45 protein-coding genes are annotated in these 48,191 nt (G+C 66.0%); 29 read left to right on the forward strand and 16 right to left on the reverse strand.

Annotated elements, in window-relative coordinates:
* The coding region (locus AB839_RS15675; RefSeq protein ID WP_156476681.1) for an AAA family ATPase at positions 1-1,494 on the reverse strand (1,494 nt) is incomplete at its 3' end.
* Positions 1,495-1,667: 173 nt separating this feature from the next.
* Here AB839_RS15675 and AB839_RS21265 point away from each other — a divergent pair.
* Positions 1,668-2,393, forward strand: a complete 726-nt coding sequence (locus AB839_RS21265; RefSeq protein WP_156476683.1) for a DUF1963 domain-containing protein — start codon at positions 1,668-1,670, stop codon at positions 2,391-2,393.
* A gap of 9 nt (positions 2,394-2,402) precedes the next feature.
* Positions 2,403-2,837, forward strand: a complete 435-nt coding sequence (locus AB839_RS15680) for a hypothetical protein (RefSeq protein WP_061480075.1) — start codon at positions 2,403-2,405, stop codon at positions 2,835-2,837.
* 130 nt (positions 2,838-2,967) lie between these two features.
* On the opposite strand, the gene rplI is transcribed toward AB839_RS15680, so the two are convergent.
* From rplI to AB839_RS15700, 4 genes are all read right to left on the reverse strand, one after another.
* Positions 2,968-3,417 carry a 50S ribosomal protein L9 gene (gene rplI, locus AB839_RS15685; protein ID WP_021202733.1) on the reverse strand — a complete coding sequence of 150 codons (450 nt, stop codon included), beginning with the start codon at positions 3,415-3,417 and terminating at the stop codon, positions 2,968-2,970.
* A 104-nt stretch (positions 3,418-3,521) separates the two neighbouring features.
* Positions 3,522-3,752, reverse strand: coding sequence for a 30S ribosomal protein S18 (rpsR, locus tag AB839_RS15690; protein WP_002804494.1), 231 nt, complete (start codon positions 3,750-3,752; stop codon positions 3,522-3,524).
* 11 nt (positions 3,753-3,763) lie between these two features.
* On the reverse strand, positions 3,764-4,201 hold the full coding sequence (gene rpsF, locus AB839_RS15695) for a 30S ribosomal protein S6 (protein WP_005417400.1): 438 nt from the start codon (positions 4,199-4,201) through the stop codon (positions 3,764-3,766).
* 216 nt (positions 4,202-4,417) lie between these two features.
* Positions 4,418-4,756 (reverse strand): iron-sulfur cluster assembly accessory protein, encoded by a 339-nt coding sequence (locus tag AB839_RS15700; RefSeq protein WP_061480076.1) that lies wholly within the window; start codon positions 4,754-4,756, stop codon positions 4,418-4,420.
* 128 nt (positions 4,757-4,884) lie between these two features.
* On the opposite strand from AB839_RS15700, the gene asnS reads away from it, so the two are divergent.
* From asnS to AB839_RS15760, 12 genes are all read left to right on the forward strand, one after another.
* The gene (gene asnS, locus AB839_RS15705; protein WP_061480077.1) at positions 4,885-6,279 is read left to right on the forward strand and encodes an asparagine--tRNA ligase; all 1,395 of its coding nucleotides are present in this window, start codon (positions 4,885-4,887) and stop codon (positions 6,277-6,279) included.
* Between the two features lie 30 nt (positions 6,280-6,309).
* The gene (locus AB839_RS15710; RefSeq protein ID WP_005417403.1) at positions 6,310-6,609 is read left to right on the forward strand and encodes a hypothetical protein; all 300 of its coding nucleotides are present in this window, start codon (positions 6,310-6,312) and stop codon (positions 6,607-6,609) included.
* Between the two features lie 5 nt (positions 6,610-6,614).
* Positions 6,615-6,929 (forward strand): hypothetical protein, encoded by a 315-nt coding sequence (locus AB839_RS15715; protein ID WP_005417404.1) that lies wholly within the window; start codon positions 6,615-6,617, stop codon positions 6,927-6,929.
* A 7-nt stretch (positions 6,930-6,936) separates the two neighbouring features.
* Positions 6,937-7,575 carry an FMN-binding negative transcriptional regulator gene (locus AB839_RS15720; protein WP_061480078.1) on the forward strand — a complete coding sequence of 213 codons (639 nt, stop codon included), beginning with the start codon at positions 6,937-6,939 and terminating at the stop codon, positions 7,573-7,575.
* 71 nt (positions 7,576-7,646) lie between these two features.
* A complete protein-coding gene (gene can, locus AB839_RS15725) occupies positions 7,647-8,309 on the forward strand; it encodes a carbonate dehydratase (protein ID WP_005417406.1) in 663 nt (220 codons plus the stop codon).
* A 19-nt stretch (positions 8,310-8,328) separates the two neighbouring features.
* Positions 8,329-8,850, forward strand: a complete 522-nt coding sequence (locus AB839_RS15730; RefSeq protein WP_061480104.1) for a 3-hydroxyanthranilate 3,4-dioxygenase — start codon at positions 8,329-8,331, stop codon at positions 8,848-8,850.
* A 138-nt stretch (positions 8,851-8,988) separates the two neighbouring features.
* Positions 8,989-10,263 carry a kynureninase gene (kynU, locus tag AB839_RS15735; protein WP_061480079.1) on the forward strand — a complete coding sequence of 425 codons (1,275 nt, stop codon included), beginning with the start codon at positions 8,989-8,991 and terminating at the stop codon, positions 10,261-10,263.
* Between the two features lie 31 nt (positions 10,264-10,294).
* A complete protein-coding gene (locus tag AB839_RS15740) occupies positions 10,295-11,662 on the forward strand; it encodes an NAD(P)/FAD-dependent oxidoreductase (protein ID WP_061480080.1) in 1,368 nt (455 codons plus the stop codon).
* Positions 11,662-13,101 (forward strand): exodeoxyribonuclease I, encoded by a 1,440-nt coding sequence (gene sbcB / locus AB839_RS15745; protein WP_061480081.1) that lies wholly within the window; start codon positions 11,662-11,664, stop codon positions 13,099-13,101. The genes AB839_RS15740 and sbcB overlap by 1 nt, the downstream gene beginning before the upstream one ends.
* The gene (locus tag AB839_RS15750; RefSeq protein WP_053500718.1) at positions 13,098-13,784 is read left to right on the forward strand and encodes a DUF2461 domain-containing protein; all 687 of its coding nucleotides are present in this window, start codon (positions 13,098-13,100) and stop codon (positions 13,782-13,784) included. Before sbcB ends, AB839_RS15750 begins: the two co-directional genes overlap by 4 nt.
* On the forward strand, positions 13,784-14,776 hold the full coding sequence (locus AB839_RS15755; RefSeq protein ID WP_061480082.1) for an aldo/keto reductase: 993 nt from the start codon (positions 13,784-13,786) through the stop codon (positions 14,774-14,776). Before AB839_RS15750 ends, AB839_RS15755 begins: the two co-directional genes overlap by 1 nt.
* A gap of 42 nt (positions 14,777-14,818) precedes the next feature.
* Positions 14,819-15,370: a DUF2939 domain-containing protein gene (locus AB839_RS15760; protein ID WP_061480083.1), complete on the forward strand. Its 552-nt coding sequence runs from the start codon at positions 14,819-14,821 to the stop codon at positions 15,368-15,370.
* 60 nt (positions 15,371-15,430) lie between these two features.
* Here the strand turns inward: AB839_RS15760 and AB839_RS15765 are convergent, their stop codons facing one another.
* The 3 genes from AB839_RS15765 to AB839_RS15775 form a co-directional block, all read right to left on the reverse strand.
* Positions 15,431-16,375: a 5'-nucleotidase gene (locus AB839_RS15765; protein WP_061480084.1), complete on the reverse strand. Its 945-nt coding sequence runs from the start codon at positions 16,373-16,375 to the stop codon at positions 15,431-15,433.
* A gap of 47 nt (positions 16,376-16,422) precedes the next feature.
* Entirely contained in the window at positions 16,423-17,196 is a 774-nt protein-coding gene (locus AB839_RS15770; RefSeq protein WP_061480085.1) for an NAD kinase, read from the reverse strand.
* A 281-nt stretch (positions 17,197-17,477) separates the two neighbouring features.
* A complete protein-coding gene (locus AB839_RS15775) occupies positions 17,478-22,454 on the reverse strand; it encodes an NAD-glutamate dehydrogenase domain-containing protein (RefSeq protein WP_061480086.1) in 4,977 nt (1,658 codons plus the stop codon).
* A gap of 250 nt (positions 22,455-22,704) precedes the next feature.
* Here AB839_RS15775 and AB839_RS15780 point away from each other — a divergent pair, with 250 nt between their 5' ends.
* Genes AB839_RS15780 through AB839_RS15790 form a run of 3 tightly spaced genes read left to right on the forward strand, consistent with a single transcriptional unit; the run spans position 22,705 to position 27,818 of the window.
* Positions 22,705-23,361 (forward strand): TetR/AcrR family transcriptional regulator, encoded by a 657-nt coding sequence (locus AB839_RS15780; protein ID WP_061480087.1) that lies wholly within the window; start codon positions 22,705-22,707, stop codon positions 23,359-23,361.
* Positions 23,361-24,629, forward strand: coding sequence for an efflux RND transporter periplasmic adaptor subunit (locus tag AB839_RS15785; RefSeq protein ID WP_061480088.1), 1,269 nt, complete (start codon positions 23,361-23,363; stop codon positions 24,627-24,629). Before AB839_RS15780 ends, AB839_RS15785 begins: the two co-directional genes overlap by 1 nt.
* A 15-nt stretch (positions 24,630-24,644) precedes the next feature.
* A complete protein-coding gene (locus AB839_RS15790) occupies positions 24,645-27,818 on the forward strand; it encodes a multidrug efflux RND transporter permease subunit (RefSeq protein WP_061480089.1) in 3,174 nt (1,057 codons plus the stop codon).
* 152 nt (positions 27,819-27,970) lie between these two features.
* On the opposite strand, the gene AB839_RS15795 is transcribed toward AB839_RS15790, so the two are convergent.
* Together AB839_RS15795 and AB839_RS15800 are read right to left on the reverse strand one after the other, a co-directional pair.
* On the reverse strand, positions 27,971-28,234 hold the full coding sequence (locus AB839_RS15795) for a hypothetical protein (RefSeq protein ID WP_061480105.1): 264 nt from the start codon (positions 28,232-28,234) through the stop codon (positions 27,971-27,973).
* 168 nt (positions 28,235-28,402) lie between these two features.
* The gene (locus AB839_RS15800) at positions 28,403-29,551 is read right to left on the reverse strand and encodes an acyl-CoA dehydrogenase family protein (protein WP_061480090.1); all 1,149 of its coding nucleotides are present in this window, start codon (positions 29,549-29,551) and stop codon (positions 28,403-28,405) included.
* 153 nt (positions 29,552-29,704) lie between these two features.
* On the opposite strand from AB839_RS15800, the gene AB839_RS15805 reads away from it, so the two are divergent.
* The 4 genes from AB839_RS15805 (at position 29,705) to AB839_RS15820 (ending at position 35,748) form a co-directional block, all read left to right on the forward strand.
* Positions 29,705-30,634, forward strand: a complete 930-nt coding sequence (locus AB839_RS15805; protein ID WP_019660391.1) for a metalloregulator ArsR/SmtB family transcription factor — start codon at positions 29,705-29,707, stop codon at positions 30,632-30,634.
* Between the two features lie 13 nt (positions 30,635-30,647).
* The gene (locus tag AB839_RS15810) at positions 30,648-31,739 is read left to right on the forward strand and encodes a homocysteine S-methyltransferase family protein (RefSeq protein ID WP_061480091.1); all 1,092 of its coding nucleotides are present in this window, start codon (positions 30,648-30,650) and stop codon (positions 31,737-31,739) included.
* 57 nt (positions 31,740-31,796) lie between these two features.
* Positions 31,797-34,481 carry a methionine synthase gene (metH, locus tag AB839_RS15815; RefSeq protein ID WP_061480092.1) on the forward strand — a complete coding sequence of 895 codons (2,685 nt, stop codon included), beginning with the start codon at positions 31,797-31,799 and terminating at the stop codon, positions 34,479-34,481.
* A 79-nt stretch (positions 34,482-34,560) separates the two neighbouring features.
* Positions 34,561-35,748, forward strand: a complete 1,188-nt coding sequence (locus AB839_RS15820; RefSeq protein WP_061480093.1) for an MFS transporter — start codon at positions 34,561-34,563, stop codon at positions 35,746-35,748.
* 48 nt (positions 35,749-35,796) lie between these two features.
* Here the strand turns inward: AB839_RS15820 and AB839_RS15825 are convergent, their stop codons facing one another.
* The 5 genes from AB839_RS15825 to AB839_RS15845 all read right to left on the reverse strand — a co-directional run bounded on the left by AB839_RS15825 (position 35,797) and on the right by AB839_RS15845 (position 39,757).
* Positions 35,797-36,477, reverse strand: coding sequence for a DUF2058 family protein (locus AB839_RS15825; protein WP_061480094.1), 681 nt, complete (start codon positions 36,475-36,477; stop codon positions 35,797-35,799).
* A gap of 10 nt (positions 36,478-36,487) precedes the next feature.
* Positions 36,488-36,730 (reverse strand): SlyX family protein, encoded by a 243-nt coding sequence (locus AB839_RS15830; RefSeq protein WP_005410256.1) that lies wholly within the window; start codon positions 36,728-36,730, stop codon positions 36,488-36,490.
* Positions 36,723-38,072, reverse strand: coding sequence for a UDP-glucose/GDP-mannose dehydrogenase family protein (locus tag AB839_RS15835; RefSeq protein WP_053499456.1), 1,350 nt, complete (start codon positions 38,070-38,072; stop codon positions 36,723-36,725). The genes AB839_RS15830 and AB839_RS15835 overlap by 8 nt, the downstream gene beginning before the upstream one ends.
* A gap of 23 nt (positions 38,073-38,095) precedes the next feature.
* On the reverse strand, positions 38,096-39,073 hold the full coding sequence (locus AB839_RS15840) for an FKBP-type peptidyl-prolyl cis-trans isomerase (protein WP_014037761.1): 978 nt from the start codon (positions 39,071-39,073) through the stop codon (positions 38,096-38,098).
* Positions 39,074-39,169: 96 nt separating this feature from the next.
* Entirely contained in the window at positions 39,170-39,757 is a 588-nt protein-coding gene (locus tag AB839_RS15845; RefSeq protein ID WP_061480095.1) for a glutathione peroxidase, read from the reverse strand.
* A gap of 368 nt (positions 39,758-40,125) precedes the next feature.
* Between AB839_RS15845 and AB839_RS21270 the strand changes: the two genes are divergently transcribed.
* The 7 genes from AB839_RS21270 to AB839_RS15880 all read left to right on the forward strand — a co-directional run bounded on the left by AB839_RS21270 (position 40,126) and on the right by AB839_RS15880 (position 44,704).
* A complete protein-coding gene (locus AB839_RS21270; RefSeq protein ID WP_072168169.1) occupies positions 40,126-40,362 on the forward strand; it encodes a hypothetical protein in 237 nt (78 codons plus the stop codon).
* A gap of 2 nt (positions 40,363-40,364) precedes the next feature.
* Complete coding sequence (locus AB839_RS15855; RefSeq protein ID WP_005417481.1) at positions 40,365-40,724, forward strand: GntR family transcriptional regulator; 360 nt, start codon at positions 40,365-40,367, stop codon at positions 40,722-40,724.
* Positions 40,724-41,599 carry an ABC transporter ATP-binding protein gene (locus AB839_RS15860; RefSeq protein ID WP_061480097.1) on the forward strand — a complete coding sequence of 292 codons (876 nt, stop codon included), beginning with the start codon at positions 40,724-40,726 and terminating at the stop codon, positions 41,597-41,599. Before AB839_RS15855 ends, AB839_RS15860 begins: the two co-directional genes overlap by 1 nt.
* Positions 41,596-42,624: an ABC-2 transporter permease gene (locus AB839_RS15865; RefSeq protein ID WP_061480098.1), complete on the forward strand. Its 1,029-nt coding sequence runs from the start codon at positions 41,596-41,598 to the stop codon at positions 42,622-42,624. Before AB839_RS15860 ends, AB839_RS15865 begins: the two co-directional genes overlap by 4 nt.
* A 25-nt stretch (positions 42,625-42,649) precedes the next feature.
* Positions 42,650-43,537 (forward strand): DUF4097 family beta strand repeat-containing protein, encoded by an 888-nt coding sequence (locus tag AB839_RS15870; RefSeq protein ID WP_061480099.1) that lies wholly within the window; start codon positions 42,650-42,652, stop codon positions 43,535-43,537.
* 29 nt (positions 43,538-43,566) lie between these two features.
* Entirely contained in the window at positions 43,567-44,172 is a 606-nt protein-coding gene (locus AB839_RS15875; RefSeq protein WP_061480100.1) for a hypothetical protein, read from the forward strand.
* 106 nt (positions 44,173-44,278) lie between these two features.
* A complete protein-coding gene (locus AB839_RS15880; RefSeq protein WP_061480101.1) occupies positions 44,279-44,704 on the forward strand; it encodes a hypothetical protein in 426 nt (141 codons plus the stop codon).
* 108 nt (positions 44,705-44,812) lie between these two features.
* Here AB839_RS15880 and AB839_RS15885 read toward each other — a convergent pair whose 3' ends face one another.
* Positions 44,813-46,240, reverse strand: a complete 1,428-nt coding sequence (locus AB839_RS15885) for a class II fumarate hydratase (RefSeq protein ID WP_061480102.1) — start codon at positions 46,238-46,240, stop codon at positions 44,813-44,815.
* A 292-nt stretch (positions 46,241-46,532) separates the two neighbouring features.
* On the opposite strand from AB839_RS15885, the gene purB reads away from it, so the two are divergent.
* Positions 46,533-47,900, forward strand: coding sequence for an adenylosuccinate lyase (purB, locus tag AB839_RS15890; RefSeq protein ID WP_061480103.1), 1,368 nt, complete (start codon positions 46,533-46,535; stop codon positions 47,898-47,900).
* Positions 47,901-48,191: the final 291 nt, after the last annotated feature.

Consider the following 48,191-nt stretch of genomic DNA (forward strand, 5'->3'; position numbering starts at 1 on the left):
TTCCAACGAGGCCAGGCGACCGCGCAGGCCGTTGGCCTGCTTGCGCAGTTCAGCCAGTTCGTTCTGGCCATTGCGCTGCTGTTCCTGCACCGCCGCCACGCCCTGCTTGCGCAGCTCGACGTCTTCACTCAATTCATCCAGCGCGGCCTTCTGCGTGTCGTGCTGCAGGTGCAGCTGCTCGAAGGCTTCTTCAAGCGCGTCCACGTCCAGGCCTGCGCGTTCGGCGGCCAAGGCCTCGCGACGCCGGTCGGCGTCGAGGATCTGCTTGTCCAGGTAGTCCACGCGCGTGCGCTCGACATCGCCGGCGCGCGAGGCTTCCGAACTCTGCGAGGTGTGCTGTTCCCAGCGTTGCTGCCAGCTGGCCAGCCGCTCTTCAGCCTCGCGCAGGCTTTCCTGCTTGATCTCGTTTTCTTCCTGCAGTTCTTCCAGCTGCGGAGTGGCGGCCTCCACCGCCTCGCGCAGCACCCTCAGTCTGGCCTCGTCGCCGCTGATGTGCTGGCCCAGTTCGGCCAGGGCCTGCTGGGTTTCATCGCGCGCCTTGTGCAGGCGCTGCGACAGCTCGCGCTGGTGCTGGATCTGCTGCTCCAGGCGCGCCAGCGTGCTGCCGACCTGGTAGACCGCAGCCTGCGCGGTGTTCAGCGCGTCGGCGGCCTCTTCGCGCCGCGCGCGCGAGGTCTCGATGCGGGCCTCGGCGTCGCGCTGGTCGGCGATCAGCTGCTGCAGCTTGGTCTCTTCCTGCGACAGGCCTTCGCGCAGCTTCGACAGGCGCCCGTCGAGGCCGCGGAATTCCAGCGCCTTCCACTCGGCATCCTTGACCCGGCGCTCTTCCTGCAGGGCCTGGTACTGCTCGGCCTGCTTGGCCTGGCGCTTGAGGTGCTCCAGCTGCTTGCTGATCTCGTCGCGCAGGTCGCCCAGCCGGTCCAGGTTCTCGCGGGTGTGGCGGATGCGGGTCTCGGTCTCCTTGCGGCGCTCCTTGTACTTGGAGATGCCGGCCGCCTCTTCCAGGTAGACGCGCAGGTCTTCCGGGCGCGCCTCGATGATCTGGCTGATCATGCCCTGCTCGATGATCGAGTAGCTGCGCGGCCCCAGGCCGGTGCCGAGGAACAGGTCGGTGATGTCGCGGCGGCGGCACTTGGTGCCGTTGAGGTAGTAGTTGCTGGTACCGTCGCGGCTGACCGTGCGCTTGACCGAGATTTCGTTGAACGCGGCGTACTCGCCGGAGATCGTGTGGTCGGAGTTGTCGAAGATCAGCTCGACCGTGGCCTGCGAGACCGGCTTGCGGGCGTTGGAACCGGAAAAGATCACGTCGGTCAGCGAGTCGCCGCGCAGGCGGCTGGCCGAACTCTCGCCCATGACCCAGCGCACGGCGTCGATGATGTTCGACTTGCCGCAGCCATTGGGGCCCACCACGCCGGTCATGTTGGTCGGCAGGTGCAGGGTGGTCGGATCGACGAACGACTTGAAGCCGGACAGCTTGATCGTGGAAAGACGCATGGCGTGATTGGGTTCCAACAGGCGCCCAGAGGGCGTCCGTATTGTGGATGTCAGGTCAGCCAGCACCTCAAGCCATTGATTTCAAAAGAATTCAATGAAGCCAAGGGTGACACAATGGAATGAGTATAACGGCGCGAATGTTCCACGGGCGGGATGACCGGCTCGGAGCGCGCTTGAAATGGGTCCAGATGTCGCTTTGCGCCTGGGGCGACGGATTTCCAAGCCACCGATCAAATCGCAAGTCATTGATATTTATTGATTATTGGACCGATTCACAGCCCTGCACATCAGAAGCCGTGCAGGATGGGGGGATGCATCGACCGCTTTTATTTACCCCCGCCGACGACGCGATGACCGCTCCCGTGCTCGGCGGGACCGCTTGGCTGGATGCCCGTACCCATTGGCCAACCAGCATCCATGGACACGCACTGCTTCACCTGGCCAGTTTTCCAGCCGCATTCATTCGAAGCCACGTCGCCGGACTGTACATCGCGCCTGGGCTGAGCATTTCGGTCTTCACGCCTTACGTCACCTCGGGCGGGGATAGATTCGAAGAAGCCATGAGCCATGGTGGCCGCGTAATTGCTCACTGGCCCTGGCATGAACCGACAGTCTCCCCCTGTGTGCCAATTGGACCACGCCGCATTTGCGCCGGGACGGCAATGGATGAGCGCGAAGCACTTCAGGGAACTTCGCAAATTGGAGGACGGCCTTGCTGGCTGCAGGATGACGAATCAGAGGGCCAAGCATTCATCCTTCAGTTCGATGAATTCGATCTTGATAGGGCAGCACCGACGCATCGAGGAATCCTGGTCGGCGGAATGGGTTATCTGTTGCTTGATCGCAACATTCCTTCACCTTCGATGGACTGCGGTCGATTCGTCATCCAGACCACTTGAGAGCTGCCCATGCAGATACAGATCAGCAGCGAGTATGGCGATCCGCCGTCAGGCGCCCTTTTTGCCCCGCTCCAGAGACAACTGAACATCTGCTTCGAGCGTCATGTGAAGGGGAACTATCTTCGATCCATCACCAAATTCGGAATCGTTCTTCGGGTCTCCGGGACGATCTGGACATTCGAACCGGATGGACCAGACCGCTTGATGCTGTTTCTCAAAAGGCAGCTGCTGACCATGGATATGGTCTACGCCTGCCAGCCTTGGAAAACCGTCGACAGGAACGTCCTCGTGTCCGTTGTATCTGCAGATATGGCGACCTGTATCGGCATGATGATCGAACGGGCGCATCGCGCAGGAGAACTTCTGCAACTCGATCAACTACGGACGGACGTTGCCAATGCGCTTGCAGATTTCGAACGCTACTTTCTGGGTGAGGCTGTCTAGCAAGCAGTGGTGCAGGACGGACGGCAAGTCAAGCATGGCTCGACTCCACATATCCGACGATCGCCCAAAACAAAACGGGCACCCTTGCGGGCGCCCGTTCTGCGGTGATGCCAGGCCTTGCGGCGTGGGATCAGGCTTCGGCAACGACGACAACCTTGACGGTGGTCTCGACGTCGGCGTGCAGGTGGATCAGCACGTCGTACTCGCCAATGTTGCGGAAGGCGCCTTCGCCCAGGATGACTTCGCTCTTTTCCAGCGGCAGGCCGGCGGCGGTGAAGGCCTCGGCGATGTCGCGCGGGCCAACCGAGCCGTACAGCTTGCCTTCGGTCGAAGCGTTGGCGGCGATGGTCACGCTCGCGCCTTCCAGCTTGGCCTTGCGGCCTTCAGCGTCGGCGTGGATGGCCTGGGCCTTGGCTTCGTATTCGGCACGCTTGGCTTCGAACTCGGCCTTGTTGCTCTCGGTGGCCGGAACGGCCTTGCCCTGCGGCACGAGGAAGTTGCGGCCGTAGCCCGGCTTCACATCAACCAGGTCGCCCAGGTTGCCGAGGTTAGTGACTTTCTGCAGGAGGATCAGCTGCATGGTATTGCTCCAGATAAGTTATTCGTTAGCGAGGCGATGCCCCGCAACAAAGGCTGTCCGAATAGCTGGCACAGCGGGGGCGGCGTCGGGCCGCCCCGCCTGCATCAGACGTCGTGGTTGTCGGTGTACGGGATCAGGGCCAGGAAGCGAGCGCGCTTGACGGCGGTCGCCAGCTGGCGCTGGTACTTCGACTTGGTACCGGTGACGCGGCTCGGCACGATCTTGCCGTTCTCGGTCAGGTACTGGCGCAGGGTGTTGAGATCCTTGTAGTCGATCTCCTTCACACCTTCAGCAGTGAACTTGCAGAACTTGCGGCGACGGAAGAACTTGGACATGGGAAGGCTCCTTAGGCGGCGGAAGCGGCGTCGTCGCCGGCTTCGTTGTCAGCGGTGGTGTTGGACTCGCCTTCTTCGTCGTCACGACGACGGCGCTCACCGCGCTCCGGCTTGTCACCCTTCTCGTCCTTGCTCTTCATGATCAGCGACTGCTCGGTGTCAGCCTCGTCACGCTTGATGACCAGGTTGCGCAGCACGGCGTCGTTGAAGCGGAAGCTCTCGGTCAGTTCGTTCAGAACGGCCTGGTCGGCTTCGATGTTCATCAGCACGTAGTGGGCCTTCACCAGGTTCTGGATCGGGTACGCCAGCTGGCGGCGGCCCCAGTCTTCCAGACGGTGGATGGTGCCGTTGCCGTTCTCGACCAGCGACTTGTAGCGCTCGATCATGGCCGGGACCTGCTCGCTCTGGTCCGGGTGGACCATGAACACGATTTCGTAATGACGACTCATGTTTTTTCTACCTTTCGGATGTGGCCTCGCGGCCGGACAGCCCCCCGCCGTTGAGACCGCGGTGGGGCAAGGATTCCCGCCAGGAAGGCAGGAAGCCGCGCATTATGGCGCAGATGAGGCGGCCGGGCAACCGATGGGCCACCTGGCACCCTGAACCGGGGGCGAGCGCCCAACCCGGGTTGGGCCCTACCAGAACGATCAGGTCCCGCCGGGCCGTCAGGCCTTGTCGGCGTCGGTGGTGAAGCTCTCGCCGCAGCCACACTCGGCGGTGGCGTTCGGGTTGCTGAACGTGAAGGTCTCGCTCAGGCCGTGCTTGCCGAAGTCGATCACGGTGCCGTCCACCAGCGCCAGGCTCTTGGCGTCGACATAGATCTTCACGCCGTCCTGCTCGAACACGGTATCGCCCTCGCGCTCATCGCGGGCCAGTTCGGTGATGTGGCCCCAGCCGGAGCAGCCGGTCCTGGTCACGCCGAAACGCAGGCCCAGCGCACCGGGGGTCTGGGCGACAAAGCGCTGCACGCGTTCGAAGGCAATGGGGGTCAGGCTGACGGCCATGGGGCTACTCCAGAGATACGGGGACATTATAAGGAGCCGTTGCCGCGAAAAATGCCTCGCAAGCAGAACGCTGCAACCGGTAAACTCCCGTGTTCACAGATCGAGTCGATCAGCAGAGGATTCAAGTCATGACGGTGGTCAGCGTTGAACATGCGCTTGCCGGGAAGATCCCGGAAGGCGGCGAAGTCACGGTACGCGGATGGGTGCGCACGGTGCGCGGTTCAGCGAATCTGGCCTTCGTGAATGTGAGCGACGGCTCCTGCTTCGCCCCGATCCAGGTGGTGGCCAACGACAGCCTGGGCAACTTCGACGAGATCAAGCGCCTGACCAGCGGCTGCTCGGTCATCGCCACCGGCACCCTGGTGAAGTCGCAGGGCAAGGGCCAGTCGTTCGAGATCCAGGCCAGCGCCCTGGAAGTGGTCGGCTGGGTCGAAGACCCGCTCACCTACCCGATCCAGCCCAAGCCGATGTCGCCGGAGTTCCTGCGCGAAGTGGCGCACCTGCGCCCACGCACCAACCTGTTCGGCGCAGTCACCCGCATCCGCAACTGCCTGGCCCAGGCCGTGCACCGCTTCTTCCACGAGAACGGCTTCAACTGGATCAGCACCCCGATCATCACCACCTCCGACGCCGAAGGCGCCGGCCAGATGTTCCGCGTGTCCACCCTGGACATGGTGAACCTGCCGCGTGACGAGAAGGGCGCGATCGATTTCAGCCGCGACTTCTTCGGCAAGGAAACGTTCCTGACCGTGTCCGGCCAGCTGAACGTCGAGGCCTACTGCCTGGCGCTGAGCAAGGTCTACACCTTCGGCCCGACCTTCCGCGCCGAGAACAGCCACACCACCCGCCATCTGGCGGAGTTCTGGATGATCGAGCCGGAAATCGCCTTCGCCGACCTGGCCGAAGACGCACGCCTGGCCGAAGAGTTCCTGAAGTACCTGTTCCGCGCCGTGCTGAACGAGCGCAGCGACGACCTGGCCTTCGTCGCCGAGCGCGTGGACAAGAACGCGATCACCAAGCTGGAAGACTTCATCAACGCGCCGTTCGAGCGCATCGACTACACCGATGCGGTCAGCCTGCTGCAGAAGTCCGGCAGGAAGTTCGACTTCCCGGTGGAATGGGGCCTAGACCTGCAGACCGAGCACGAGCGCTGGCTGACCGAGGAGCATGTCGGTCGTCCGGTGGTGGTGACCAACTATCCGGAGCACATCAAGGCCTTCTACATGCGCCTGAACGACGACGGCAAGACCGTTGCCGCGATGGACGTGCTGGCCCCGGGCATCGGCGAGATCATCGGTGGCAGCCAGCGTGAGGAGCGCCTGGACGTGCTGGACGCGCGCATGGCCCAGTTCGGCCTGGATCGTGAGCACTACAGCTGGTACCGCGACTTCCGCCGCTATGGCTCGGTGCCGCACGCCGGCTTCGGCCTGGGCTTCGAACGCCTGGTGGTGTACGTCTGCGGGCTGTCCAACATCCGCGATGCGATCCCCTACCCGCGTGCCCCGGGCAGCGCGGACTTCTAAGCCCCATACGACCACGGAGGTACTGCCCCCATGACCCTGTTCTTCGCCCTGTGTTTCGTCGGCGTTGCAGTGGCCGGGTTCAGTGCCTTCGTGATCTTCTGGCCACTGACCCTGGTGCACGTGCGCGACCGCCATCCGGCGCTTGCCGAGCGCTTCGGCAGCGGTGCCTTCCTCAAGCCCGATGCCCTGGCCTGGCTGCTGCGCCGCGACTATCGCCAGCAGCCGGACCGCTCGCTGTCCGGGCTGGCGACGCCGGCCTGGGTATCGCTGCTGACCCTGCTGGCCGGACTGGGCATGGCTGCCCTGCTCTGGCTGGCCTCGCTCTGGTAACCCCCATGAATGACATTTCTGCCTCGCGCGACAGCTGGTGGCTGGCCAGCCTCGGCAACACCCTGATCTGGGCGCGCCTGCGCGTTCGCCCGGCCGGCACCGCTGAGGTGCTCGACAGCGATGGCAACACGCTGAGCTATGACAGCGAAGACACCGCCCGTTCGCAGCTGTTCGACGCCGAATTCGTCGAGTATGACGGCCTGGACGAGGAAGACGCGCTGGTGCGCGGCTTCAGCCTGCACGAAGTGCAGCCGCCGCAGGCCGACAACGACGAGGGCCTGCGCGGCCGCATGATCCAGTCGCTGGGCGCGCGCGCCTGATCCAGGCATGTTCACTCCACGCGCCTTCGCCGAGACCGACCTGCTCTGGCTGGACCGCCTGCTGGCGCGCGATCCGTTCGTCACCGTGCTCACCCCCGGCAGCGATGGCCTGCCGGAGCTGACCCGGATGCCGATGCTGTACCGGCGCCAGGGCGAGCGCATCGAGCTGCGCGGGCACTGGGCCCGCGCCAACCCGCAGTCGCGCCACAGCGGTGCGGCCAAGGTGCTGGTCGACGGACCACACGGCTACGTCTCGGCCAGCTGGTATCCGGACAAGGAGCCTGCCGCACGGGTGCCGACCTGGAACTACGCCGCCGCCGAGCTGCGTGGCCAGCTGCACACCTTCGACGATGCCGGTGCGCTGGCCGAACTGGTCGGCGCGATCAGCGATCACTTCGAAGCCAGTGTCGGCCAGGCCTGGCAGTTCGATGCCACGCGCGCCGAACATGGCCCGGAACTGCGTGCCATCGTCGGCTTCCGTTTCCAGGTCGAACACGTGCAGCTGAAGCTGAAGCTGAGCCAGAACCATCCCGACGCCAACCAGCGCGCCGTGATCGCCGAACTGGAACAGCTGGGCACGCCTTCCTCCACCGAGTTGGCGCAGTGGATGCGCTGGCACCGCGAACAGGCCGCCCGCAGCGGCTGAACACCCCAGATTCCCGCGACGTCGCAGCCGGATGGCTGCGGTGCGCCCCCACCCGACGCCAGGGACCGAACATGAAAGACATCCACAAGCTGCTGCAGAACAACCGTGACTGGGCCGACCGCATCGAGAAGGAGGACCCCGACTTCTTCCACCAGCTGGCCAAGCAGCAGCACCCGGAGTACCTGTGGATCGGCTGCTCCGATTCGCGCGTGCCGGCCAACCAGATCATCGGCATGGCGCCGGGCGAAGTGTTCGTGCATCGCAACGTCGCCAACGTGGTCGCCCACACCGACCTCAACTGCCTGAGCGTGGTGCAGTACGCGGTGGACCAGCTGAAGGTCAAGCACATCCTGATCGTCGGCCACTACGGCTGCGGCGGCGTGCATGCCTGCCTGCACAACACCCGCGTCGGCCTGGCCGACAACTGGCTGCGCCATGTCGGTGACGTGGTGCAGAAGCACCAGGGCATCCTCGACGCCATCGAAGACGACGAACTCAAGCACGCCCGGCTGTGCGAGCTGAACGTGATCGAGCAGGTCGCCAACCTCTGCCGCTCGACCATCGTGCTGGATGCCTGGGCCCGCGGCCAGAAGCTGATGGTGCACGGCTGGGTCTACAGCCTGAAAGACGGCCGCGTGCGTGAAATGGGCATCGACGTCGGTTCGCTGGAAGAGCTGCAGCCGGCGTATGAAAAGGCGCTGTCCTTCGTGCCGCGCAAGGGCCGTCGCGACTGATCCCCTACGGATGACCACCATGCTCGCTTCGCCGATCAACCTGCACGCCTGGATCGAAGAGAACCGCCACCTGCTGAAGCCGCCGGTGGGCAACAAGATGATCGACAACGGCGATTTCATCGTGATGGTGGTCGGCGGGCCGAACTCGCGTACCGACTACCACTACGACGAAGGCCCCGAGTGGTTCTACCAGCTCGAAGGCGAGATGGTGCTGAAGGTGCAGGAGGACGGCGCGGTACGCGACATTCCGATCCGCGCCGGCGAGATCTTCCTGTTGCCGGCGAAGGTGCCGCACTCGCCGCGGCGCCCGCCCGGGGGCATCGGCCTGGTGGTCGAGCGCAAGCGGCTGCCGCATGAGATGGACGGCGTGATCTGGCACTGCGAGCGCTGCAACCACAAGCTGCACGAAGAGTATTTCCCGCTGCAGAACATCGAGACCGACCTGCCCAAGGTGTTTGGGCACTACCACGCCAGCCTGGAACTGCGTACCTGCAGACAGTGCGGGCACGTGGATCCGCTGCCGGTGCCGGCGGCGGGCTGAGCACCTGCCCCTGTAGAGCCGAGCCCATGCTCGGCTTCGTGGCCCGGCAGCCGAGCATGGGCTCGGCGCTACAGGTTCGGAGGCAGGCACGTCGCCAGGCGCTACACTGGCGGTCCCGTTGCAGCCTGTTGCCCGACCATGTCCGACCTGCTCAGCCGCACCCACGCCATCGCCCTGGACGCCGCCGATCCGCTGCGCCCGCTGCGTGGCGAATTCCTGATTCCGCGCCATGGTGGCGGCGAGCAGACCTACTTCGTCGGCAACTCGCTGGGCCTGCAGCCGCGCGGTGCGCAGGCAGCGGTGCAGGAAGTGATGAAACAATGGGGCGAACTGGCGGTGGAAGGCCACTTCACCGGCCCGACGCAGTGGCTGTCGTACCACCGCCTGGTGAGCGCGCAGCTGGCCCGTTTGGTCGGCGCACTGCCCAGCGAGGTGGTAGCGATGAACACGCTGAGCGTGAACCTGCACCTGATGATGGTCAGCTTCTACCGGCCGACCACGCAGCGCCCGGTGATCCTGATGGAAGCCGGCGCATTCCCGACCGACCGCCACGCGGTGGAAGCTCAGATCCGCTTCCATGGTTTCGACCCGGCCGCGTGCCTGGTGGAAGTGCAGCCGGACGAAGCCAACGGCACGATTTCGCTGGCCGCGATCGAACGCGCCATCGCCGAGCACGGCCCGCGCCTGGCGCTGGTGCTGTGGCCCGGCGTGCAGTACCGCACCGGCCAGGCCTTCGACCTCGATGCGATCACCCGCGCCGCACGCCTGCAGGGCGCACGCATCGGCTTCGACCTGGCGCACTCGGTTGGCAACCTGCCGCTGCGCCTGCATGACGTGGCGCCCGATTTCGCCGTGTGGTGCCACTACAAATACCTCAACAGCGGCCCGGGCGCGGTGGCCGGCGCGTTCGTGCACGAGCGCCACCACCGCGACACCACCCTGCCGCGCTTTGCCGGCTGGTGGGGCCATGAGGAATCGACCCGCTTCCAGATGGCGCCCCAGTTCACCCCCGCCATCGGTGCCGAAGGCTGGCAGCTCAGCAATCCACCGATCCTTGGCCTGGCACCACTGCGTGCCTCGCTGGACCTGTTCGAGCGTGCCGGCATGGAGGCGCTGCGCAGCAAATCGCTGGCGCTGACCGGCCTGCTCGAAGCACTGGTCCGCGCACGCCTGCCGCAGGTGCTGGACATCATTACCCCGGCCGATCCGCAGCGCCGCGGCTGCCAGTTGTCGCTGCGCGTGATCGGTGGCCGCGAGCGTGGCCGTGCACTGTTCGAGCACCTGCGCGGCATCGGCGTGCTCGGAGACTGGCGCGAGCCTGACGTGATCCGCATCTCGCCCACCCCGCTCTACAACCGCTACCTGGACGTGCACCATTTCGTCGAGGAAGTGGAAGCCTGGGCCGGCCTGTAAGCCGCCCCCTCCCCTGCTGCTGGACAGTTCGTTGATCGCACACGCCTCCCGCTCGTTGAGCATTATCGGTGCCGGCCTTGCCGGGTCCCTGCTGGCCATCCTGCTGTCACGGCAAGGCTGGCGCATCACCCTGTACGAACGCCGTGGCGATCCCCGCATTGCCGACTACGAGAGCGGTCGTTCGATCAACCTGGCGTTGGCCGAGCGCGGGCGCAATGCACTGCGCCAGGCCGGCGTGGAAGACGAGGTGATGGCGCGCGCGGTGATGATGCGCGGGCGCATGGTGCATCCACGCGACGGCGAACCGCAGCTGCAGCGCTATGGCCGCGACGACAGCGAGGTGATCTGGTCGATCCATCGCAGCGATCTGAACACCACGCTGCTGGAACTGGCCGAACAGGCCGGTGCCACCGTGCATTTCCATCGCCGCCTGCATACCGTGGATTTCGATGCGGGCTACGCGCGTTTCATCGATGACCGTGACGACAGCCCGCACGACATCCGCTTTGACACCCTGATCGGCGCCGACGGCGCGGGCTCGGCACTGCGCGCGGCGATGAACCGTCGTGCGCCGCTGGGCGAGGACATCGCCTTCCTTGACCATTCGTACAAGGAACTGGAGATCCCGCCGGCTGCCGATGGCGGCTTCCGCATCGAGCGCAATGCGCTGCACATCTGGCCGCGCGGCCACTACATGTGCATCGCGTTGCCCAATCACGAAGGCACTTTCACGGTCACCCTGTTCCTGCCCAACCAGGGCGATCCCAGCTTCGCCACGGTCAATACCGGTGCGCAGGCCGAGGCCCTGTTCGCACGCGAGTTCGCCGACGCGCTGCCGTTGATCCCGAACCTGCGCGTGGACTGGGAACAGCACCCGCCGGGCCTGCTCGGCACGCTCACCCTTGAGCGCTGGCACCAGCAGGGCCGCGCCGTACTGATCGGCGACGCCGCGCATGCAATGGTGCCGTTCCACGGCCAGGGCATGAACTGCGCGTTCGAGGATTGCGTGGCTCTGGCCCGCCATCTGATGGAAGCGGATGATCTGGAAGGTGCGTTCGCCGCGTTCGAGGCCGAACGCAAACCGAATGCACGTGCCATCCAGCAGATGGCGCTTGAGAACTACCTGGAGATGCGCGACCGCGTGGCCGACCCTGCATTCCTGCTGCAACGCGAGCTGGAGCAGGAACTGCAGCGGCGCTGGCCGACCCGCTTCGTGCCGCATTACACGATGGTCACCTTCCTGCACACGCCCTACGCCGAGGCGCTGCGCCGCACCGAACTGCAGCGCGACCTGCTGGTTGCAGCCACCACCGGTCACGATTCACTGGACAACATCGACTGGGCCGCACTGGAAGCGCAGATCCACGCACAGTTGCCGGTCCTGGAGGGCGCGCACTGATGGCCGACAGCTTCCTGTTCTACGACCTGGAAACCTTCGGCCAGGACCCGCGGCGCACCCGCATCTCGCAGTTCGCCGCGATCCGCACCGATGCCGACCTCAACGAGATCGACACGCCGGTCAGCTTCTTCGTGCGCCCGGCCGATGACCTGCTGCCCTCGCCGATGGCCACCCTGGTCACCGGCATCACCCCGCAGCAGGCCCTGGCCGAGGGCATCAGCGAGGCCGAAGCCTTCGACCGCATCAACGAACTGATGTCGCGATCCGGCACCTGCGCGCTGGGCTACAACACGCTGCGCTTCGACGATGAGTTCGTCCGCTACGGGTTGTTCCGCAACTTCCACGATCCCTACGAACGCGAGTGGCGCAACGGCAATTCGCGCTGGGACCTGCTGGACATGCTGCGGCTGATGCGCGCGATGCGCCCGGACGGCATCCGGTGGCCGCTGCGCGAGGACGGCGCCACCTCGTTCAAGCTCGAGCACCTGGCCGAGGCCAACAATGTGCGCGAAGGCGATGCGCACGAAGCGCTGTCAGACGTGCGCGCCACCATCGGCATGGCACGGCTGTTCAAGCAGTCGCAGCCGCGCCTGTGGGAGTACGCACTGAAGCTGCGCGACAAGCGCTTCGTCGGCGGCCTGCTGGACGTGGCGGCGATGAAGCCGGTTCTGCACATTTCCATGCGCTACCCTGCCAGCCGCCTGTGCGCCGCACCGGTTCTGCCCTTGGCCGTGCACCCGACCATCAACAACCGGGTGATCGTGTTCGACCTGGAGGGCGAGATCGACGACCTGCTCGACCTGCCGGCCGAGGTGATCGCACAGCGCCTGTACATGCGGGCCAGCGAGCTGCCCGAAGGCGTGGCACGCGTGCCGCTGAAGGAAGTACACCTGAACAAGGTGCCGGCACTGATCGCATGGAACCACCTGCGCGCCGATGACCATGCGCGCCTCGGCCTGGACGTGGCCGCGATCGAAGCCAAGGTGGAACGGCTGCGCGCGTTCGCTCCACAGCTGGCCGAGAAGGCACGCCAGGTCTACAACCAGCCCCGCGTCGCGACCGTGGCCGATGTCGATGCCTCGCTGTATGACGGCTTCCTCGGCAATGGCGACAAGCCGCTGCTGGCGCTGGCACGCACCACCGCGCCGGAGCAGCTGGCCGCGCTGGAAGGCCGCTTCCGCGACCCGCGCCTGCCGGAGCTGCTGTTCCGCTACCGTGCGCGCAATCATCCCGACAGCCTCGCGCCGGCTGAACGCCAGCGCTGGCAGGATTACCGGCGCCAGCGCCTGCTCGGCGACGGCGGCCTGGGCGAACTCAACCTGCCCCAGTACCAGCAACAGCTCGATGCGCTGGCCGCCGAGTCGCCCGACGACGCGCGGCGCCAGGCCCTGCTGCAATCGCTGCGCGACTGGGGCCAGCACCTGCAGGAGACCTTGTGAGTACCTATTTCTCGGATGCCAGCTTCAAGTTCCTGCGCAGCCTGGCGCGGCACAACGACAAGACCTGGTTCAACGACCACCGCCAGCAGTATGAAGACCACGTCCGGCAGCCGTTCCTGCGCCTGCTGGGCGACCTGCAGCCGGCATTGGCCGAGGTCAGCGAGCACTTCCGCGCCGATACCCGCGGCGTCGGCGGCTCCCTGTTCCGCATCCACCGTGACGCGCGCTTTTCCAACGACAAGTCGCCGTACAAGACCTGGCAGGGTGCGCGCCTGTTCCATGAGCGCCGCCGAGAGGTGGCCGCGCCGTCCTTCTATGTGCACCTGCAACCCGGCGAGAGCTTTGTCGGCGCCGGCCTGTGGCATCCGGAACCGGAAACCCAGCGCCGCGTGCGCCACTTCATCCTCGACAACCCGGGCAGCTGGAAGGCCGCCGCGCATGCGCCGGCCCTGCGCAAGCGCTTCGATTTCGAGGAGAGCGAGAAGCTGGTTCGGCCCCCGCGTGGCTTCCCGGCCGACTTCGAGTTCATCGACGACCTCAAGCACCGCAACTGGGTGATGTGGCGCTCGCTGGACGACGCCACCATGACCGGCCCACGCCTGCTGTCCACGCTGGGCAAGGACCTGGCCGCGCTCGGCCCGTTCGTCGACTACCTGTGCGCTGCGCTGGACCTGGAATTCTGATGTCGCAGAATCTTCCGCTGGCCCGCCAGCGGCGCGTGCTCGGCCGCACCGGCCTGGCCGTTTCACCGATCGGGTTAGGCTGCTCCGGCTTCTGGGGTCATCGCCGCTTCCCCGAGCATGAGGCAGCTGCCGTGGTCGAGCATGCGCTTGCCCACGGGGTGAACCTGCTCGATACCGGTCACAACTATTCCGGCTTCCATGCCGAGCCGCGCCTGGGCCGCATCCTGCGCCCGTTGCTGAAGCAGTACCCGCGCGATTCACTGGTGATCTCAAGCAAGGGCGGCACGCTGACCGGCCAGGCCGGCATCAGCGGCGCCGAGCAACGCAATTTCTCGCCCGCGGCCATCACCGCCAGCTGCGAGGCGTCGCTGCGCAACCTCGGCCTGGACCATCTTGATGTCTACCAGCTGCATGGCGCCAGCGAACACGACATCAGTGACGACCTGCTGGCGGCACTGCAGCGCCTGCGCGAACGTGGGTTGATCCGATACACCGGCATCAACACCCACTCGGCCTCGACCCTGCGCTGGATGATCGCCCATCCAGATGCCTTCGATGTGGTGCTGCTGGACTACAACGCCCTGCAGCAGGACCGCGAACCGCTTATCGATCAGCTGCAGGCAGTGGGCATCGGCGTGCTGGCCGGCACCGTGCTGGCGCAGGGCCACCTGCTGCCCGCACGCCCGCGCCTGCCACGGCTGGCCGATGGCTGGTACCTGGCGCGCGCCTGGCTGAAACCCAGCAGCCGCCAGCTGATGCGCAGTGCCCGCCAGATGCGCCGGGCAGTGGCCACGATCCACAGCCAGCGTCCGGCCCAGACCGCCTTCGCCTACGCATTGGGGCATCCCGGTGTGGCCAGCGGCATCCTCGGCACCACCCGCATCCGCAGCCTGGACGAGGTCTTGGCAACGCGCGTGGAGGCGCTGAGCCCGGCGGAACGGCAACAGCTGGTCGATGCCTTCGGTGATGGCCGTGGTTCGCCCAGTCAGTGAGTCTTCACCCGGCACTGCCGCCGTTGCGGCAGTCTGTCCGGCATGAAGAAGCTCACCGCACTGCTTGTGCTGCTGGTCCTGGCCTTGGCGGCCTGGTGGTTCGGCGGCCCGTACCTGACTGTCAATGGCTTGTCCAAGGCCATCGAACAGCGCGACACCGCGCGCCTGGAGCGTTACGTCGATTTCCCGCGCGTGCGCAGCAGCCTGCGTGCGCAGCTCAATGATTACCTGGTGCGCCAGGCGGGCCCGGACGTGGCGGCCAGCCCGTTCGGAGCCCTGCTCTACGGCCTGGGCGATCAGCTCGGGGGGGCCGCGGTGGAAACCATGGTGACCCCGACCGGGATCGGCGCGATGCTGCAGGGCCACGTGCTGTGGAAGCGTGGCCGCAATGAACTGCAGGGCGGCGATGCCTTCGGCCCGACCGAACCCGCGCGACCGTTGAAGCACGCCGAGCACCATTTCGAGGCGTTCGATCGCTTCGTGATCGATGTGGATCGCGGCCCCGGCCAGCCACCGATGAAGGTGGTGCTGGAGCCGCAGGGCCTGCGCTGGAAAGTGGTGGACCTGCAGCTGGGGATGTCGGGCAGCCCTTGATCGGACCCGTGGCCTGACGGCAGCGCCAACCAAGGTTGGCACCTACCGGTCGAATCCGCCCTATCCCTCGTTGGCGACGCCGTGCGGTACGTGGCCGGCAGCCACATGCTCGCGGGCGCTGTCGATGTTGTGCTGCGAATCATCGAAGAAGATGTCGGCACCGAAGGCCTGCAGGAACGGCCCCTTGTGCCGGCCGCCGAGGAACAGTGCTTCGTCCAGGCGCACGCCCCACTCGCGCAGGGTACGGATCACCCGCTCGTGCGCCGGGGCCGACCGCGCGGTCACCAGTGCGGTACGGATCGGCGCGCTGTCGCCAGCCGGGAACACTTCCTGCAGCGTGTGCAAGGCCGACAGGAAGCCACGGAACGGCCCGCCACTGAGCGGCTCGCGGGCCCGCTCGCGCTCGTGGCGGCCAAAGGCTTCCACGCCCTGCTCGCGCGAAATGCGTTCACTCTCGTCACCGAAGATCACGGCGTCACCATCGAAGGCGATGCGCAGCTGCCCGGCAGGGCGGCCGATGTCGATCTGGTCTGCCGCTGCGGCCGCGGTCTCACCCGGTGGCTTGGGCAGGATGGTCGCTGCGGCGATGCCATGGCGCAGCGCGCTGCGCACCGATTCGGGGTTGGCCGACAGGAACAGGTCGGTACCGAACGGCTTCACGTACGGCCAGGTCGGCTCACCGGCGGTAAAGGTCGCACGGATGATGCCCAGGCCGTAATGCTGGATCGAGTTGAAGATGCGCAGGCCGGTATCGGCCGAGTTGCGCGACAGCAGGATCACCTCGACCCGCGGGTTCTCCGGGCTGGCGCCCTGGTTCAGTGCCAGCAGCTTGCGCACCACGGGAAAGGCCACGCCGGGGCCGAGGATGTCGTCCTCATGCTGGCGCTGGAACTCGGCATAGGCCGCCACGCCATCGCTCTCGAACAGCGCATGGCTTTCCTCGAGGTCGAACAGCGCGCGCGAGGTGACCGCGACGGTCAGCAAACGGGGGGAGTTGTCGCCCATCGGTGGGGGTCCTTCAAGCGGTCGGCGGGGCCGGCCGCCCATTGTCCTCAAAAAACGAACTGTTCGCTCAGGATCCGGTCTTCCAGGTTGTGCTCCGGGTCGAACAGCAGGGTTACGCGGCGGTCCTTCGACTCGCGGATGGTCACCTCGACCACGTCGCGGGTCTCGTGCGAATCCGCAGTGACGCTGACCGGGCGCTTGTAGGGATCCAGCACGCGGAAACGCACCTCGGTGTCGGCCTTGAGAATCGCCCCGCGCCAACGACGCGGCCGGTACGGGGCCAAGGGCGTCAGCGCGATGGTGTGCGACCCCAGCGGCAGCACCGGACCGTGCGCGGAATAGTTGTAGGCGGTGCTGCCTGCCGGTGTGGCCACCAGCACGCCGTCGCCGATCAGCTCGGCCACGCGCTCCTGGCCGTTGAGGTCGATGCCGATATGCGCGGCCTGCCGGGTCTGGCGCAGCAGCGACACATCGTTGTAGGCCAGCGAACCGGCACTGGTGCCCGACTCGGTCAGCGCCACCATTTCCAGCGGGCGCAGGTTGGCCGGTTCAGCACGGGCAATGCGGGCCTGCACGTCGTCGTCGCCACGGTACTGGTTCATCAGGAAGCCGACGGTGCCCAGCTTCATGCCGAACACCGGCTTGCCCAGGTGCCCGTGCCGATGCAGGGTCTGCAGCATGAAGCCGTCGCCGCCCAGCGGACACAGCACGTCGGCCTGCTCCGGCGCGTGATCGCCATAGCGCGAGACCATCGCGGCGCGGGCCATCTGTGCAGGTTCGGTGGCGCTGGCCAGGAAGGCGATGCGGGGGGTGTCGCTCATCGGTGGATCCGGGTGGGTGTGCCAGCAAGAGCATACCCGGTCGTGCCGGCCGCTGGCCGGCTGCTGCACCCGGTTGCGATTCATGAGGTTGCCGGCCAGCGGCCGGCACTACCAGACAATGCAGAACGGCCCCGCTTTCGCGGGGCCGTTCCTCCAACTGCTGCAGATCAGGAGCCCCCCTGAGTCAGGGGGGCGCGCCAACGGCGCGGGGGTCTGGGAGCATGGTTGGCATGGGGCCCACGGTTTGCAGAGCAATCCGTGGGGCGTCAGCGCGAATGCGCTTACGCACCATGCGCGGCCAGCTGGCCCAGGCGCTGCACCGCGACCGAGACGGTCGGGTAGTCCAGGGTCTTCTGCTCGGCCAGTTCGGCCAGCATCGCCAGGGTGAAGCGCAGGCTGTTGTCGTCGCGGCCCATCCAGGCAGCGACCTTGGCCTCGGCACTGTTGCCCTTGGTGCCCAGCACCTGCCCGGCCAGGTTGCGGTGGTTGGCTGCCAGCTCGTCACGCAGCACGCCACGCGCCACCGCGTGCCAACGACCGTTGACCTCCAACGCGTCGACCTGCTCGAACAGCCACGGCAGCTGCAGGGCATCGCCCAGGCGGAAGTGGACCTTGGACACGTCCACCGGCTTCAGCTTGCGGGTGCGGGCCAGTTCGATGATGTCGAACGCCGGCTCCAGGAAGTGCAGTTCGGCCAGCTGCTGTGCCAGTGCAGACGGCAGGCCCTTTTCCTTCCACTCGGCCACCAGGGCTTCGTAGGTCGGACGCTGCGAATCCGGCAGCACGCCCGAAGCGACGCGGATGTCGTTGAACGGTCCCTGGTAGCGGTTGACCGCTTCGGTGATGCCCGGCATCGCGCCCGGGCGCGACAGCAGCCAACGCACGAACGAGCGCTGCAGCTTCCAGATCACTTCCAGGGCGTCGATCTGCACCGACTCCGGCACCTTGCCGTCGAGGGCATCGATCTGTGCCCACAACGCGCGCGCATCCAGCGTTTCGCGGCTGATGGTGTAGGCCTTGGCGACCTCGGCGATGGAACGGCCGGTGTCTTCCTGCATGCGCATCAGGAAGGTGGCGCCCATGCGGTTGATGGTCTGGTTGGTCACGGCCGTGGCGATGATTTCGCGCTTCAGGCGGTGACGCTCCATCGCGTCGGCGTACTTCTTCTGCAGCGGGGTCGGGAAGTAGCGCTGCAGTTCCTTGGACAGGTACGGATCTTCCGGGATGTCCGAATCCAGCAGCTGGTTGAACGCCACCAGCTTGGAGTAGGACAGCAGCACCGACAGTTCCGGACGGGTCAGGCCCTGCCCGCGTGCTTTGCGCTGGGACAGCTCGGCGTCGGACGGCAGGAACTCGATCTGGCGGTCGAGCAGCCCCTGCTGTTCCAGGGTACGGATGAAGTGCTGCTTGGAACCCAGGCGCTTGACCGCCATCCGCTCCATCAGGCTCAGTGCCTGGTTCTGGCGATAGTTGTCGTTGAGCACCAGCTCGGCGACTTCATCGGTCATCGAGGCCAGCAGCTTGTTGCGCTGCTCGACGGTCAGCTTCTTGGCCCGCACCACATCGTTGAGCAGGATCTTGATGTTGACTTCGTGGTCGGAGGTGTCGACACCGGCCGAGTTGTCGATGAAGTCGGTGTTGAGCAGCACGCCGGCCTGGGCAGCTTCGATGCGGCCCAGCTGGGTCATGCCCAGGTTGCCGCCCTCGCCCACCACCTTGCAGCGCAGCTCGCCACCGTTCACGCGCAGTGCGTTGTTGGCGCGGTCGCCGACATCACTGTGCTGCTCGCTGGCGGCCTTGACGTAGGTACCGATGCCGCCGTTCCACAGCAGGTCGACCGGTGCCTTCAGGATCGCGCTCATCAGATCGTTCGGCGACAGCGCCTTGACGTTCTCGTCCAGGCCCAGCGCCTCACGCACCTGCGGGGTGATCTCGATCGACTTCAGGCTGCGCGGGTACACGCCGCCGCCCTTGCTGATCAGCTTGGTGTCGTAGTCCGCCCAGCTCGAACGCGGCAGGGTGAACAGGCGCTCACGCTCGATGAACGACGTGGCCGCATCCGGATTCGGGTCCAGGAAGATGTGGCGGTGGTCGAACGCAGCGACCAGGCGGATATGGCGCGACAGCAGCATGCCGTTGCCGAACACGTCGCCGGACATGTCGCCGACGCCGACCGCAGTGAAGTCCTGGCTCTGGCTGTCACGGCCCAGCGCACGGAAGTGGCGCTTGACCGATTCCCACGCGCCGCGCGCGGTGATGCCCATGCCCTTGTGGTCGTAGCCGACCGAACCACCGGAGGCGAACGCATCGCCCATCCAGAAGCCGTGCGCGATGGCCAGGCCGTTGGCGATGTCGGAGAAGGTCGCGGTGCCCTTGTCGGCGGCCACCACCAGGTACGGATCGTCCATGTCGTGGCGCACGACATCCACCGGCGGCACGATCTTGTTGTTGACGATGTTGTCGGTGATGTCCAGCAGGCCCTGGATGAACAGCTTGTAGCAGGCCACGCCATTGGCGAAGATCGCGTCGCGATCGCCGTTCACCGGCGGGGTCTTGGCGAAGAAACCACCCTTCGCGCCGACCGGCACGATGACGGTGTTCTTGACCATCTGCGCCTTGACCAGGCCCAGCACTTCGGTACGGAAGTCTTCGCGACGATCCGACCAGCGCAGGCCGCCACGCGCAACCGCACCAAAGCGCAGGTGGGTACCTTCCACGCGCGGACCGTACACGAAGATCTCGCGGTACGGGCGCGGCTTCGGCAGGTCCGGCACCAGCGCCGAATCGAACTTGAAGCTGATGACATGGCCGTGCTGGCCGTTGGCATCGGTCTGGTAGTAGCTGGTACGCAGGGTCGCGTCGATCACGCCCATGAACGAGCGCAGGATGCGGTCCTCGTCCAGGCTGGACACGCGATCCATCAGCTTCAGCAGCGCATCGCGCGCGGCCTGCATCTGCGCGTCGCGGTCGCCCTTGCGGGCATCGACCACGCTCTTGAGCACCTTCAGGGTGGCATCGTCGCCAGCGGCCAGCACATCAAAGTGGGCCTTCAGCTGGGCCTGGCCGGCCGCGATGTCGTCCTTGCTCTCATGGCCGGTGGCCGGATCGAAGCGGGCCTCGAACAGTTCGACCAGCAGGCGGGCCAGCAGCGGGTAACGCGCGAAGGTGCCTTCCACGTAGGCCTGCGAGAACGGCACGCCGGTCTGCAGCAGGTACTTGCAGTAGCCACGCAGCATGGCGACCTGGCGCCAGTGCAGGCCAGCAGCCAGCACCAGGCGGTTGAAGCCGTCGTTCTCGGCGTCGCCGTGCCAGACGCGGGCGAAGGTCTCGCCGAAGGCTTCATCGACACTGGCGGCATCGATCGCGCCAGCGGTCGACTCGACCTCGAAGTCCTGCACGTACACCGGCGCGTTGTCGACCGACAGGCGGTACGGACGCTCGGCGATCACGCGCAGGCCCATGTTTTCCATCATCGGCAGCGCGTCCGACAGCGGAATGTCGTCCAGCTGGCGATACAGCTTCAGGCGCAGGCCATCGCCGCTTTCGCGCGGCACGGCCTGCAGGCTCAGGCGCAGGTCGTCCGGGCCGGTCAGCGCGTCGAGCTGGCTGACATCGTTGGCGGCAACGGCGGTGCTGTTGTCTTCGATGTAGCCGGCCGGCAGCGCCTTGCCGATGCGGGCGGCGATGCGCAGGCCTTCGGTCTCGCCGTGGCGGCTCACCAGCGCTTCGCGCAGGTCGTCCTGCCAGTTGCGCAGCACCTGGGCCAGCTTCTGCTCCAGTTCGGCGGTGTCGACGTCGAGCATTTCACCCGGCTTCGGGCGCACGATCAGGTGCACCTGCGCCAGCGGCGATTCACCCAGCACCACCGAGCTGTCGACGAACTCGCCGTGCAGCGCGTCCTTGAGCATTGCTTCGATGCGCAGGCGCACGTCGGTGTTGAAGCGCTCGCGCGGCAGGTAGACCAGCGCGGAGATGAAACGGCTGTACTTGTCGCGGCGCAGGAACAGGCGGCTGCGCACGCGTTCCTGCAGGCCCAGCACGCCCATCGCGGTGCGGAACAGTTCGTCCTCGCTGGACTGGAACAGCTCTTCGCGCGGCAGAGTTTCCAGGATATGGCGCAGGGCCTTGCCACTGTGGCTGGCCGGGGCCAGCCCGGACTGCTTCATCACGTGCTCGTGGCGCTGGCGCACCAGCGGGATTTCCCACGGGCGGCGGTTGTAGGCGCTGGAGGTGAACAGGCCGAGGAAACGCTGCTCGCCGATGATCTTGCCCTTGGCGTCGAACTCCAGCACGCCGATGTAGTCCATGTAGCCGGCGCGGTGCACGCGCGAACGGGCATTGGTCTTGGTCAGGATCAGCGCATCCTTCAAACCGGACGTGGTGTTCAGGCCCTGCGCGGCCAGCGTCTTGACCGGACGGGCGGCGGACTTGTCCTTGCCACGCATCAGGCCCAGGCCGGTGTCGTTCAGCGGCGCCAGCACCTCTTCCTTGCCCTGCTTCTCGACGCGGTACTCGCGGTAGCCGAAGAAGGTGAAGTGGTTGTCGGCGGCCCAGCGCAGGAACTCCTGTGCTTCCTTGCGCGACGCGTCGTCGACCGGCAGCTGGCGGCTGCCCAGGTCGTCGGCCAGTGCCAGCGCCTTGTCCTTCATCGGCTGCCAGTCGCGCACGATCGCACGCACTTCATCCAGCGCCTTGTTGATGGCCTGCTCGATGGCAGCCATTGCATCGGCCGGCTGGCGGTCGATCTCCAGCAGCATCACCGACTCGGCATCACCTTCGCCGACCTTGACCAGCTTGCCGGCCTTGTCGCGGGTGAAACGCAGTACCGGGTGGCCCAGCACGTGGACGCCCACGCCCTGCTCGGCCAGCGACATGGTGACGGTATCGACCAGGAACGGCATGTCGTCGTTGACGATCTGCAGCACGGTATGCGGCGATTCCCAACCGTTGGCCTTCGCGGTCGGATTGAACACGCGGACGTTGGCCTTGCCAGCCTTGCGGGCCCGGGCGAATTCCAGCGTCTCAGCCGCGAGAGCGGCCCACTCTTCAGCGCTGTGGTGCGGGAACTCGTCCGACTCCATGCGCTTGTAGAAGTCAGTGGCGAAGGCCACTGCTTCGGCCTGTGCGGCCGCGGGGTAGCGCTTGCGCAAGGCCGTGTACACCGGCTCCAGGGAGAAACCAGCGGTCACTGCGACCTCCGACTCTGCTGGTTTCGTCTTGTTTTTCACGGTCTTGGCTGCGGTTTTTTGCGGTTTCATGGCAGAGCGATGCGCTTGCTCAGTTGGGAAAATGAAATTGTAGCCCTACCGCACGAAAAGGCCTTGCTGCAGGACGGAATAAGCAGATCCGGGTTTGCTGCGGTTTAGACGCCTATTCAGTTCGCTCCGGTATGGAGATGGCGCCGGCTTCAGCACTGCCGACAGGATCGGCAAAGCGTGTTACCGGAAGACACACGCGGCGACGCCGATTCGATTCCACAATCCTGAACTGGACGGTATAGTCCACCGCGTGAACCCGGCCTACCTTCCCGTTGCCCTCGACGCACGCGATGAGCGCGTGTTCGATGCCGTGCGCGAACTGCTGGCCCAGCAGGGCATGCAGATGAGCATGGACGCGGTGGCCCAGCATGCCGGCTGTTCCAAGCAGACCCTCTACTCGCGCTACGGCAGCAAGCAGCAACTGCTGCGCCGGGTAATGCAGCGCCACGTCGGCCACGCTACCGGCGCCATGGTTCGTGCACTCCGCACTGACGACCTGCGTGCCAGCCTGCTCCAGTTCGCCACCGACTTCCTGGAGCACTTCAACCAACCGCACGTGGGCCAGGCCTGCCGGCTGATCGCCGCCGACGCGGCCCAGTTTCCCGAAGAGGCGCGTACCCTGTACCGGCATGGCGCCGGCGCACTGACGCTTCATCTTGCTGAATGGATTGAAACCGTTTGCATGCAGGGCCAGCTCCGGCATGACGACCCGCACTTCATGGCCGAGCTGCTGCTGAGCATGATCGCCGGTCAGGATTTCGACAAACAGCGCTTCCATACCCCCCACCGTGATGACGCGCTCTTGCGTCGGCGCTGGGCAGAGTTCTCCGTCGACAGCTTCCTGCGCGCCTTCGCGCCTCAGCCGTCGCCGGCCCCGTCTACAAACCAACCCCGGAGTTCCTCCTGATGACCGCCCCACTCCGCACCCTTGCCTTGACGTGCGCCGTTGCTGTCGCGCTGGCTGCCTGCAAGAAGCCGGAACAGCAGACGCCCCCGCCGCCGGAGGTGGGCGTGATCGACGCCAAGCCGCAGACCCTGCCGCTGCAGCGCGAGCTGGTCGGCCGCCTGTCGCCGTTCCGCAGTGCCGACGTCCGCGCACGCGTGCCCGGCGTGCTGCTCAAGCGCGTCTACCAGGAAGGCTCGCAGGTCAAGCAGGGCCAGACCCTGTTCCTGATCGACCCGGCGCCGCTGCGTGCCTCGCTCAACGCCTCCGAGGCCCAGCTGGCCTCGGCCCGCGCGACCTACGCCAACGCCAAGGTCGCCGCCGACCGCGCACGCTCGCTGGCCCCGCAGCAGTTCGTCTCCAAGTCCGACCTGGACAACGCCGAATCGGCCGAGCGCACCGCGCTGGCCGCGGTCAAGCAGGCCGAAGCGGCAGTGACCTCCTCGCGGATCAACCTGGGCTATGCCGAAGTGACCGCGCCGATCAGTGGCGTGGCCAACAAGCAGCAGGTCACCGAGGGTGCGCTGGTGGGCCAGGGCGATGTGACCCTGCTGACCACCGTCGACCAGCTCGACCCGCTGTACGTCAACTTCTCGTTGAGCGTGGACGAACTGACCCAGCTGCGCGCGCAGCAGGCCAAGGGCGCGCTGGCGCTGTCCGGCGACGGCAAGGCCACGGTCAACGTCAAGCTCGCCGACGGCACCACCTATGGTGAGCCGGGCACGCTGGACTTCTCCTCGACCACGGTCGACCCGGCCACCGGCGCCGTGTCGTTGCGCGCGCTGCTGCCGAACCCGCAGCAGATCCTGCTGCCGGGCGCCTTCGTCAGCTTCCAGGCCAACCTGGGCGAGCGCAACAACGCCTTCCTGGTGCCGCAGCAGGCCCTGCTGCGCGATACCACCGGCGGCTACGTGATGGTGGTCGGCGCCGACGGCAAGGTCGTGCGCAAGAACGTGAAGACCGATGGCGCGCAGAACGGCAACTGGCTGGTCAGCGACGGCCTGGCCGCCGGTGACAAGGTGATCGTGGCTGGCGTGCAGAAGGTCAAGGAAGGTGCACCGGCGGTGGCCAAGCCGTGGACCCCGGGCCAGGACGCCAACGGCAAGCCGGCCGCAGGCGGCGCCGCCCCGGCGGGCGCTGCACCGGCTACAGGCAAGGCACCGGCCGACGCGGCCAAGCCCGAGCAGGCCGATGCGGCCAAGCCGGCCGCCACCGATTCGAACAAGCAGTAACGGGAACCTTCCGTCATGCCTAAATTTTTCATCGAACATCCAGTCTTCGCCTGGGTGGTTGCGATCCTGATCTCGCTCAGCGGCGTGATCGCGATCCTCAACCTGGGCGTGGAGTCCTATCCCAACATCGCCCCGCCGCAGGTCACCGTCTCGGCGACCTACCCGGGCGCCAGCGCCGATACCACGGAAAAGTCCGTCACCCAGGTGATCGAGCAGCAGCTGACCGGCATCGATCACCTGCTGTACTTCAGCTCCTCGTCCGCCTCCAACGGCCGTGCGCAGATCACCCTGACCTTCGAGACCGGTACCGATCCGGACATCGCCCAGGTGCAGGTGCAGAACAAGGTCTCGCTGGCCACGCCACGCCTGCCTTCGGAAGTGACCCAGCAGGGCGTGGTGGTGGCCAAGGCCAACGCCGGCTTCCTGATGGTGGTGGCGCTGCAGTCCGATACCCCGACCATCAACCGTGACGCCCTGAACGACATCGTCGGTTCGCGCGTGCTCGACCAGGTCTCGCGCATCCCCGGCGTCGGCAGCACCCAGCAGTTCGGTTCCGAGTACGCCATGAACATCTGGCTGAACCCGGAAAAGATGCAGGGCTATGGCCTGTCGGCCAGCCAGGTACTGGCCGCGGTGCGTGCGCAGAACGTGCAGTTCGCCGCCGGTGCGCTGGGTTCGGACCCCTCGCCGGAAGGCCAGCACTTCACCGCCACGGTCTCGGCCGAAGGCCGCTTCAGCTCGCCGCAGGAGTTCGAGAACATCATCCTGCGCGCCAATGCTGACGGTTCGCGCGTGCTGCTGAAGGACATCGCCCGCGTTGCCTTCGGTGCCAACAACTACGGTTTCGACACCCAGTACAACGGCAAGCCGACCGGCGCCTTCGCCATCCAGCTGCTGCCGGGCGCCAACGCCCTGAACGTGGCCGAAGCGGTGCGCGCCAAGATGGACGAGCTGCAGCCCAGCTTCCCGGCCGGGGTCACCTGGTTCTCGCCGTACGACAGCACCACCTTCGTCAAGATCTCGATCCAGGAAGTGGTCAAGACCCTGTTTGAAGCGGTCTTGCTGGTGTTCCTGGTGATGCTGATCTTCCTGCAGAACTTCCGTGCCACCCTGATCCCGACCCTGGTGATCCCGGTCGCCCTGCTCGGTACCTTCCTGGGCATGTGGATGATCGGCTTCACGATCAACCAGCTGACGCTGTTCGCGATGGTGCTGGCGATCGGCATCGTGGTCGACGACGCGATCGTGGTGATCGAGAACGTCGAACGCATCATGAGCGAGGAAGGCCTGGCGCCGAAGCCGGCCACGCAGAAGGCGATGACCCAGATCACTGGCGCGGTGGTGGCGATCACCGTCGTGCTGGCCGCGGTGTTCATCCCGTCCGCCCTGCAGGGCGGTGCCGCCGGTGAGATCTACAAGCAGTTCGCGCTGACCATCGCCATCTCGATGGCATTCTCGGCGTTCCTGGCGCTGGGCTTCACCCCGGCGCTGTGCGCGACGTTCCTCAAGCCGACGCACAACGACAACCCGAACATCGTCTACCGCACCTTCAACAAGTACTACGACAAGATCAGCCACACCTATGTGGGCCACATCACCTCGGCGGTGCGCCATGCGCCGCGCTGGATGATCCTGTTCGTGGTGCTGACCGCGCTGTGTGGATTCCTGTTCACCCGCATGCCGGGCAGCTTCCTGCCGGAAGAAGACCAGGGCTATGCGCTGGCGATCGTGCAGCTGCCGCCGGGCTCCACCAAGGGCCAGACCAACGAAGTGTTCGCGCAGATGCGTGGCATCCTGGAAAAGCAGGATGGCTATGAAGGCATGCTGCAGGTGGCCGGCTTCAGCTTCGTCGGTTCCGGCGAGAACGTGGGCATGGGCTTCATCCGCCTGAAGCCGTGGGAGGAACGCAAGTTCACCGCGCCCGAGTTCATCCAGAACATGAACGGCGCGTTCTACGGTATCAAGGAAGCGCAGATCTTCGTGGTCAACCTGCCCACCGTGCAGGGCCTCGGCCAGTTCGGTGGCTTTGACATGTGGCTGCAGGACCGTAGCGGTGCCGGCTACGAACAGTTGACCCAGGCCCGCAACATCCTGCTCGGCCAGGCCGCGCAGAAGCCGGACCACCTGGTTGGCGTGCGCCCCAACGGTCTGGAGAACGCGCCGCAGCTGCAGCTGCACGTGGACCGCGTGCAGGCGCAGTCGATGGGCATGTCGGTGTCGGACGTGTACAGCACCATCCAGCTGATGCTGGCCCCGGTGTACGTCAACGACTTCTTCTACGAAGGCCGCATCAAGCGCGTGACCATGCAGGCCGATGGCCCGTACCGCACTGGCCAGGAATCGCTGAAGAGCTTCTACAGCCCGTCCAGCCTGACCCAGAACGCCGATGGCACCAACGCGATGATCCCGCTCAACACGGTGGTCAAGTCCGAATGGGTGTCGGCGCCGCCGTCACTGAGCCGCTACAACGGCTACTCGGCGATCAACATCGTCGGTTCGCAGGCACCGGGCACCAGCTCGGGTGAGGCGATGCAGACCATGGAAGGCATCGTCAACGACGACCTGCCGGCCGGCTTCGGCTACGACTGGTCGGGCATGTCCTACCAGGAAATCCTGGCCGGCAACGCTGCGACCCTGCTGCTGGTGCTGTCCATCGTGGTGGTGTTCCTGTGCCTGGCCGCGCTGTATGAAAGCTGGTCGATCCCGGTGGCGGTGCTGCTGGTGGTGCCGCTGGGCGTGCTGGGTGCCCTCGGCCTGTCGATGCTGCGCGGCCTGCCCAACGATCTGTTCTTCAAGATCGGCCTGATCACCGTGATCGGCCTGGCGGCGAAGAACGCGATCCTGATCGTGGAGTTCGCGGTGGAGCAGCGCGCAGCAGGCAAGAACCTGCGTGATGCCACCATCGAAGCGGCGCGCCTGCGGTTCCGCCCGATCCTGATGACGTCGTTCGCGTTCATCATGGGCGTGATCCCGATGGCGATCTCCACCGGTGCCGGCGCCAACTCCCGCCACGCCATCGGTACCGGCGTGATCGGCGGCATGCTGTTCGCCACCCTGCTCGGCCTGCTGATGATCCCGGTGTTCTTCGTGGTCGTGCGCCGCATGCTGGGCGACAAACTGGACGAACCGTCCAAGGAGTTCATGGAACGCCAGCGCGACGCGGATGCCGCACACCGTCCGGATCGTTGATCCGGCGGTGCGCTGAGAACGAAAAGGCCCCGGAGCGATCCGGGGCCTTTTTATTGCCACAATTGAATTCATGCCAACCCAGGTTGGCACCTACCGGAACAACGGCATGGCCGGTATCCGTCAACCTGGGTTGGCGCTCTTCGGGCACCGCCTCAGCGCATCACCGCGACCACAGCGCACACCGCCACCAGAATCAGCGAGGCCCACTGCATGGGTACGAAGAAGAAATGGTGGGGCGCGGCCTCCCCCTTCTGCCGCGGCGCACGGTTGAGCCACAGGCCCAGCACCACGTTCACCGCTGCGCCGAGGCCTGCGCCCAGCAGAACCTGTGACAGCGGGGTATTGCCCTTGGGGCCGTCATGCGGAAAGAAGTACGCCAGCAGCAGGATCGCTGCAATCGGCGTCACCAGCGTCATGATTCCCCAACCGCGATAGACCACGTCGTCATCCTCGAAGAAACGGACTGCATTGGAGCAGCATGCATCTCCGCAGGCCAACGGCAAAGACGTCATCTGGATGACCATCATCCACGCGTGGCGTGGACCTGCCGCCGCGCCGCCATTGCGGCGGCGCGGCCAGGCGACTCAGCGCAGCCCGGTTTCGTTGCGCGCGATCACCAGGCGCTGGATCTCCGAAGTACCTTCGTAGATCTCGGTGATCTTGGCATCACGGAAGTAGCGCTCCAGCGGCATTTCCTTGGAATACCCCATGCCGCCGTGGATCTGCACGGCCTGGTGGGTAATCCACATCGCCGCCTCAGAGGCGGTCAGTTTGGCGATGGCAGCCTCATTGCTGAAGCGCTTGCCCTGGCCCTTCACCCACGCCGCGCGCAGGGTCAGCAGCAGCGCTGCGTCCAGCTTGCACTTCATGTCGGCAATCTTGGCCTGGGTCATCTGGAAGGTACCGATGGCCGCGCCGAATGCCTTGCGCTCCTTGACGTATTCAATCGTCGCTTCATAGGCGGCTCGGGCGATGCCGACGGCCTGCGAAGCGATGCCGATGCGACCGGCATCGAGCACGCTCATGGCGATCTTGAAGCCCTCGCCTTCCTGGCCCAGCACGTCTTCGGCCTGCGCCACGTAATCGTTGAACTCGATCTCGCAGGTGGCCGAGGCGCGGATGCCCAGCTTGGGCTCGGTCTTGCCACGACCGAAACCGGCCTTGTCGGTATCGATGATGAAGGCGGTGATGCCGCGCGCGCCCTTGTCCGGATCGCTCATCGCGAACAGCACGATGTACTTGGCCACCGGACCGGAGGTGATCCAGCTCTTCTTGCCATTGATGACGAAGGTGCCGTCGGCCTGCTTCACCGCGCGGCAGCGCATGGCGGTGGCATCGGAACCGGACTGCGGCTCGGTCAGCGCGAACGCGCCGATGGACGTACCTTCGGCGATGGCACGTACGTAGGTCTGCTTCTGATGCTCGGTACCGTGGGTCAGGATGCCGTTGCAGAACAGCGAATTGTTGACCGACATGATGGTCGAATGGGCTGCGTCGGCGGCGGCGACCTCCACCATCGCCAGCACGTACGCAACCGGGTCCATGCCCGCACCGCCGTATTCGGTCGGCACTTCAATGCCCATCAGGCCGTTCTCGCCCAGCAGGCGGATGTTGTCCAGCGGGAACTCGCCGGTGCGGTCATGGTGCTCCGCACTGGGGGCGATCTTTTCCTGCGCGATGCGCCGCGCAACGTCCTGCAGCATCAACTGCTCTTCGGTAAAGCTGAAATCCACAACACCCTCCCGGGTACATGAAGTTATGGGCCGCATACGGCGCGCCCAGGTGCTGCGATTGTACCGGGGCCCGGCAGTTTCCGTACGCCGGCGACTTGACCGCGACAGGCCCCTTCAGCGAATATATCTCTATATCGCGATAGGTAGATGTTTATGGATCTGGAAGACTGGTCGACCCGCCTGAAGGTGTTCGCCGATGCCACTCGCGTGCGCCTGCTGGCGCTGCTGGAGCAGGAGGAACTGACCGTGGCCGAACTGTCGGCGATCACCCGGCTGGCGCAGCCGCGCGTGTCCACCCACCTGGCACGCCTGAAGGAAGCCGGGCTGGTCCGCGACCGCCGTGCCGGCGTGTCGGCCTATTACCGCTTCGACGAGGCCCAGTTGGACCCGGCGCAGCGTGCATTGTGGCATGCCTTGAGCAACGGAAGCGATGACCCGCTGCTGCGCCAGGACGCTGAGCGCGTGGCCGCCGTGCTGGCCCACCGCGCCTCCGACCAGAACTGGGCCGACAGCGTGGCCGGCGACATGGAACGCCACTACTCTCCGGGCCGTACCTGGGAGGCGCTGGCGCGCACCGCCTTGCCGTTGCTGGAGACCGGCGACGTGCTGGACATCGCCTCCGGTGATGGCGTGCTGGCCGAACTGGTCGCCCCCCACGCCAAGCGCTACATCTGCATCGATACCAGCGCGCGCGTGGTTGCCGCCGCCAGTGAACGCCTGCGGCGGCTGCCCAATGTGGAAGTGCGCGAGGGCGACATGCATGCCCTGCCGTTCAAGGATGCCAGCTTCGACCTGGTCGTGCTGATGCATGCGCTGACCTACGCCAGCAAACCGGCGCAGGCGGTGACCGAAGCTGCACGCGTACTGCGCCCGGGCGGCCGCCTGCTGCTGTGCAGCCTGGCCCGCCACGAGCACAAGGCAGCGGTGGAGGCCTATGGCCACGTCAACCTCGGCTTCAGCGACAAGGAGCTGCGCAGGTTCGTCGACAAGGCCGGCCTGCAGGTGTCCAGCCTGGAGACGGTCACCCGCGAGAAGCGGCCGCCGCACTTCGAAGTGATTTCGCTGATCGCCAACAAGCCCTGAGCCACAGACCGCCATGCCCGCCCTGCCCTGGTTGCATCCCGATCGTGCCAACGCCCTGCTCGACGCCCTGCGCGAGCGGATCCTGATCATCGATGGTGCGATGGGCACGATGATCCAGCGCCACGGGCTGCAGGAGCAGGACTATCGCGGCGAGCGCTTCGCCGGTGGTTACGACCATGCCCATGGACCCGGCTGCGACCACGCCGCGCCCGAGGGTCACGACCTGAAGGGCAACAACGATCTGCTGCTGCTGACCCGGCCGCAGATCGTCGCCGACATCCACACCGCCTACCTCGAGGCCGGTGCGGACCTGGTCGAAACCAACACCTTCAATGCAACCTCGGTCAGCCAGGCCGACTACCACCTCGAGCACCTGGTGTACGAGTTGAACAAGGCCGGCGCTGCGGTCGCGCGCACGTGCTGTGATGCAGTGGCCGCAACCACTCCGGGCAAGCCGCGCTTCGTGATCGGGGTGATCGGCCCGACCAGCCGCACCGCTTCGATCAGCCCCGACGTCAACGATCCCGGCTTCCGCAATACCAGCTTTGACGAGCTGCGCGACACCTACCGCGAAGCCATCGAGGGCCTGATCGACGGCGGCGCCGATACCCTGATGGTCGAGACCATCTTCGACACGCTCAACGCCAAGGCCGCGCTGTATGCGCTGGAGGAAGCGTTCGATGCGCGCGGCGGGCGGCTGCCGGTGATGATCTCCGGCACCATCACCGACGCTTCCGGTCGCACCCTGTCCGGGCAGACCGCCGAGGCCTTCCACGCATCGCTCGCCCACGCCCGACCGTTGTCGATCGGCTTGAACTGCGCGCTGGGCGCCGATGCGATGCGCCCGCATGTGGAAACCCTCTCGCAGGTCGCCGACTGCTATGTCAGCGCCCACCCCAACGCCGGCCTGCCCAACGCGTTCGGCGAGTACGACGAAACTCCTGAAGAGATGGCCTCCACGCTGCGCGGCTTCGCCGAGGATGGCCTGTTGAACCTGGTCGGCGGCTGCTGTGGCTCCACCCCCGAGCATATCCGTGCGATTGCCAATGCCGTGGCCGGACTGCCGCCGCGCGCACTGCCCGGCACCCGGGAGCAGGCCGCATGAACGTTGCCGCCACCGTCCCGCACTTCCCGCCCTACTGCTGTTGAGCCGACGCCTGCCATGACGCCTGTCCGCCCTACCCGCCTGTCCGGCCTGGAACCTCTGGTCATCACCCCGGACCTGCTGTTCATCAATGTCGGCGAACGCACCAACGTCACCGGCAGCGCGCAGTTCCGCAAGCTGATCAAGGAAGGCCGCTACGAGGAGGCGGTGGACGTGGCCCGCCAGCAGGTGGCCAGCGGCGCGCAGATCCTCGACGTCAACATGGATGAGGGCCTGATCGATTCGGAAGCGGCGATGACGCGCTACCTCAACCTGATCATGTCCGAGCCGGACATCGCGCGCATCCCGGTGATGGTCGACTCCTCCAAGTGGAGCGTGATCGAGGCCGGCCTGAAATGCCTGCAGGGCAAGAGCGTGGTCAACTCGATCTCGCTGAAGGAAGGCGAAGCGCTGTTCCGCGAGCACGCGCGCAAGGTGCTGCGCTATGGCGCCGCGGCAGTGGTGATGGCGTTCGACGAGGCCGGGCAGGCAGACACCTGTGCGCGCAAGGTCGAGATCTGCACGCGCGCCTACCGCATCCTGGTCGACGAGATCGGCTTCCCGCCGCAGGACATCATCTTCGACCCGAACATCTTCGCCGTCGCCACCGGCATCGAAGAGCACGACAACTACGCGGTGGACTTCATCGAAGCCACCCGCATCATCAAGCAGACCCTGCCGCACTGTCATGTCTCCGGCGGCGTCTCCAACGTCTCGTTTTCGTTCCGCGGCAACGAAACCGTGCGCCAGGCCATCCATTCGGTGTTCCTGTACCACGCGATCGCTGCCGGCATGGACATGGGCATCGTCAACGCCGGCGCGATGCCGATCTACGACGAACTGGAGCCGGACCTGCGCGAGCGTGTCGAGGACGTGATCCTCAACCGCCGAAGCGATGCCACCGAGCGTCTGCTGGAGATCGCCGAGCGCTACAAGGGCAGGAAGGGCGCGGCGAAGACCGAAGACCTGGCCTGGCGCGAAAAGCCGGTGGCACAGCGTTTGGCGCATGCCCTGGTACACGGCCTGGATGCCTTCGTCGAGGAAGACACCGAACTGGCCCGGCAGGCCTCCAGCCGCCCGCTGGATGTGATCGAAGGACCGCTTATGGACGGCATGAACATCGTCGGCGACCTGTTCGGCGCCGGCAAGATGTTCCTGCCACAGGTGGTGAAATCCGCGCGCGTGATGAAGAAGGCCGTGGCCTACCTGCTGCCTTACATCGAAGCGGAAAAGGCACGCAGCGGTGACACCGCCAAGAGCAACGGCAAGATCATCATGGCCACGGTGAAGGGCGATGTGCATGACATCGGCAAGAACATCGTCGGCGTCGTACTGGCCTGCAACAACTTCGACGTGGTCGACCTCGGCGTGATGGTGCCGGCGCAGAGGATCCTCGATGCCGCCCGCGAGCACAACGCCGACCTGATCGGCCTGTCCGGGCTGATCACCCCGTCCCTGGAGGAGATGAGCCACGTCGCCCGCGAGATGGAGCGCCAGGGCTTCGACCTGCCGCTGCTGATCGGCGGCGCGACCACTTCGCGTGCGCATACCGCGCTGAAGATCGACCCGCACTACAAGGCGCCGACGGTGTGGGTGAAGGATGCATCGCGCGCGGTGGGCGTGGCGCAGTCGCTGATCTCGCGTGATCTGCGCGAGGCCTTCGTTGCCGCCAACGAAGCCGACTATGCCGAAATCCGTGCACGCCACCGCAACCGCGGCGACGCCAAGCGGCTGGTCACGCTGGAACATGCGCGCGGGCAGAAATTCCAGGGCGGCTGGGACAACTACACTCCACCGGCACCGAATCAGCCCGGCCTGCACGTATTCGACGACTATCCCCTGGCCGAACTGGTCGACTACATCGACTGGACGCCGTTCTTCCAGGCCTGGGAGCTGGCCGGCAAGTTCCCGGCGATCCTCACCGACGAGATCGTCGGTACCCAGGCCAGCGAGCTGTACAAGGATGCCCGTGCGATGCTCGAGCGCATCGTCGGCGAGAAGTGGCTGACGGCCAAGGCCGTGTTCGGCCTGTGGCCGGCCACCAGCATCGGCGACGATGTCCGCGTGCAGCACCCGCAGGGCGAAACCACCCTGCACTTCCTACGCCAGCAGGTGGACAAGCCGGCCGAACGCCCGGATTTCTGCCTGGCCGATTTCATTGCACCGGCCGACAGCGGAAAGCAGGACTGGATCGGCGCGTTCGCGGTCACTGCCGGTATCGGCATCGACACCCACGTCGCGCGCTTCGAGGCCGAGCACGACGATTACAACGCGATCCTGCTGAAAGCACTGGCCGACCGCTTCGCCGAGGCGCTGGCCGAGCGCCTGCACCAGCGCGTGCGTACCGAATTCTGGGGCTACGACCGCGCCGAGACGCTGGACAACGAGGCCCTGATCGACGAGCAGTACCGCGGCATCCGTCCGGCCCCGGGCTACCCCGCCTGCCCCGAGCACAGCGAGAAACGCCGCCTGTTCGACCTGCTGCAGGCTGAGAAGAACGCGGGCATGGAATTGACCGAGAGCTTCGCGATGCTGCCCACGGCCGCTGTCTCGGGCTACTACTTCAGCCATCCGCAGAGCCAGTACTTCGTGGTCGGGCGGCTCAGCCGCGAACAGGTCACCGACTATGCCCGGCGCAAGGGCGTGGACCGTGCCCAGGCCGAACGCTGGCTGGCCTCCAATCTCGACTACGACCCCGAATGAGGCGGTAGCGCCGGGCCATGCCCGGCGTCATCTCCCGTCCGCCGGGCATGGCCCGGCGCTACCGTGCATTATTCCCGCGATGACCGTTCCCGTTGCCCGCCTCTCAAGTTTCTACTTGTTCTACTACGCGGCGCTCGGCGCGTTCACGCCGTACTGGAGCCTGTTCCTGACCGCGCGCGGGATGAGCGTGACCGCGATCAGCGTGATGATGGGCCTGTGGTACGCCACCCGCGTGATCGCACCCAGTACCTGGACCTCGCTGGCGGCCGCATCACCGCGACCGATCCGCCTGCTGCGCGTCGGCTGCATGCTGACCCTGCTCAGCTTCGCTGCCTTCCTGCTGCCACTGCCGCAGCCGTGGATGTACCCGGCGATGATCGTGTTCTGCTTCTTCTACAACGCGGTGATGCCGCAGTTCGAGTCGATCACCCTCACCCACCTGGGCAACGACAGCCATCGTTACGGGTTGATCAGGGTCTGGGGCTCGCTCGGCTTCATCGCCGTGGTCACCCTGTTCGGCTGGCTGATCGAAGGCGATGGCGCCGGCAACCACGCCGGATTGTTGCCGTGGATGATGCTGCCCCTGTTCGTGCTGCTGGTTGCCTCGGCCTTCAGCAACCACTACGCGCGCGACATCGGCAGGACGGCGGATGATGCCAGCGGCTTCTGGCAGATCGTGCGCCGACCGCCGGTGCTGGCATTCTTCCTGGCCGCCTTCATGGAACAGCTGTCGTTCGGCCCGTACTACACGTTCTTTTCGGTCTACATGGACCACCACGGTTACCGCACCACCACCCTCGGCCTGCTGTGGACCATCGGCGTGGTCTTCGAAGTGGGCGTGTTCTTCACCATCGGCCGCTTCTTCCGCCGCTACGACGCCAGCTGGATGCTGCTGATCGCACTGGTCAGTTCCTGCCTGCGCTGGGCCGTGACCGCACTGTTCCCGGAGAACCTGCCGGTGATGCTGCTGGCGCAGACCGCGCACGCGCTGGGTTTTGCCGCGTTCTTCGCTGCAGCGATGCAGATGCTGGCGACCTACTTCCCCGGTCGTCTCAACGGCCACGGCCAGGGACTGCTCTATGGATTCTCGTCGGGTGTCGGCGGTGTGCTGGGCGCGCTCATTGCCGGCCAACTGTGGAAGATCGACGACGGCCGCACCGCGTTCCTGGCCGGCAGCGGCTTCGCCCTGATTGGCGCCCTGCTCTGTTTCTTCGCGCTGAGCCTGCCGCTGATCCGTGCGCGGCGCAGCACTGCGTGCACCCGGTAACGAAAACGCCGGGCAATGCCCGGCGTTTTCATCACGCAGCAGATGCAGTTACCAGACCAGGTCGTCCGGCACCTGGTACTGCGGATCCGCGTACGGATCTTCCTCGGCCGGCGCATTCGGATCGACCTTCAGCGCCACCGACGGGGCGAACACCGCCTCGGACTGTGCCAGCACGTCGGCGGTCACCAGCAGGTAGCGCCCGTTGAGCTGGACCACTCCAAGCTCGCCGGCATTGAGCGCGGTCAGCTGTTCGGCGGTCACATAGATGCGCTTGATCTTGCCGCCATACGGGAAGTGGCGGGCGATGTCGGCCGCTTCCGAGTTCAGGCTCTTGTCCTTCAGCAGTTCTTCCAGCTTGGCCTTGGCCTCGCGGCGTACGCGCGCCTCTTCCTGTTTCAGACGCTCGGCCTCGATGCGCTCTTCCTTTTCGCGTTGCGCGCGGATGGCATAGGCCTTGGCCAGATCCATCTCTTCGGCGCTGCGCGGCGTGCGCGGGCCCTGCTGGCCCGGGCCACGCGACTGGCCGGGCTTGCCCGGGCGACCGTGGCCATGCCCACGACGCTCGCCGGGCTTGTGCTCGCCCTTGCCAGCGCCCTGCGGCTTTCCATTGCCGTTGCCACCCTTGCCCTGCGGGCGACCGTCACGGCGGGGGCCATCATTCTTGCGCTCGGGCTTGGGCGCGGGCTTGAAGCCCAGGCCCATCAGCTGGTCGCGGAGGGTATCGCTCATAGGATTCGGATCAGTAGTGCGGCGGCGGCGGTTCGCTCGCCGGATCGGAAGAATTCAGCGCGTTGCGGACCTTGCCCAGGTCTTCCAGCAGCACGCGCAGCACGTCGGCGTTGCGCATGCCCTGCATGCGGGCATCGGCCAGCGCATCGCTCAGTTCGGCCAGCGCCTGTTCCTGGAAGGACACGCGCATTTCCAGTTCGACCAGGCGCGCTTCCAGCGCCTGCTCGCGTTCGGTTGGCAGCAGATCAGACATGCAGCGAGCGCCCCCGGCCGATGCCGTAGTACGCCAGGCCCGCCGCTTCCACATCCGCCGGCTCGTACAGGTTGCGGCCGTCGAACACCACTGCGTCCTTCAACTGCTCGCGCAGCATCTGGAAATCGGGGCTGCGGAACTGCTTCCACTCGGTCACCACGACCAGTGCATCGGCCCCCTGCAGCGCCTCGTCGGCACTGCTGCAGAACACCAGATCATCGCGCTCGCCGAAGATGCGCTGCGACTCGTGCATCGCTTCCGGATCGTAGGCACGCACCGTCGCGCCGCCTTCCCACAGCTGCGCCAGCAGGCGACGACTGGAAGCTTCGCGCATGTCATCGGTATTCGGCTTGAACGCCAGGCCCCAAACGGCAAAGGTCTTGCCACGCACACCTTCGTCTTCACCCTTGTCGTAATGACGTTGGATGAGGGCGAACAGATGGCCCTTCTGCGCATCGTTGACCGCTTCCACGGCGTTCAGCAGCTTCGGCTCCAGGCCGGCCTGCTGCGCGGTGCGGGCCAGCGCCTGCACATCCTTGGGGAAGCACGAGCCGCCGTAACCGGCGCCCGGGTAGATGAAATGCCAGCCGATGCGCGGATCCGAGCCGATGCCCTGGCGGACCTGCTCGACATCGGCGCCGACACGTTCGGCGATGTTGGCGATTTCGTTCATGAACGAGATCTTGGTCGCCAGCATCGCGTTGGCGGCGTACTTGGTCAGCTCCGCCGAACGTACGTCCATTTCCACCACGCGGTCGTGGTTGCGGTTGAACGGCGCGTACAGGCGCCGCATTACCGCCACCGACTCGGCGCTGGTCGCGCCGATGATGATGCGATCCGGGCGCATGCAGTCGGCGACAGCGTCGCCTTCCTTCAGGAATTCCGGGTTGGACACCACATCGAAGGCGATGTCCGCGCCACGTGCCGCCAACTCTGCGGCAATGGCGGCACGCACCTTGTCGGCGGTGCCCACCGGCACCGTTGACTTGTTGACCACCACGGTCGGCACGCTCATGTGCCGGCCGATGGTGCGGGCCACAGCCAGCACGTACTGCAGATCGGCGCTTCCATCCTCGTCCGGCGGCGTGCCGACGGCGATGAACACGACCTGGCCGTGGCCGATCGCGGCCGCGGCATCGGTGGTGAACGCCAGCCGCGACGCGGCGTGGTTGGCCTTCACCATCGGCTCCAGGCCCGGCTCATAGATCGGGATGATGCCCTGGTTGAGGCCATCGACCTTGGCCTGGTCGATATCGACGCAGACCACCTGGTGGCCGACGTCGGCCAGGCAGGTACCGGTCACCAGCCCTACATAACCGGTACCGAAAATCGCAACGCGCATGTCCGTGCAGGCTCCGTGGTCGCTTACGGCAGGACGCCCAGCAGCTCGACGTCGAAGGTCAGAGTCGCATTCGGGCCGATCGGGCCACCCGGGGTGCCGTTCTCACCGTAAGCCAGCTCACCCGGGATCCAGAAGCGGTACTTCGACCCGACCGGCATCAGCGCGACGCCTTCGGTCCAGCCCTTGATCACCTGGTCCAGGCCGAACTCGGCCGGCTGGCGACCATAGGAGCTGTCAAACACGGTGCCGTTGAGCAGCTTGCCTTCGTAGTTCACGCGCACCTTGCTGCTCGGCAGCGGGCGCTCGCCGCTACCCGGGCGGATGATCTGGTACTGCAGGCCAGACGGGGTGGTGACGACGCCCGGCTGGGTCTTGTTCTTGGCCAGGAACGCGTTGCCTTCCTCGCGGTTGGTCTGCGCAGCGGCGGCGGCCTTGGCCTGCATCTCGGCCTGCTTGCTGCCCATGAAGGCCTGGATGGTGGCGGTCGCGTCAGCTTCCGTCATCTTCGGCTGGCCCTTGCTCAGGCCTGTGCTGATCGCGTCAAACAGCGAGGCGACATCAATGTCGTCCTTCAGCTGTGCCAGCGACGGGCCGACCGAGTACGAACCGATCATCTGCGACACTTTGACGCGATCGACCTTCGGCGGCTGCGAACCCGGCGCCATGCCCGGCACCTGCTGACCACTGCGGGCCATCACGACCTGGCGCAACGCGGCATCGGTGGCCTTGGCCTGTTCCTGGGTGATCTGCGGCTGCAGGCCTTCGAACGAACGCTCCACGGCAGTGCGCAGCGCGGCCACATCGATCTCATCGGCGATCGGGGTGAACGACTTGGCGACATCAAGGCCGATGGCGTAGCCGAGCTTCTGCTTGGGGGAATTCAAGGTTGCGGTCTCCTTGGCGGCTGCGGGGGCAGCCGGTTGTTGCGACAGAGCGACACCCGAAGTGCCCATCGCCAGAATCAGAACCGACGCCGCGGCGCCGCGCATTCCCATCTTCATTCGCTGCATTCCTGGAAGTGTCTGGGCGCCGACGTCGGCGCGAAAAGAAACATTGTCGCACGCATGCCGTCGATGTCGAGGCATCCGTGCCGGATATCAATGCGTGGCGGCTGCGGCCAGCGCCTTGTCGATGGCGGCGGTCAGCTGCGGATCGTCCGGCGTTACCTTGCTGGCGAACTGGGCAATGACCTTGCCATCGCGGCCGACCAGGTACTTGTGGAAGTTCCAGCCCGGCGCCACGCCGGTGGCCGCGGTCAGCCTCTGGTACAGCGGCGTCGCCTGTGCACCGACGACATGCACCTTCTCGAACATCGGGAACCTGACGCCATAGGTGAGCGTGCAGAAATCCTGGATCTGCTTTTCGTCACCGGGCTCCTGGCCCTTGAAATCGTTGGACGGGAAACCGAGCACGGCAAAGCCGCGGCCGGCATAACGCTTCTGCAGCGCCTCCAGGCCTTCGTACTGAGGGGTATAGCCGCACTTGCTTGCGGTATTGACCACCAGCAGTACCTGCCCGTGGTAGCGCTGCTGCAGGTTGACCTGCTGCTTGCTCGCCAGTGGGCGGTACTCCAGGTCCAGCAGATCGGCCGCCAGCACATGGGCGGAACCGGCCAGGCCGGCCACCAGCAGGGTCAGCAGGGACAGGCCGCGCAGGCGGCGCGGGATAACGGTCGGCAGGGGCATCGAGAGCGGTCCGCGGTAGCCATTCACAGGGCCGGCCGGTAGCGGCCGGGAATCGGCCGAACTATAGCACCGCCCCCGCCCCCCCCCCTTGTTGCGGCAAGCGCCAGAGGCTTTGCGCGGCGTGGCGTCTTCCCGCTGGCCTTACCAACGACGGCACAGTGATGACATAGCATGGACAACACTGAATGGCAGGCGGAACTGGATCAGCCCCTACATCAAATTTATTTCCCTTTCCAATCAAATGGATAAGTGGATATTTCAGCAATTTGACCACCCCTGCCATCAGTTGGGGACGGCAGGGGCTTGCACCCAGGCGTGCCGGTGTTATAGTTGCATACAACACCAGTCACCTGAGACAGGGGGAAGCCATGAACGCCCGCATCCGTCGCAACCTCACCGCCCCCGCGGCCGCTGCTGTTTCGACCCTGATCGTGCTGGCCTGGCTGGCCACGCCCACCACCCCCGCCTCTCCCGACAGTGCGCAGGATGCGAACGCTGCACCGGCCGGGAACGCCGCTTCCTCCCCCTCTCCCCCGCGTCGGCTGCACAGCTCCCTGTCCATGCCGTATTTCTCGTTCGCCCAGCCGCTGACCCCACGGAGCTGAACATGAGCGACATCCAGTGGAGCGACGGCGCTCCCATCTACCGTCAATTGAAGGAGCGCGTGATCGCCATGATGCTCGACGGAATCCTGAAGCCGGGCGATGCCCTGCCTTCGGTGCGCCAGGTGGCCGCCGACTATCAACTCAACCCCATCACCGTTTCGCGCGCCTACCAGGAACTGGCCGATGAAGGCCTGGTCGAGAAGCGCCGCGGCCTGGGCATGTTCATGACCGAGCAGGCGGCCACGCAGCTGCGCAGCAGCGAGCGCGAGCGCTTCCTCAACGAAGAATGGCCCGCGGTGCTGGAGCGCATCCAGCGCCTGGGCCTGAGCCTTGACGAATTGCTGCCCCAGGGGAACGTCTGATGAACAGCACTGCAAGCGAACCAGTCATCACCGCGCGAGGCCTGCGCAAGGCCTACAGGACCACGGTAGCCCTCGACAACGCCAGCTTCAGCATTCCGAGCGGGCGCATCGTCGGCCTGATCGGCCCCAACGGCGCCGGCAAGACCACCGCACTGAAGGCCATCCTCGGCCTCACCTCGGTGGAAGGCGACCTGAGCGTGCTCGGCCGGGATCCGCGACTGCATCGCGACGAGCTGATGAATGACATCTGCTTCATCGCCGACGTCGCCGTGCTGCCGCGCTGGCTGAAGGTGCGCGAGGCGATCGACTTCGTCGCCGGCGTCCACCCGCGCTTCGACCGCGCCCGCTGCGAGCGCTTCCTGGCCAATACCAAGCTGCAACCGAAGCAGCGCGTGCGCGAACTGTCCAAGGGCATGATCGTGCAGCTGCACCTGGCGCTGGTGATGGCCATCGACGCCCGCATCCTGGTGCTGGACGAGCCCACTCTCGGCCTGGACATCCTCTATCGCAAGGAGTTCTACCAGCGCCTGCTGGAGGACTATTTCGACGAACAGAAGACCATCATCGTCACCACCCATCAGGTGGAAGAGATCGAGCACATCCTCAGCGACGTCATGTTCATCCGTGATGGCCGCATCGTGCTCGACGCGGACATGGACGATGTCGGCCAGCGCTACACCGAGCTGCTGGTCAACGCCGACCAGCTGGAGACCGCACGTGCGCTGAAGCCGATCGACGAGCGCAGCCTGGCGTTCGGCAAGACCGTGATGCTGTTCGATGGCGTGCCGCGCGCCCAGCTCTCCACCCTTGGCGAGACCCGCAGCCCGGGCCTGGCCGATCTGTTCGTCGCCATCATGAAGGGGACCTACGCATGAATGCCGTCAACCACCCCGTCAGCCCGATGGGCACCCTGCGCTGGCTGCTCAAGCGCGAGTACTGGGAGAACCGTGGCGGTTTCCTGTATGCACCGCTGATCGCCGGCCTGATCTCGCTGGTGATGAGCACCGTCGGCATCGCCTTCGGCCTGTTCGCCCTGCACCGGGCCGCGCGTGATGGTGGCCTGCACATCGACGGCGAAGACGTGAACATCAACGGCCTGGACCTGGCCCTGCTGACCCGCGACATCAGTGCCAAGGACCTGGCTGACCTTGGCAACGGCCTCGACCTGACCCTGGTGCTCAGCTCGGCCTGGCCGTTCCTGGTACTGGCCTTCGTGGTGTTTTTCTACTGCCTGGGTGCCCTGTACGACGACCGCCGCGACCGCAGCATCCTGTTCTGGAAGTCACTGCCGCTGTCGGATACCCAGACCGTGCTGTCCAAGGTGATCAGCGCACTGATCGTGGCCCCACTGATCGCGGTGATCGCCGGCATCATCACCATGTTCGGCTTCATGCTGGTGATCAGCATCGTCGCGCTGATGCACGGCGGCAGCCCGATGACCCTGATCTGGGGCCCGGCCAGCCCGCTGACCCTGGCCGCCGGCCACCTGGCCTGGATCCCGGTCTACGCCCTGTGGGCCCTGCCCACCGCCGGCTGGCTGCTGCTGTGCTCGGCCTGGGCCCGCAGCAAGCCGTTCCTGTGGGCGGTGATGCTGCCGCTGTTCGCCGGCGTCATCGTCAGCACCACCAAGGTGATGCCGCTGATCGGCCTGACCACGGGCTGGTTCTGGCAGAACATCGTTGGCCGGCTGCTGCTGGGCGGCGTACCGGGCACGGACCTGGTGTATCGCCTCAGCGCCGAGGAAGGCACGCGTCGCGACCTCGAATCGGTGGTCAGCCTGATGTCGCCGGCCTCGCAGCTGAAGTCACTGGCGATGCCGGAACTGTGGATCGGTGCTGCCGTCGGCGCCGTGTTCATCGTCCTTGCCATCCGTCTGCGCAAGCGCGCCGGCGAGATCTGATTCCATCCACCCGGAGGCACCACCCATGCGTTCCCTGCTCGCCTGTTCTGCGTTGTTGCTGTTGCCGCTGTCGGCGCTGGCCGCCGATGCTCCGAACTGCAAGTTCACCGCTGCCCGCGCGCTGAAGCTGGACGTGGCCGGTGCCAAAGCGGTGGTATTCGAGGTCAACCAGCATGACCTGAAGGTGGTCGCCAGCGCCGGCGGCGGCCAGTTGGACGGCCGCGCCTGCGCGTCCAGCCAGGAATGGCTGGAGCAGCTGGTACTGGACCAGCGCAAGGTGGGCGACAAGCTGGTGGTGAGCCTGCGCCGCGACGGCCGCCAGAGCGGCATCAGCCTGGGCAACAGCTATGCCTGGCTGGACATCCGTGGCAGCGTGCCGGACAACCTGCCGCTGCAGTTCAAGGTCGGCTCCGGCGATGCCAGTGTGGAAAATGCACAATCGCTGAGCGTGGACGTCGGATCTGGTGATGCCATCGTGCGTGGCACCCGCGGCAGCATCCATGCAGCGGTGGGTTCGGGCGACCTGGAAATTGACGGCGGCAGTTCGCTGAACCTGCTCTCGCTGGGTTCCGGCGACGTCAAGGTGCGCAACATCGGTGGCGATGCGGTCACCGGCACTGTCGGTTCGGGTGACCTGAAGATCAGCGATGTCCGCGGCAACGCACGACTGGACACGGTCGGTTCCGGCGACATCGGGTTCAAGCGCGTGCAAGGCAACGTCGAGGTCGGTGTGGTCGGCTCGGGCGATGTTGATCTGTCCGACATCGGCGGCAATGTGCATGTACGCAGCCACGGATCGGGGGACATCCAGGTCGATGGCGTGCGCGGCAGCCTGACCGTCGACCACAGCGGCAGCGGCGATGTCGGCCACCGCAACGTCAGCGGCGCCGTCACCCTGCCCCGTAAGAAGTAACCGCTACCTGACCGATCGAGGAAACTGCCATGAATCTGCTGCGCGTGCTGCCTGCCACCCTGCTGTGTCTGCCGCTGATCGCCTGCGGCGGCACGTCCTCCACGCCTGATACCACCGTCGGCAAAAGCGTGGCCGACGCGACCAGCGGGGTCGGCCAGACTGTCAAGGAGGCCATGGACGATGCCCGCAAGGACATCACTCAGGGCAACATCAAGATCTCGGCCGACAAGCAGCCGCGTGCCGAGATCACCCCGGATGGCCACCTGCTGATCGACGGCAAGGACGTGCCGGCCAACGAAACCCAGCGCCAACGGCTGCTGGAATATCGCGGCCACGTCGTCGCCATTGCAATGGACGGCATGGATGTCGGCCTGGCTGGCGCCAAGCTCGGCGCCAGCGCTGCCGGCGAAGCGCTGAAGGGCATTTTCAGCGGCGACAGCGAAGGCATCGAGAAGCGGATCAACGCCGAGGCCGAGAAGATCGAGGCCCAGGCCAAGCGCATCTGCAACCGCATGCCGGCGATGCTGGCCAGCCAGCAGGCACTGGCGCGTGAGCTGCCGGCGTTCAAGCCCTACGCAACGATGGACCAGAGTGACGTCGACGACTGCGGCAAGGACACCGTGGTCCAGCGCTAGGCCTGTGACAGATCAGCGCACCCGGCCGGCAGCGGCGCCCCGCTGCCGTCCGTAGCGTGCCGACCGGCTTACAATGGCGGCCCCGGACGCCCCCGAACCGAATGCCATGAAGAAGTTGTTCCTGCTGCTGGCCGCCCTGCTCTGCCTGGGCCTGGTCGGCTGTGACAAGGATTACCGCAACCACCGCGCCGAGCGCGGCAAGCCAAAGATTTCCGTCAGCGAAGGCATGGTGACCGTGCGTCGCCCGCCGGCACCGAACATCATCATCCTCGGCGATGGCACGATGAAGGTGGACGAGATCCAGATCCCGCTGGACCAGGGGCAGAAGCAGATGCTGCAGACGATGTTCGGCAGGCTGCAGGTGCTGCGCCAGAACACCCTGGTCGCCGCCCCGGCCGATCCCAACATGCAACCGGTGAAGATCCAGCCGCCGGAGGGCATGGAAGTGATTCCGGCGGACCTGATCCAGCGCATCCCCGAGTTCAAGGATTACACCGACACGTTCGGCAACATCGTCGCCGACCGTCGCTGAAGCAGAAACGCCGCCCCAGGGCGGCGTTTCCTTTTGTAGAGCCGAGCCCATGCTCGGCTACTGCCCGGAATCTGAGCCGAGCATGGGCTCGGCTCTACAACCAGCAGATCAACCGCCGGCGCCACCACCGCCAGCCTGGATGCCACCTGCGGTCAGTGCGGTCGGATCCAGCAGGCGCCGCAATTCGGCCTCCTTCAGCCCGCTGTCTTCCAGTGCCACGTCCAACACCGGGCGCTGTTCCTTGTAGGCACGCTTGGCAATGGCCGCGGCCTTCTCGTAGCCGATGATCGGGTTCAGTGCAGTAACCAGGATCGGATTGCGCGCCAGCGCTTCGGCCACGCGGTCCTCGCGCACCTTCAGCCCGGCGATCGCGCTGTCGGCCAGCAGCCGCGACACATTCGCGAGCAGGCCGATGCCATCGAGCAGGTTCACCGCGATCAGTGGCAGGGTGACGTTGAGCTGGAAGTTGCCGGTCTGTCCGGCCACGGTGATTGCCGTGTGGTGGCCGATCACCTGCGCGCAGGCCATCACGGTCGCTTCCGGAATCACCGGGTTGACCTTGCCCGGCATGATCGAGCTGCCCGGCTGCAGTGCCGGCAGTTCGATCTCGCCCAGCCCGGCCAGCGGACCGGCGTTCATCCAGCGAAGATCATTGGCGATCTTGATCAGCGCCACGGCCAGTGCATTGAGCTGGCCCGACAGTTCCACGGCATCATCCTGCGCGGCCAGGCCTTCGAACTTGTTCTCGGCGCTGTCGAACTTGAAACCGGTCTGTTGCTTCAGTGCCTTGGCTACCTGCGCGCCAAAACGCGGGTCGGCGTTGATGCCGGTGCCGATGGCGGTGCCACCCAGCGGCAGGCGGCGCACGCGCTTGAGGCTGTCTTCGATGCGCTCCTGCGCCGAGGCCAGCTGTGCCGACCATGCGCCGAACTCCTGCTCGAAGGTCAGTGGCATCGCGTCCATCAGGTGGGTACGGCCGGTCTTGACCACCTTGCGCAGGCTGCGACCCTTCTTGTCGAGAGTCTTGCGCAGGTGCACCAGCGCCGGCAGCAGCTGTTCGTGCGTGGCCAGCACCGCCGACACGCGCAATGCGGTCGGGATCACGTCGTTGGAGCTCTGCCCCTGGTTGACGTGGTCATTCGGGTGCACCACGGTCTTGCCGGACGTGCCAGCACGGTTGGCCAGGGTGGCGATGACCTCATTGGCATTCATGTTCGACGACGTGCCCGAACCGGTCTGGTAGACGTCGATCGGGAAGTGCGCGTCCCAGTTGCCGGCGGCCACTTCGGCAGCAGCGGCCTGGATGGCCTTGGCCACAGACTTCGGCAGATGTCCCAGCTCGGCGTTGACGCCGGCGGCGGCGCCCTTGACCAGGCCCAGGGCACGGATGAAACCGCGCGGCATGCGCTGGCCCGACACCGGGAAGTTCTGCACGGCACGCTGGGTCTGCGCGCCCCACAGGGCGTCTGCAGGCACCTGCAGCTCGCCCATGCTGTCGTGTTCGATTCTGAAACCCTTGCTTGCAGCTTTGCTCATTGCATCAACTCCGCACTACTTCAGTTGGGGAAAGGGAAGCGGCGGCTGGCAGGGTGTCGCTTCCCGGGCTGGCGGCTGCGCCAACGATACTCCCTTGCCCGCAGCGTGGGATGACGAGGACGGGCCAGAACGTTCCGTCCGCAGGGCCGTGTTGTAGAGCCGAGCCTGCGCTCGGCTGGCCCGTGGGCGCTGGATTACCCGGAGCAGCCGAGCGTAGGCTCGGCTCTACAGGGCACGCCTGCCCGGCACGTCGTAGAATATGGCCCCCGCCGCTCGTCCCAGCCCTGCCGACATGTCCGATTCCGCCCTGCTCGCCCTGTCCCCGCTCGATGGCCGCTATGCCGGCAAGGTCGACGCCCTGCGCCCGATCTTCTCCGAGTACGGCCTGATCAAGGCCCGCATCACGGTCGAGGTGGAATGGCTGCTGGCCCTGGCCGCCGAGCCGGGCATCGTCGAGCTGGCCCCGTTCTCCGATGCCGCCGTCGCCCGCCTGCGCGCGCTGGCCGCCCGTTTCAGCCCGGCCCAGGCCGCGCGTGTGAAGGAGATCGAGCGCACCACCAACCATGACGTCAAGGCGGTGGAGTATTTCATCAAGGAACAGCTGAAGGACGATTCCGAGCTGGCCCCGGCGCTGGAATTCGTGCATTTCGCCTGCACCAGCGAAGACATCAACAACCTCAGCTACGGCCTGATGCTGGAACAGGCCCGCCGTGAAGTGCTGCTGCCGACCCTGGACGGCATCGCCAGCACGCTGCGCACCCTGGCCCACGCCCAGGCCGGCCAGCCGATGCTGTCGCGCACCCACGGCCAGACCGCCTCGCCGACCACCCTGGGCAAGGAACTGGCCAACGTGGTCGCTCGCCTGGAACGCCAGCGCCGGCAGATCGCCGCGGTCGAACTGACCGGCAAGATCAACGGTGCGGTCGGCAACTACAACGCCCACATCGCCAGCTACCCGGACGTGGACTGGCCGGCCTTCGCCGAGCGCTTCGTGACCGGCCTGGGCCTGGTATTCAACCCGTACACCACGCAGATCGAGCCGCACGACAACGTGGCCGAGATCGGCGATGCCGCGCGCCGCGCCAACATCATCCTGATCGACCTGGCCCGCGACATCTGGGGCTACATCTCGCTGGGCTACTTCAAGCAGCGCCTGAAGGAAGGCGAAGTCGGCTCGTCGACGATGCCGCACAAGGTCAACCCGATCGACTTCGAGAATGCGGAAGGCAATTTCGGCATCGCCAACGCCCTGTTCGAGCACTTCAGCGCCAAGCTGCCGATCAGCCGCTGGCAGCGTGACCTGACCGATTCCACTGTGCTGCGTGCGCTGGGCACCGCGTTCGGCCACAGCCAGGTGGCGCTGGATTCGCTGGCCAAGGGCCTGGGCAAGCTGGAGGTGAACCCGCAGCGCCTGGATGCGGATCTGGACGCGGCCTGGGAAGTGCTGGCCGAGGCCGTGCAGACGGTGATGCGCCGCCATGGCCTGCCGAACCCGTACGAGCAGCTGAAGGCGCTGACCCGTGGCCAGGGCATCACGGCCGAGTCGATGCGTGCGTTCGTGCAGGGGCTGGAGCTGCCGGCGGATGCGAAGCAGCGCCTGCTGGAGATGACCCCGGGCAGCTACACCGGTCTGGCCGAGTCGCTGGCGAAGAAGATCTAAGGTTTTCCTGCGGCGGCGGCCGCGGGCGCTGCCTGCGGCAGGCAACGGCAACAGCAACGTCAAAAACGGCTCTGGATTGCTGTTGTGCTTGGCGGGGCGGGTTGGGTTCGCGGGGGACGCCGTGAATCCGTCCGTGGAGGCTTGGCAGCCGCATCCATGCGGCTGACTGATCTGGCCCCCCGTCAGCGGACGCCAAGAAGCGATACTTTGATCGCACTTGGAGGTCCCTTATGTCCCGTATCACCCGTCGTAGCTACACCGATGAGTTCAAGCACCAAGCCGTGGAGTTGG

This window comes from Stenotrophomonas sp. DDT-1 (genome assembly GCF_001580555.1).
Classification (GTDB): domain Bacteria; phylum Pseudomonadota; class Gammaproteobacteria; order Xanthomonadales; family Xanthomonadaceae; genus Stenotrophomonas; species Stenotrophomonas sepilia.

Coding starts and splice junctions, on each gene's coding strand:
- AB839_RS15775 (WP_061480086.1), bottom strand. CDS start 22,454: ATGAAACCGCAAAAAACCGCAGCCAAGACCGTGAAAAACAAGACGAAA.
- AB839_RS15835 (WP_053499456.1), bottom strand. CDS start 38,072: ATGCGCGTTGCGATTTTCGGTACCGGTTATGTAGGGCTGGTGACCGGT.
- AB839_RS15810 (WP_061480091.1), top strand. CDS start 30,648: ATGCCCGCCCTGCCCTGGTTGCATCCCGATCGTGCCAACGCCCTGCTC.
- AB839_RS15855 (WP_005417481.1), top strand. CDS start 40,365: ATGAGCGACATCCAGTGGAGCGACGGCGCTCCCATCTACCGTCAATTG.
- AB839_RS15715 (WP_005417404.1), top strand. CDS start 6,615: ATGAATGACATTTCTGCCTCGCGCGACAGCTGGTGGCTGGCCAGCCTC.
- AB839_RS15680 (WP_061480075.1), top strand. CDS start 2,403: ATGCAGATACAGATCAGCAGCGAGTATGGCGATCCGCCGTCAGGCGCC.
- rpsF (WP_005417400.1), bottom strand. CDS start 4,201: ATGAGTCGTCATTACGAAATCGTGTTCATGGTCCACCCGGACCAGAGC.
- AB839_RS15730 (WP_061480104.1), top strand. CDS start 8,329: ATGCTCGCTTCGCCGATCAACCTGCACGCCTGGATCGAAGAGAACCGC.
- AB839_RS15720 (WP_061480078.1), top strand. CDS start 6,937: ATGTTCACTCCACGCGCCTTCGCCGAGACCGACCTGCTCTGGCTGGAC.
- AB839_RS15880 (WP_061480101.1), top strand. CDS start 44,279: ATGAAGAAGTTGTTCCTGCTGCTGGCCGCCCTGCTCTGCCTGGGCCTG.
- AB839_RS15790 (WP_061480089.1), top strand. CDS start 24,645: ATGCCTAAATTTTTCATCGAACATCCAGTCTTCGCCTGGGTGGTTGCG.
- AB839_RS15700 (WP_061480076.1), bottom strand. CDS start 4,756: ATGGCCGTCAGCCTGACCCCCATTGCCTTCGAACGCGTGCAGCGCTTT.
- sbcB (WP_061480081.1), top strand. CDS start 11,662: ATGGCCGACAGCTTCCTGTTCTACGACCTGGAAACCTTCGGCCAGGAC.
- AB839_RS15860 (WP_061480097.1), top strand. CDS start 40,724: ATGAACAGCACTGCAAGCGAACCAGTCATCACCGCGCGAGGCCTGCGC.
- AB839_RS15840 (WP_014037761.1), bottom strand. CDS start 39,073: ATGAAGATGGGAATGCGCGGCGCCGCGGCGTCGGTTCTGATTCTGGCG.
- AB839_RS15875 (WP_061480100.1), top strand. CDS start 43,567: ATGAATCTGCTGCGCGTGCTGCCTGCCACCCTGCTGTGTCTGCCGCTG.
- AB839_RS15755 (WP_061480082.1), top strand. CDS start 13,784: ATGTCGCAGAATCTTCCGCTGGCCCGCCAGCGGCGCGTGCTCGGCCGC.
- AB839_RS15765 (WP_061480084.1), bottom strand. CDS start 16,375: ATGGGCGACAACTCCCCCCGTTTGCTGACCGTCGCGGTCACCTCGCGC.
- AB839_RS15885 (WP_061480102.1), bottom strand. CDS start 46,240: ATGAGCAAAGCTGCAAGCAAGGGTTTCAGAATCGAACACGACAGCATG.
- can (WP_005417406.1), top strand. CDS start 7,647: ATGAAAGACATCCACAAGCTGCTGCAGAACAACCGTGACTGGGCCGAC.
- rplI (WP_021202733.1), bottom strand. CDS start 3,417: ATGCAGCTGATCCTCCTGCAGAAAGTCACTAACCTCGGCAACCTGGGC.
- AB839_RS15785 (WP_061480088.1), top strand. CDS start 23,361: ATGACCGCCCCACTCCGCACCCTTGCCTTGACGTGCGCCGTTGCTGTC.
- rpsR (WP_002804494.1), bottom strand. CDS start 3,752: ATGTCCAAGTTCTTCCGTCGCCGCAAGTTCTGCAAGTTCACTGCTGAA.
- AB839_RS15865 (WP_061480098.1), top strand. CDS start 41,596: ATGAATGCCGTCAACCACCCCGTCAGCCCGATGGGCACCCTGCGCTGG.
- AB839_RS15845 (WP_061480095.1), bottom strand. CDS start 39,757: ATGCCCCTGCCGACCGTTATCCCGCGCCGCCTGCGCGGCCTGTCCCTG.
- AB839_RS15760 (WP_061480083.1), top strand. CDS start 14,819: ATGAAGAAGCTCACCGCACTGCTTGTGCTGCTGGTCCTGGCCTTGGCG.
- AB839_RS15825 (WP_061480094.1), bottom strand. CDS start 36,477: ATGAGCGATACCCTCCGCGACCAGCTGATGGGCCTGGGCTTCAAGCCC.
- kynU (WP_061480079.1), top strand. CDS start 8,989: ATGTCCGACCTGCTCAGCCGCACCCACGCCATCGCCCTGGACGCCGCC.
- AB839_RS15820 (WP_061480093.1), top strand. CDS start 34,561: ATGACCGTTCCCGTTGCCCGCCTCTCAAGTTTCTACTTGTTCTACTAC.
- AB839_RS15795 (WP_061480105.1), bottom strand. CDS start 28,234: ATGACGCTGGTGACGCCGATTGCAGCGATCCTGCTGCTGGCGTACTTC.
- AB839_RS21270 (WP_072168169.1), top strand. CDS start 40,126: ATGAACGCCCGCATCCGTCGCAACCTCACCGCCCCCGCGGCCGCTGCT.
- metH (WP_061480092.1), top strand. CDS start 31,797: ATGACGCCTGTCCGCCCTACCCGCCTGTCCGGCCTGGAACCTCTGGTC.
- AB839_RS15710 (WP_005417403.1), top strand. CDS start 6,310: ATGACCCTGTTCTTCGCCCTGTGTTTCGTCGGCGTTGCAGTGGCCGGG.
- AB839_RS15870 (WP_061480099.1), top strand. CDS start 42,650: ATGCGTTCCCTGCTCGCCTGTTCTGCGTTGTTGCTGTTGCCGCTGTCG.
- AB839_RS15805 (WP_019660391.1), top strand. CDS start 29,705: ATGGATCTGGAAGACTGGTCGACCCGCCTGAAGGTGTTCGCCGATGCC.
- asnS (WP_061480077.1), top strand. CDS start 4,885: ATGACGGTGGTCAGCGTTGAACATGCGCTTGCCGGGAAGATCCCGGAA.
- AB839_RS15830 (WP_005410256.1), bottom strand. CDS start 36,730: ATGTCTGATCTGCTGCCAACCGAACGCGAGCAGGCGCTGGAAGCGCGC.
- purB (WP_061480103.1), top strand. CDS start 46,533: ATGTCCGATTCCGCCCTGCTCGCCCTGTCCCCGCTCGATGGCCGCTAT.
- AB839_RS15770 (WP_061480085.1), bottom strand. CDS start 17,196: ATGAGCGACACCCCCCGCATCGCCTTCCTGGCCAGCGCCACCGAACCT.